The following is a 56,349-nucleotide window of genomic DNA, read 5'->3' as shown; positions in this document are numbered from 1 at the left end:
CCCGGGGCTGATCGGCGGCGTCATCGTTGGGCTCACCACCGCCAAGGCGATCGCGATGGTGCACGGCACCCCGCTCGTCGCGGTGAACCACCTGGAGGCGCACGCGCTGACGCCACGTCTCACCGACGGAATCGAATTCCCCTATTGCCTATTCCTCGCCTCGGGCGGACATACCCAGATCGTTGCGGTCACCGGCGTCGGCCAGTATGTGCGGCTCGGCACCACGGTCGACGACGCCATTGGCGAGGCCTTTGACAAGGTCGCGAAGATGCTGGGCCTGCCTTATCCCGGCGGTCCGCAGGTCGAGCGCGCGGCGGCAAGCGGCGATGCGATGCGCTTCGCCTTTCCACGCCCGATGCAAGGGCGCCCCGACGCCAATTTCTCCCTATCCGGTTTGAAGACGGCGGTCCGCAACGAAGCGAGCCGCATCGCCGAGCTCACGCCGCAGGACATCAGCGATCTCTGCGCGAGTTTTCAAGCCGCCGCGCTGGAGTCGACGGCCGACCGCTTGAGCGTCGGTCTAAGACTTTTCCGCGAGCGGTTCGGCGCGCCGCGCGCGCTCGTGGCCGCCGGCGGTGTGGCCGCCAATCAGGCGATCCGCGAGGCCCTGAACGACGTCGCGCAGCAGGCCGGGACCCAGCTGATCATGCCGCCGCCCGAGCTCTGCACCGACAATGGCGCGATGATCGCCTGGGCCGGCGCCGAACGCCTTGCGCTCGGCATGACCGATACGATGGACGCGCAGCCCCGCGCACGCTGGCTGCTCGATGCCAACGCGACGGCACCGGCGGGCTACGGCAACACGCGAGCGGGATTCTAGTGATGACCGCGTTCGATTCCGTCGCCGTGGTCGGGGCAGGTGCCTGGGGCACGGCTCTCGCAACCGTGGCGGCGCGGGCAGGACGGAACGTGACGCTGTGGGCGCGCAATGCCGAACATGCGACGCGGATTGCCTCGACGCGCGACAATCCGCGGCTGCCCGGCGTGCGGATCGCTCCGGAAATCGTCGTGACGAGCGATCTGGCGCTCGCCGCGCGCGCCGACATGCTGCTGATCGCAACGCCCGCGCAGCATCTGCGCGGCGCGGTCAACCTGCTGGCCTCGCACATTGCAAGGCCGGTACCCGTCGTCGCCTGCGCCAAGGGCATCGAGCACGGCACCCACAAATTCATGACCGACGTGATCACCGAAGCTGCACCGGGCGCGCAGCCGGCGATCCTGTCAGGCCCGAGCTTCGCCGACGATGTCGCGCGCGGCCTGCCGACCGCGGTAACGCTGGCGGCGAAACAAGAAGCGCTGGCTACCCGCCTAGTGCAGGCGCTGGGCTCGCCGAGATTCCGGCCCTATCATTCCACCGACATCCGTGGCGTCGAGATCGGCGGCGCGGCCAAGAACGTGCTCGCGATCGCGGTCGGCATTGCGGTCGGACGCAAACTTGGCGCCTCGGCCCAGGCCGCGCTCACGACCCGCGGCTTTGCCGAGCTGACACGCCTTGGTCGCGCGCTTGGTGCGCGCAGCGAGACACTCACGGGCTTGTCCGGCCTCGGTGATCTCATTCTGACCTGTTCGAGCCCGCAATCACGCAATTTCGCGCTTGGCCTCGCACTGGGCCGCGGTGAGAACCCGCCCGCAGGCAAGCTTGCCGAGGGCGAGTCCACCGCGCCGGTTCTGATCGAGCTTGCGGCTTCGCAACACATTGAGATGCCGGTATCGGAAGCGGTCGCTTCGATCCTGAGCGGCCGGAGCACGATCGATGCCGCTATCTCGGGACTGTTGACGCGCCCCTTCAAGGCAGAGGAATGAACATGGCTTATTGGCTGGTGAAATCCGAACCGTCGGTGTGGTCCTGGGACCAGCAGGTGGCGAAGGGCGCCAAGGGCGAGGCCTGGACCGGCGTGCGCAACTTCACCGCGCGCCAGAACCTGGTCGCCATGAAGAGGGGCGACAAGGCGTTCTTCTATCATTCCAACGAGGGCAAGGAGATCGTCGGCATCGCGGAGGTCATCAAGGAAGCCTATCCGGATCCGACCGACAAGACCGGCAAGTTCGTCTGCGTCGACATCAAGGCCGACAAGCCCCTGAAGACACCGGTGACGATGGCCGCGATCAAGGCCGAGAAGAAGCTCGCCGACATGGCGCTTGTGAAATATTCGCGCCTGTCGGTGCAGCCGGTGACGGCGGAGGAGTGGAAGCTCGTCTGCAAGATGGGTGGGATGTCGTCGTAGGTACGTAGCCCGAATGAGCGAAACTCGGCCCTACGTCTGCGGCAACGCAAACACCTCGCACGGTGCGGCGATCCCACGCAGCGAATGCGATCCGAGCGCGATCAGAGGCATGTCCGTCTCTGCAGCGAGCGCGCCCGACACGAGCACGGTCCGCCCCAACGGCTTGCACAACCCTTCGAGCCGGCTGGCGAGATTGACGGCGGAGCCGATCGCCGTGAAATCGAGCCGGTTGGCAGCGCCGATATTGCCCCAGAGCATCTCGCCGAGATGGAGGGCGGCACCGAACGCGAGCGGCGGCAAGCCGTTGCCGCGGCGCTCCTCGTTGAGATAGGCCATCCCGGCTTCGGCCGCGCTTGCGGCGCGCAGAGCGGCCTCGCAGGCACGGCGCGGTGACGCTTCGATCACCGGAAAGATCGCCAGCACGCCGTCGCCGATGAATTTCAGCACCTCGCCGCCGAAGGCGTGAACGGCGCCGGCGATGCGGTCGAACCAGGCATCGAGCGCTGCGATGACATCGCCCGGCGGACTTGTCTCCGACAAACCGGTGAAGTTGCGCAAGTCGGCATAGAGCAACGCGGCCTGAATGGTCTCGCCAAGATCGCGCCGCAGCGGCGCCGCCAGCACCCGCTCCGCACTGCGCTTGCCGAGATAGGCGTCGAGTGTCGCCCGCAACGTGGCACGCGCGGCGAGCACGGCGAGCGGCGTCGCGGCAAAACGTGCAGCCTGGCGCAATCGCTCGATCTCGCCCGAGGTGAACGGACCCGGCCCGATCCACCCAAGCAAAGGCCCATCGGCCCGTCCGACGATATCTTCGTGCACCTCACCGCCCGCGATATCGCGCAGCCAGCCGCGGCCGGCATCGTTCGGCGGGTCCGGTGCCAGCCCGCCCGGCGCAAAGCCGAGCGCTTCGATCACCCGGCCAGTGTCGGCGCGCCACAACCAGGTCCGCTTCGCGATCAGCGGGTCAGGCACTTCCAGCGTCAGCGCCCCCGCCGCAAGCGGCACGCCATCAGCAACCAAATGGGCGCCGAGTTCCGCAAGCAGGCGGTCCGCCCCAAGACTATCTGCGGCGGCATCGACAAGCCAGGCGAGGGTCGGGGAGAGATGCATGGCTCAATCATGACGAAAGCGCGCCGTCTTTGTCACGGGCAATCCTTGACGGGCCGCTCCGGCCCCGCCATGTCCGAGTGTCAGCCCAGGGATGATCGCCAATGACCGAACCGTTCATAGTGCGACGCGAGACCCAGATCGCCGCCCCGCGCGCGACTGTTTTCGCCTATCTGACCGACCCCGAGAAGATTTTGAGCTGGATGGGTTCCGACGCGACCACGGAGCCCCGTCCCGGCGGGCTCTATCTGCTTAAAGGCGTCGGCCCGCGCGGCGGCGTCGCCCGCGGCGCTTTCCGCGAGGTCGTGCCGGTGCATCGTCTCGCCTACACGTTCGGCTGGGAGGGCGGCCAGGAAGTGCCGCCCGGCTCGAGCCTGATCGAGATCGACCTGATTGAGCAAGACGGCGGCACGTTGCTGCGGATGACCCACAGCGGCCTGCCGACCGCAGAACAGGCCGCCGCACATGCGACGGGGTGGGCACATTATCTGGAACGGCTCACCACGGCAGCTGCCGGTGGCGATCCCGGTCAGGACCGCGGCGTTTCGAACAAAGCGTAGCCGACAGGCGGATCAGACCGCCGCGGTCGCCACCACTTGCGCCAGAAGCTGCTCGCGCCTCGCCTGCGAGCGCTGGCCCTTCATGGTCGCGGCAAAGCGTTCGAGGATGCCGTCCTCGAAGGCGGTGACGATGGTGTCGTGGACGTAGCTCTTGCGGCAGATCGCCGGCGTGTTGGAGAGCTGGTCGGCAGCGGCGCGGATTGCGTCAAGCACCTGCTTCTTGCGGCCACGCTGGCTGGTCGCCGGCGTGATCCGCGACAGCGATTCCACGACCACGGCGGACGCCATCAGCGTGCGAAAATCCTTCAGCGAGATCTTGATGCCGGCGATCTCGCGCAGAAACGCGTTCACCTGCGTGGTATTGACCGCGCGCACGATGCCGTAGGCGTCGCGATACTGGAACATGCGCTTGCCCGGAACGCGCTGCAAAATGCCGATGGCGCGGACTAGCTTGGCTGCGTCGCACTCCTTCCGCACCGCCTTGCCGCCCTTCGCCTTGAAAGTCATCACAAAGCAATCGTCTTCCAGCGTGACGTTGGACTTGAGCAGCGTGGTGGCGCCGCGAGTGCCGTTGAGACGGGCGTAGGATTCGTTGCCGGGACGGATCGCGGTGCGGGCGATCAGTTCGATGACGGCCGAGAGCGCGAACTCGCGCGTCGGCTCGTCCCCTGACAGGAACGCCGAGACCTTGCGCCGGATTTTGGGCAGCGCGCCGACGAGCTTCTCGAGGCGATGCGCCTTGCGGTGCTCGCGGACCTTCTCCCAATCGGCGTGATAGCGATATTGCAGCCGGCCCGCGGCATCGCGTCCCACGGCCTGGAGATGCGAGCTCGGATCGGCGGAGTAGCGCACCTCGCGGTAGGCCGGCGGCACTGCCATGGCGTGCAGCCGGCGGATGGTGCGGGCGTCGCGGATATGAGCCCCGTTCGGGCGGACGAAGGAGTAGCCCTTGCCGCGCTTGATGCGCCGGATGGTCAGCTCGTTTTGATCGCCGAGCCGCAGGCCGAGTTCCCTTGCGAGCGCCTCGACGGTCGCCGCCGGCCTGGTGTCGAAGGTCTTTTTGGGGCTGGAACGCCTGAAACCAGCCGGTTTCGGCCATTGTCCAAGGGCTTTGGCGAGGGCAATGGCCGCAGGATCGGCTGAAGCGGGCCGCATCGTCCCGAGATTCTGCTGATCCATCATAGTGTTAAGCCTTGGCCCTGTTTCTTACCGTTCAATGCCGCTGTTCTGATTTTTGTTCCTGCGGTCGCTTTGGACCCGGGTTGGCCATTTAGGGTGTTCCGAACCGTATTGCCAGTCCTGAATCAGTGATAGGCGGTTGCCGGATACCTCCAGTCGGCGCATGCGGGTCTGCACCCCGCTATTTCGGAGATCTGGGTAAAGAGCCGAAAGGCGCCTCTTGGCCTGTTTCAGGTTTGCGCCATGCCGCCCTGCGGACCTTGATCCCGCCCGCCGAAGGTCCAGCTTGTGCTCCTTGTCGGGTCCGGTTAGCCCGACGCATAATCGTTCAGCGATCAAGTCGGCTTGCCAATCGCACGCGTTCGGCTTGCCGTATGTGGAGGGAAACATGTCCGAGAAGATCTACGACGTACCCGCAGAGTGGGCGAAGCGGGCCTGGGTCGATCAGGCCAAGTACAAGGACATGTATGCGCGCTCGATCTCGGACCCGAACGGTTTTTGGGTGGAGCAGGCCAAGCGCATCGACTGGATGAAGGCGCCGACGAAAATCGAGAACGTCTCGTTCGCGCCCGGCAACATATCGATCAAATGGTTCGAGGACGGCGTCCTCAACGTTGCCCAAAATTGCATCGACCGGCATCTGCACAAGCGCGCCAACCAGACCGCGATCATCTGGGAAGGCGACGACCCCTCGCAATCCCGGCACATCACCTACAAGGAGCTGCACGACGAGGTCTGCCGGATGGCCAACATCCTGCGCACCCGCAACGTTGGGAAGGGCGACCGCGTCACCATCTACCTGCCGATGATCCCGGAAGCGGCCTATGCGATGCTGGCCTGCGCGCGAATCGGCGCGATCCACTCCGTGGTGTTCGCCGGCTTCTCGCCCGACAGCCTCGCCCAGCGCATCAATGACTGCCAATCCAAGGTGATCATCACCGCGGACGAAGGCCTGCGCGGCGGCAAGAAGGTGCCGCTGAAGGCCAATGTCGACGCGGCGCTCGCCAAAACCGACGGCGTCGACTGGGTCGTCGTGGTCAAGCGCACCGGCGGCAAGGTCGACATGAACCCGACGCGCGACCTCTGGTACCACGAGGCGGCGGCGATGGTGACGACGGAATGCCCGGTCGAGCACATGCATGCCGAGGATCCTCTGTTCATCCTCTATACCTCGGGCTCGACTGGCCAGCCCAAGGGCGTGCTGCACACCTCGGGCGGCTATCTCGTGTTCGCCTCGATGACGCATCAATACGTCTTCGACTATCACGACGGCGACATCTACTGGTGCACCGCCGACGTCGGCTGGGTCACCGGCCACAGCTACATCCTCTACGGGCCGCTCGCCAACGGCGCGACCACGCTGATGTTCGAAGGCGTGCCGAACTATCCCGACAATTCCAGGTTTTGGAACGTCATCGACAAGCACAAGGTCAACATCTTCTACACCGCGCCGACCGCGATCCGCGCGCTGATGCAGTCCGGCGACGAGCCGGTGAAGAAGACCTCGCGCGCCTCGCTTCGTCTGCTCGGTTCGGTCGGCGAGCCGATCAATCCGGAAGCATGGGAGTGGTATTACCGCGTCGTCGGCGACGACCGCTGCCCGATCGTCGACACCTGGTGGCAGACCGAGACCGGCGGCATCCTGATCACGCCGCTGCCGGGCGCAACAAAACTCAAGCCGGGCTCGGCGACGCAACCGTTCTTCGGCGTTGTGCCGGAAATCGTCGATGCCGACGGCAAGGTGCTCGAGGGCGAGGCCACCGGCAATCTGTGCCTGACGCGATCGTGGCCGGGCCAGATGCGCACAGTCTATGGCGACCATGCCCGCTTCGAGCAGACCTATTTTTCGACCTACAAGGGCAAATACTTCACCGGCGACGGCTGCCGGCGTGACGCCGACGGCTATTACTGGATCACCGGCCGCGTCGACGACGTAATCAACGTCTCCGGCCATCGCATGGGCACCGCGGAAGTCGAGAGTGCGCTGGTCGCGCACGAGAAGGTGTCGGAGGCGGCCGTGGTCGGGTTCCCGCACGACATCAAGGGCCAGGGCATCTACGCCTATGTCACGCTGATGGCCGGCGTCGAGCCGACCGACGATCTGCGCAAGGAGCTCGTGACCTGGGTGCGCAAGGAGATCGGCCCGATCGCCTCGCCCGACCAGATCCAGTTCGCCCCGAGCCTGCCCAAAACCCGCTCCGGCAAGATCATGCGCCGCATCCTGCGGAAGATCGCCGAGGACGAGCCGGGCAGCTTAGGGGACACCTCGACGCTGGCCGATCCCGCCGTGGTCGACGACCTCGTCAGAAACAGGCAGAACCGGAAGCAGGCATAGGCTCAACCCATCGTCATTCCGGGGCGGTCCGCAGGACCGAACCCGGAATCTCGAGATTCCGGGTCACGCTGTCGCGCGCCCGGAATGACGCGGCTCACATCCTCACGCACTCGTCAGGGTGCGCGGCACAGGTTCGCATCTTTCCCGCCGAGTGTTGTTTTCAGGTCATTTACTTTATTTCGAACATTTCCTTTGTTCCCCCCGCTGGCTGGCCTTTGGCGACCGTGCGTGGAAACCATCCGGTTAACAAGCGCGGTTAGGAATGTCTGGGCAAGCCGCAATTGCCGGGTTTGCGTGGTTTGGACGATCCTTTCGGGGCAAGGGGAAAATGATAACGATGAGGATTGCGGTGGCGCTGGCCGCCACCATGGGGTTCGGGGTCTTGATGCTGACGGCGGCCGAGGCGCGGCCGGAAATGGTCGGGACGAACCCGGCCGATTATTCGCCGGGCACGATCGTGGTCAAGACCAGCGAGCGGCGGCTCTACCTCATTCTCGATAACGGCCATGCCGTGCGCTATCCGGTTGGCGTCGGCAAGGCCGGCAAGCAATGGGCCGGCACGACCAAGATCGACGGCAAGTATCTCAATCCGGCCTGGGCACCGCCTGCCGAGGTGAAGCGCGACAAGCCGAGCATTCCCGACGTCATCCCGGGCGGCTCGCCGCGCAATCCGATGGGCGTTGCGGCGATGACGCTGTCCGGCGGCGAATATGCGATCCACGGCACCAACGTGCCGGGCTCGATCGGCGGCTTCGTCTCCTATGGCTGTATCCGCATGCTCAACGACGACATCACCGATCTCTACGGCCGCGTCCCCGTGGGCACGACGGTGGTCGTCACGCACTGATCGAAGAGTTCGGAAGAGGATTGCCAAAGCCGCGTCTTGCGACGCGGCTTTTTGCTACCAGAAGCGCCAGCCCCGCGCGCACCAGCCGTCGCGATGGCCGCCATTGTAACTGCGCACGTAACCGCCCGCGAGCAGCGTCGCCGCAACGTTGGCAGTCCGCCGGGTCGCGACATCAGCGAGAATGCGTCCGTATTTGTCGGGTCCGAGATTGGAAATCGTTACGTCCCCCTGGCCGAGCAGATTGCGCAGCGCATCGGTGGCGGCTTCGGCCTTGTTCAGCTCATCCTGGCAAGATGCCTTCAGTTCCGGCGCATCGATGCCGCGCAGGCGAACCCGCACAACGAGATGGCCGCCGCTGCGCTGATGCACGCGCGCCAGGAACGTGTCGCCGTCGACAGTGCGGATCACCTCGACCGGCTGGCGAGCGCCAGCATCTCCCGCCTGCTGGAGGACGACTTCGGTCGCCTGGCCGTCGGCTCCATGCGGGACGGGCCAGTTCGTGCCGTGCCGGAAGGCAAGCACGACAGCCGTCACGACGCCGACCACGAACATCCAGGGCAACAGTCCGGAGAATCGGCGATGGAACGGAGAGCCGCCGAACTGCGGCCGATAGGCACTGGGGCGATTGGGGAGGCGCATCCAGCCAAGCTAGGGCTGAGTCGGGGAAACCGACAAGTGCGACGCTCCAGATGCGACAATTCCGATCGACACACGAGCCTGCAGGAAAGTTCCACTTTTCATGGATTGTCGACTCGATGGGCGAGGCAAACGAATTCGCGGTGCGGCAGGAGCGGGATCGTGCGCTAACGTCGCACTCGTCGGCGGCGCATTCGTCTTCTCTGTGCTGAACATCGCCCGCCCGATCGTCGCACCGCGAGGTGCTGTTACAGCTCGCGGTGCCAAGAAGACAATCGAGATTCCCTGTTTCGGTCGTGGTGACGAGGTCGGCGTGCGGCCAAAACATTCAAGGAAGCCTGATCCGCATCGAGCAGATGGAATCCGAGCAGAGACTAAGCAAGCCGCGCGGGCAAGTTCATCGAGATCATGTCGCCTGTCGCTCACCGAGCGCGAGCATCGCGATCTGTGATGGCCACGGCGGACACCCCGCTGGACCAGCAAGGGCTCAAAAGTCGGAGGCGATGCCCTTGCTCTCCCAATCGCCATAGCGGGTGGGCTCTGGTCCCTTCGGTCCCTGAAGCTCCTTCGGCCGCGCTTTGGCTTCGGCTGCCGCGGCCTGCCGCCGCGCTTCGGCTTCAGCCAGCGCGCGCTGGGCAGCGGGCGGCAGCGGCTTGCGATCGGGAACGGAAGGCTGGTCACTCATCGTGCGGCTTTTCTAGCGCAGGACGGCCCGCAGCGCGACGTCCAATAACGCATCCCTGAAATGGGGCCCAAGGGCTGAAAAAGCCGGAAGCGATTCTTACATTTGGCATATTCGCGTGCCACAAATGAGCCGGTTAAGGCATGCGCCCATCGCGGCGGAACTGCCGCTCGCTCAGAACCTTGCTTCCGCATGCCATCTCAACGTTTCGCCCCTCCGTCCGAAGTGCCAGGTCTTGCGGCACGGCGGATTGCCGCCGACATCGTCGACGGCGTGCTGCACAAGCACCGCACGCTCGACGACCAACTCGACGGAAGCGGCGCTCATCCCGGACTGAAGTCGCTGGCCGACCGTGACCGCGCGCTGATGCGCCGCCTGGTCGCCACCGTGCTGCGCCGGCTCGGCACGCTTGGCCACGTGCTGTCCCGCCTGCTCGACAAGGGCATTCCCTCCGACGCGCCGCGTGCGCAGAGCGCGCTCCTGATCGGCGCGGCGCAGATCCTCTGGATGGACGTGCCCGACCACGCCGCCGTCGATCTCTCCGTTCGCCTCGTGCAATCCGACCGGCGCGCCGCGCGTTATGCCGGGCTCGTCAATGCCGTGCTGCGCCGCTGCGCGCGCGAAGGCAAGGCCCTGGTCGAGGAGGTTGCCACGCAATCCCTGGACCTGCCGCCATGGCTGCTCGCGCGCTGGAGCGCGCATTATGGCGATGCGACCGCAAGAGACATGGCGCTCGCGCTCGGCCACGAGCCGTCGCTCGATTTGACGGTGAAGTCGGATGCCGCACAATGGGCAAGCCGCCTGCATGGCGAGACGCTGCCGACCGGCACCGTGCGGATGCTGCTGCATGGCGCGGTGACCATGCTGCCGGGCTTTGCCGAGGGACAATGGTGGGTGCAGGACGCCGCGGCCGCGCTACCCGCTCGACTGTTCGGTGACATCAACGGCAAGTCCATCGCCGATCTCTGCGCCGCCCCGGGCGGCAAGACCGCGCAGCTGGCACATGCCGGCGCGCATGTCACGGCCATCGACCGCTCGCCCGCCCGGGTAGCGCGGCTGCGCGAAAACCTGCGGCGATTGTCGCTCCAGGCCGAGACCGTCGTCGCTGACGCCGTGGAATGGGCCGGCCCTGCCGAAGCCTTCGACGGTATTTTGATCGATGCGCCCTGCACCTCGACCGGCACGATCCGCCGTCATCCCGACGTGGCATGGCTCCGGCAGCAATCTGACATCGCCGCCCTGACCGCGCTCCAGCAGCGGCTGCTGCGCAAATCGCTGTCGCTGCTCAAATCCGGGGGGACGTTGGTCTACTGCACCTGTTCGCTGGAACCCGAAGAGGGTGAGCAGGCCATCGCTGCGCTGCTGGCCGCAGAGCCCGCGCTTCGCCGCGCTCCGATCGAGGCGTCCGAGGTCGCAGGTCTCGACGAAATCCTCAGCGCGGAAGGCGATCTGCGCACCCTGCCCAGTCATCTTCCAAACGCCGATCCCAAGCTCGGCGGGCTCGACGGATTCTACGCGGCTCGGCTCGTTAAATCCTGATTTTGCACTGGATTTTGCACCCCCGACGCTAATTCGTACCCTTTCAAGGTGGTGTCAGCCGTGCGATTTTGGGATTAATAAGGATTCGTCGGAATCCTTCTCTCCCCTTCAAGGCAAGGCGTGTCGGTCGCTCAACGCAGACGTATCTCGACGCTGGTGATGAACCGCTTCGCGCGGAACATGCTCGCGCGCGCGAGCGGCGGACCTGTGGCGGTGTCGCGGGTCTGGCCCAGCCGCACCGACCGGCTGATCATTGCCCCGCATGACCTCCGCACCGCGGATGCGACCCGCGCCGCCGAGATCTATGCCGGCCGCTTCGTCTTCGCCGGCAAGATCGTCAATTGCCACGGCCGCTCGATCTTCGATCTCGAACCGCCCTCGGAGGATTGGGAGGTCGCGCTGCTCGGCTTCGGTTGGCTGCGGCACTTACGCGCCGCCGACACCGCGCTGACGCGAGCGAATGCGCGCGCACTGGTCGAGGACTGGATCTCGAACCCCGCCAACAAGCGCCGTCCGGTCGCGCGGCGCCCCGACGTGCTGGCGCGTCGCGTGATCTCGCTGCTGTCACAGGCACCCTTGGTGCTCAACGACACCGACAACAAGTTTTACCGCCGTTACTTGCGCGCCCTCGCGCGCGAGATCCGCCTGCTGCGCTACGCCATGCTCGACATTCCCGACGGCGTGCCGAAGCTCCAGGTGCTGATCGCGCTGTGCTACGCGGCGCTATGCCTCGCCAACCAGGCGCGCCACATTCGCAGCGCCTCGAAAAAGCTCTCTGACGAATTGCAGCGGCAGATCCTGCCCGACGGCGGACACATCTCTCGTAACCCGGGCGCCCTGATCGATCTCCTGATCGACCTGTTGCCGCTTCGACAGACCTTCGCGGCCCGCAACATCGCGCCGCCCCCGGCGCTGCTCAACGCGATCGATCGCATGATGCCGATGCTGCGCTTCTTTCGCCATGGGGACGGCAATTTCGCGCTGTTCAACGGCATGAGTGCGACCCCGTCCGACCTGCTCGCGACGCTGCTCGCCTATGACGATACCCACGGCGCACCGATGGCGAACATGCCGCATACAGGGTTCCAGCGGCTCGACGCCGGCCAAACCACGCTGATCATCGATACCGGACCGCCGCCACCGGCGGGCGTCAGCCACGACGCCCATGCTGGCTGCCTGTCGTTCGAACTGTCCTCCGGCATCAGCCGCATCGTCACCAATTGCGGAATGCCGACCACGGGCCGCGACAATTGGCGGCCGTTCGCACGGGGCACCGCAGCGCATTCGACGCTGGCCTATCACGACACCTCATCCTGCCAGTTCGTCGAGATGTCGGCGATGAAGCGCCTCCTGCACGGTGCGCCCGTCACCAGCGGCCCGGTCGAGGTCGAGAGCTATCGCGAAATAGTCCAGAACGGCACGCTGCTTACAACTTCTCATGACGGCTATCTCGCTAAATTCGGCGCGATTCATCGCCGCGTGCTGATGATCGCCAATGACGGTGCGCGCATCGACGGCGAGGACACGCTGTCGCCGCCGCAAGGCGGACGCTTCAAGGGCGCTGATGCCGATTTCGCGCTGCGCTTCCATCTGCATCCGGCAGTGAAGGCGAGCCGGTTGTCGGATGCGCGCGGCGTCATGCTGGTGTTGCCGAACCGCGACGTCTGGACGTTTGAGGCGCTCGACGACAAGGTCGATCTCGAAGACAGTGTGTTCCTGGCCGGCAATGACGGGCCGCGCCGCACCGCGCAGATCGTGATCCGACAGGATGCGCGGCAGGCTCCCTCGATCCGCTGGAGTTTTGTGCGTTCCACCGCCTCGCCAGCGGTGACCAATGCGCGCCGCAATGCCCGTCGCGAGCCGGAACTTCCCTTGTAAACAGGCGCGATCCGGCGCTATCTAGCCGTTGAGAGCGACGCCGAAAGCTGCTATCGAGCGCTCGTTCGCGCGACTGGCGACCTTGGATGGAGCACCATCGGGAAGCGCGATACATATCCGCCGCGCGCCTGGGCATAGACACTCCCTGAACAGAGGATCTTGCTCATGACTGACCATCTCCGTCGCGTCACCCGCGCCCTGCTCTCCGTTTCCGACAAGACAGGCCTGATCGAGTTCGCAAAGGCGCTTGCCGCGCACGATGTCGAACTGGTCTCGACCGGCGGCACCGCCAAGGCGATCGCCGCAGCCGGCCTCAAGGTGAAGGACGTCTCCGAGCTGACCGGCTTCCCCGAGATGATGGACGGTCGCGTCAAGACGCTGCATCCGAAGGTGCATGGCGGCCTGCTCGCGATCCGCGACAACAAGGACCATGCCGACGCGATGAAGACCCACGGCATCGCCCCGATCGACCTCCTCGTCGTCAACCTCTATCCGTTTGAAGCGACCGTCGACAAAGGCGCCGGTTTCGAGGATTGCATCGAGAACATCGACATCGGCGGCCCCGCCATGATCCGCGCCGCCGCGAAGAACCATGACGACGTCGCCGTCCTGGTCGAGGCAGAGGACTACAAGGCCGTGCTCGACGAGCTCGCCGCCAACAACGGCGCAACCACGCTGAAGCTGCGTCGGCGTCTTGCGGCAAAGGCCTATGCCCGCACCGCCGCCTATGACGCCGCGATCTCGAACTGGTTCAACCGGCAGCTCGAAATCGACGCGCCGGACTTCCGCGCCTTCGGCGGCAGGCTGATCCAGTCGCTGCGCTATGGTGAGAACCCGCACCAGACCGCTGCGTTCTACGCAACCCCCGACAAGCGCCCGGGCGTCTCGACCGCGCGGCAGCTCCAGGGCAAGGAACTCTCCTACAATAATATCAACGACACCGATGCGGCCTATGAATGCATCGGCGAGTTCGATGCCAAACGTACCGCGGCCTGCGTCATCGTCAAGCACGCCAATCCCTGCGGCGTCGCGGAGGGCTTGAACCTCGTCGACGCCTATCGCAAGGCGCTCGCGTGCGATTCCACCTCCGCCTTCGGCGGCATCATCGCGATGAACCGTCCGCTCGACGCCGACACCGCGCGCGAGATCACGAAGATCTTCACTGAGGTGATCATCGCGCCCGATGCCAGCGAGGAGGCGATCTCCATCATCGGCGCACGCAAGAATCTGCGCCTGCTGCTGGCCGGCAGCCTACCCGATCCACGCGCGCCGGGCCTGACCGCCAAGACGGTGGCGGGCGGCCTGCTGGTGCAGAGCCGAGACAATGCCGTGGTCGACGACATGACGTTCAACGTCGTGACCAAGCGTGCGCCTGATGATGCCGAGATGCGCGATCTGAAATTCGCATTCCGTGTGGCAAAACACGTGAAATCCAACACCATCATCTATGCCAAGGACCTCGCCACCGTCGGCATCGGCGCGGGCCAGATGAGCCGGGTGGATTCAGCGCGGATCGCAGCGCGCAAGGCCCAGGACGCGGCGAGTGAGCTGAAGCTTGCCGAGCCGCTCACCAAGGGCTCGGTGGTGGCGTCGGATGCGTTCTTCCCGTTTGCTGACGGCATGCTCGCCTGCATCGAAGCCGGCGCCACCGCCGTGGTGCAACCCGGCGGCTCGATGCGCGACGACGAGGTGATCAAGGCCGCCGACGAGCACGGCATCGCGATGGTCTTCACGGGGACGCGGCACTTCAGGCATTGATTGATTGGCGGTAACCACGTCGTCATTGCGAGCGAAGCGAAGCAATCCAGTCTGCGCGGAGAGAGTCTGGGTTGCTTCGTCGCTTCGCTCCTCGCAATGACGGCGGAGATGGAATTGCGTGGTGCGGCTAATCCCGCACCCGCATCAACAGCCCCAATCCCGCGACGAAGAACACCACCAGCACGGCCATGCCGGCTTTCTGGCTCGCCGTCGCAGCGGTGATCATGCCGATCAACAGCGGACCGATGAAAGACGTCACCTTCCCGGTCAATGCGAACAGGCCGAAATACTGTGCGATGCGGTCCTTCGGCGCCAGACGGATCAGCAGCGTGCGCGAAGCGGCTTGCAACGGGCCGCCGGCGGCGCCGATCAGGCACCCCAGCACCAGATAGGCACGCTCCGCCGCGCTCGAGAACAGGGCCGCACCCGGCTGCGGCGGCGCGACCTTGACGAACAACACACTGTCCTTGTCGACCAGCAGGATCGCCGCCACCGACAGCAGGAGAATCAGCAGGCTGCCGGCGATCACGCGCTTCGGCCCGAGACGATCGTCGAGCTTGCCGCCAAGCCACGCACCGAGGGCACCCGCGATCGCGAGCATGATGCCGAACGTGCCGATCTGGATCGTGTGCCAGCCGAAGGTGCCGGCGGCATAAATGCCGCCGAAGGCGAACAGCGACACCAGACCGTCGGTGTAGATCATGTTGGCGAGCAGGAACGCCGCGAGCGACTTCTGCTTCGGCAGACCTTTGATCGATTGCTTCAGCTCAGACAGTCCTTCGCGCAGTGCCTCGCGCACCGGGCGCTTTGCCGGATAATCCGGCGTGAACAGGAACATCGGCATCACGAAGATGATGAACCACAGCCCGGTCAACGGCCCGGCAGCACGGTCGCCCTGATGCGTGATGGGGTCGAGCCCGAATAGCGGCATCAAGCCGAGCAGCGTGCGGCCGGTCTCGGGATTGGCGGCGAGCAGGCCGAGCACGATGATCAGGCTGACAATGCCGCCAATGTATCCTGTCGCCCAGCCGGTGCCGGACAGCCGCCCGATCCGCTCCGGCGGCACCAGAGTCGGCATCATCGCGTTGTTGAAGAGGGTAGCGAATTCCGCGCCGACGCTGGCGAGCGCGACGGCGGTGAGCAGCGGCGGAATGATGGCGTCATCGCCGGGCTTGCCGATCCACAGCGTGCAGGACGCCAACACCAGCACCGCGCCGAAACCTGCGATCCATGGTTTCCTGCGGCCCGAAGCATCCGCGATGGCTCCGAGCACCGGCGACAGCAATGCGATCGCAAGGCCCGCGGCCGCCATCGCAAAGCCCCACAGCGATTGACCGATGGCGGGATTTGGCGCGATGCCGGTCGCGAAATAGGGCGCGAACACGAAGGTCGTAATCAGTGTGAAATAAGGCTGCGCGGCCCAATCGAAGAAGATCCAGCTGACGACGGCGGCGCGCCGCGGATAGGTCCGCGGCACGCCGGCCATGCGCACATCCTGGGCGATCGTTGTCATCACGCAGTCCCCATCACGAACAGTTTTGCCTGTCTCGGGGCAAACCGTATAGCATTGCCGTGACGCGTGTGAACTGGCCGGAAGGCGCGACGGGAATTTTGATGATGTTGTCATATTCGACACGGCGGACATTTTTCGCCGTCATAGCCACGCTGGCGTTCGGTCTTGTCGCTGTGACGGCCCAGGACGCGCGGCGGGGCTATGTCCCGCCCGCGCGCGATATGGTGCGCGCCGTTGCTGCCGAACACGGCATGGTGGTGGCGCAGGAGAAGATATCTGCGCAGGTCGGCGCCGACATCCTGCGCCGTGGCGGCAATGCCGTCGATGCCGCGGTCGCCACCGGCTTTGCGATGGCCGTGACCTATCCGCGCGCAGGAAATATCGGCGGCGGCGGCTTCATGGTGATCCATTCCGCCGATCGCAACGAAGACATCACTATCGACTATCGCGAGACCGCGCCAGCTGCGACCACGCCGCAAGTTTTCCTGGGGCCCGATGGCAAGCCTGACCCGACGAGGTCACGGGATTCCGCGCTTGGCGTCGGCGTGCCCGGCACCGTTGCAGGTCTCGCGCTCGCATTGGAGAAATATGGCTCCGGTCAGTTCACGCTGGCGCAATTGCTCGAGCCGGCGATCGCGCTCGCTCGCGATGGCTTTGCCGTCAGCGACGACATGGCCGATACGCTGCCGGCCTGGCACCGGCGGCTGGCGCGCTGGCCTTCCTCGGCCAAGATCTTCTCGCGCCCCGACGGCACGCCACTTGGCGAAGGCGACAGGCTGGCGCAGGGCGATCTCGCCGAAACGCTATCGGCCGTGGCCGCACAGGGGCCACGCGGCTTCTATGAGGGGCCAGTTGCCGAGAAACTCGCCAAGGCCGTGGCTGACGCCGGCGGCATCATGACGCCTGCCGATCTGAAGTCCTATCAGGCGGTGATCCGCGCGCCGGTGCGCGGCACCTATCGCGGCTACGACATCGTATCGATGCCGCTGCCCTCGTCCGGCGGCGTGGTGCTGGTGGAAACGCTCAACATTCTCGAAGGCTTCCAGCTCGCCGATCTGAAGCAGGGATCGCCGGCATCGCTGCATCTCCTGATCGAAGCTATGAAGCGCGCCTATGCGGACCGCGCGCGCTATCTCGGCGATCCCGCCTTCGTCAACGCACCGATCGAGACGCTGACCGCGAAGGACTACGCTGCCAAGCTGCGCGCGGGCATCTCCGCCGAGCGCGCCACGCCTTCGAAAGAGCTCGTTTCTGCTGCTATCTCGCCGCGCGAGGGCAGCAACACCACGCATTTCTCCGTCGTCGACGGCCGCGGCAATGCCGTCAGCAACACCTACACATTGAACTTCAGCTATGGCGTCGGCCTCGTTGCCGACGGCAGCGGCGTGCTGCTCAATAACGAGCTCGACGACTTCACCGCGGCGGTCGGCGCCTCGAATGCCTACGGCCTCGTCGGCTTCGAGGCCAATCTGCCAGGGCCTGGAAAACGCCCGCTGTCGTCGATGTCACCGACCATCGTGCTCAAAGACGGCAAGCCGGTGCTGGTGACGGGCTCGCCTGGTGGCAGCCGCATCATCTCGACCGTGCTCCAGGTGATCGTGAACGTCCTCGACTACAAGATGGATGTGGCTGCCGCCGTCTCCGTACCGCGGCTGCATCACCAATGGCTGCCGGACGAGGTGCGCGTCGAGAGCGGCTTTCCTGCCGATGTTCTGCTGGAGCTGAAGGCGATAGGCCACTTCGTCGTGGAGCCGATGGGACAGACATCGGCCAATTCGATTCTGGTGACGCCGAATGGGCCGCTCGGCGCGCCCGATCCGCGCACGCGTGGGGCGGAAGCTGCGGGACAGTAACCCTGTCACTGCGCCGAGATGATTTAGCGCCCGACCTGATAAGGCCCGCCCTTTTCGAGCGCGCGGTTATACGCCGGCCGCGCGTGGATGCGCTCCAGGAACGCCATCGCCTTGGGATGGCCCTGCTCCAGCCCGCCGCGCGCTTGCGCTGCTTCCAGCGGAAAGCTCATCTGGATGTCGGCTGCGGTGAACTCGTTGCCGGCGAACCACTCGCTCTTGCCGAGCTCGCTTTCCCAAAAGTCCATGTGCTGCTTGAGCTGCGGATTGACCAGCGCGGTGAGCGCCTGATTCGAAACCTTGCGCACCAAGGGGCGCAGCAACGCCGGCGCGCGCTTCGGCATCAGCGTGAACAGCAGCTTGAGCAGCAGCGGCTGCATCGCCGACCCTTCCGCATAATGCAGCCAATAGGTGAAGCGCAGCCGTTCCGGCGTGTTCGGCGGCGGGATCAGTTGGCCGTTGCCATAGGTAGCGATGAGATACTCGATGATCGCGCCCGACTCGGCGATGGTGTTGCCGTTGTCTGTAATGACCGGCGATTTGCCAAGCGGATGGATGGCGCGCAGCTCCTTCGGCGCGCGCATGTCCGGCTGGCGCTGATAGCGCACGATCTCGTAGGGCACGCCCAATTCCTCGAGCAGCCACAGCACGCGCTGCGAGCGGGAATTGTTGAGGTGGTGAACGGTCAGCATCGCGTGGTCCCCAGCTTGGCTTGGTCGTCGCGCCGTTGGTGCCAGCCCGGGAACACAATGTCGAGCCATCGGTGCGCCTATTTTCACCCGGGTATATTGACGCCTTAAATTTACCCGGGTATTAAATCGCCAACACAGTCAATCTGGCAATGATTCCAATGCAAGCCACCTTCACAGCCTTCATGGGCCAGCGCCGGCTGGCCTCGGGAGCGGCCGGCGATGTCGCCCTCGCAGTCAAGCGGGCCGGATCGAATCCGGACCAGCCGATCATCATTTTCGACGATGGGACTGGCCGGTCGATCGATTTCGACCTGCGCGGCGAGGATCACGAGGTGCTGGCGCGGCTGGCCGAGATCATGCCGCCGCCGACCGAAATCACCGAACCACTGAGCGAGCCGCGCGGCCGCGGCCGGCCGAAGCTTGGTGTGGTCGCGCGCGAGGTGACGTTACTGCCGCGCCACTGGGAGTGGCTCAACGCGCAACCCGGCGGCGCCTCGGTCGCGCTGCGCAAGCTCGTCGACGAGGCCAGACGCGCCAGCGGCGACAAGGACCGCGAGCGGCAGGCGCGCGATGCGGCCTATCACTTCATGTCGACCATGGCGGGCAATCTGCCGCAGTTCGAGGAAGCCTCGCGCGCGCTGTTCGCGGATGAACGACGGCGCTTCACCGGGCTGATCGCCGACTGGCCGACTGACATCCGCGACCACATCGTCAAGCTCGCCTACAGCGACCGGGCTTAAACCGCGCAGCATTCACCCTATCAACGGCCGAGCCGCGCATCGCGCGGCAACGGCTTCGCACGCCTCGATGAAAGGCAAATTCATGTCCGCATCCGCGCCTCTCTGGACGACGTTTCTTCGCTTCCTCGCACCTCTGATGGCAAGCAACGCGCTGCAATCGCTGTTTGGCACCGTCAGCAACGTCTATCTCGGCCAGATGATCGGCATCGACGCGCTCGCCGCAGTCTCGGCATTCTTCCCGGTGATGTTCTTCCTGTTCGCCTTCGTCATCGGCCTGAGCACCGGCGCCACCGTCTTGATCGGCCAAGCCTTTGGCGCGGGGGAGCACGGCAGGATCAAGCTCGTCGTCGGCACGACGCTCGCGATCGGCCTCTCGCTCTCGGCAACGGTTGCACTCGCTGGCGGGATCTTCAGCCGGCCACTGATGGTCATGCTCGCAACGCCCGCTGACATCCTCGACCAGGCCAGCGCCTATGCCCGCATCATGCTGCTGACGATGCCGCTCGGCTTCATCTTCCTACTGATGACAGCGATGATCCGCGGCGTCGGTGATACGTTGACGCCGCTCCTCGCGCTGGCGCTATCGACCGCGATCGGCCTCGCCCTGACGCCGCTGCTGATCCGCGGCGCGTTCGGCTTGCCGGCAGCGGGCATCACCAGTCCGGCATGGGCAGCCGCAATTGCCAACGCGCTGACGCTGATCGTGCTCGCCGTCCATCTGCTCCGGAGAAAGCATGCACTGGCACCGGACGCTGCACTGCTGCGTCATCTGCGGCTCAACGGCGCCGTGCTCGGAAAAATCCTCGGCATCGGACTGCCGAGCGCAATTGGCATGGTGGTGATGGCGATTGCCGAGCTGGTGCTGCTTGGGCTCGTCAACGGCTTCGGCTCAAACGCCACGGCCGCGTACGGCGCCGTCAATCAGGTGATGGGTTACACGCAGTTCACGGCAATGTCGATTTCGATCGCGGTCTCGATCCTCGGTGCGCAAGCGATCGGCGGCGGCGACAGGGTGCGGCTCGAGGGCATCGTGCGCACCGGCCTCGCGTTCAATGTCGTTCTGACCGGCGGGCTGGTGGCGCTGATCTATCTGGTACCGCGCGCCGTGCTCGGCATCTTCATCACCGACGGCGCCGTGCTCGATCTGGCGAAGACTCTCCTCTACATCGCCCTGTGGAGCTCGGTTCCGTTTGGCCTCGCCACGGTGTTTTCGGGCGCCCTGCGCGCCGCCGGCATCGCCTTGACGCCGATGCTGCTCTCGATCTTCGCGATCGTCGCGATCGAGCTGCCGGCTGCAATGATCCTAAGCCGCACGATCGGCCTCGAGGGCGTATGGGCCGCCTATCCGATCGTGTTCTGCGCCATGTTCGTTTTGCAGATGGGCTGTTACCTCCTGGTGTGGCGCAAGCAGACGATCCGGCGTCTGCTCTGACGGGACATCAAGGCATTATGACCGTCATTAAACGATGGACCTGTCGCGCGGCCTGCGCCACAATGGATGAAAAGCGCCGCCAGGGAGATCGAATTGACCCGCACAGCCCCGCAATTCCTGTTCGATTTCGGCAGCCCGAACGCCTATCTCAGCCATCTGGCGATCCCGGCAATCGAGCAACGCATCGGCGTCAAGTTCGAATATGTGCCGATCCTGCTCGGCGGCATCTTCAAGGCGACCAACAACAAGTCGCCGGCCGAGACGCTCGCCGGCATCAAGAACAAGCGCGAGTTTCAGGCGGTCGAGACCGAGCGCTTCATCAAGCGCTTCAAAGTCCAGCCCTACATCATGAATCCGTTCTTCCCCGTCAACACGTTGAATTTGATGCGCGCGGCGATCGCAGCGCAGCTCGAGGGCGTGTTCGAGACCTATGTCGAAGCCGCCTTCCACCACATGTGGCGCGAGCCGAAGAAGATGGACGACCCTGAGGTCGCGACGAAGGCGCTGGCGTCATCCGGCCTCGATGCGCAAAAGTTATTCGCCCGCGCGCAGGAACCCGAGGTGAAAGGCAGACTGATCAAGAATACCGAGGAAGCGGTGGCGCGCGGCGCGTTCGGCTCGCCGACCTTCTTCGTCGGCAATGAGATGTTCTTCGGTAAGGAGCAGCTGCGTGAGGTCGAGGAGATGGTGCTGGGGACGTAGTACCTTCATTCTCCAGCGACAGAATGTGATCGCGGCAACATTCTGGATTGCTTCGCTTCGCTCGCAATGACGATTATAAGTAGCCACCAAGAGCAACAATGGAGTATCCCATGCGTATCCTCGTGGTCGGCGCCGGCGCCATCGGCGGCTATTTTGGTGGCAGGCTGTTGCAGGCCGGCCGCGACGTCACCTTCCTGGTGCGGCCGCGCCGCGCCGGCGAGCTCGCGAGCGCCGGCCTCGTCATCAAGAGTCCGAATGGCGATGTGACGCTGAAGGCCCCGCCGACAGTGCAAGCGGACAAGCTCGCGGAAAAATTCGACGTCGTGCTGCTGAGCTGCAAGGCGTTCGACCTCGACGACGCCATCAAGTCGTTCGCGGCCGCCGTCGGGTCGAACACCGCGATCATCCCCATGCTCAACGGCATGAAGCATCTCGACGTCCTCGACGACAAGTTCGGTAAGGAGCGCGTGCTCGGCGGCCTCTGCGCCATCGCCGCGACCCTCAACGAGCAGCGGGAGGTGGTGCAGCTCCAGCCGATGCAATCGATCAATTACGGCGAGCGCGACGGCAAGCTGTCGGACCGCGTCAAGGCGATCGACGAGGCCTTCAGGAGCGGTATCAATGGCGCCACCGCCAGCCAGAACATCCTGCAGGACATGTGGGAGAAGTGGGTGTTCCTCTCCACGCTCGCAGCGTCCACCAGCCTGATGCGCAGCTCCGTCGGCAATATTCTCGCTGCCCCCGGCGGCAGGGATTTTCTGCTTGGCATGCTGGACGAGACCAGCGCGATTGCCGCTGCGTCGGGCTATCCGCCGGCCGGACCGTTCTTCGAGCGCGTGAAGGGCAATCTGACCACCGAGGACTCGCCGATGACGGCATCCATGTTCCGCGACATCAAGGCCGGCCTGCCGGTCGAAGCCGATCACGTTATCGGCGATCTCATCGCACGCGGAGATGCGGCGAAGGTTCCCGTGCCGAAGCTGCGCATCGCATATACGCATCTGAAGGCGTATGAGAAGCAGAGGGCGAGGTAGCGGCCGCCCCGGCGAAGGCCGAGACCCATACTGCGTGACCTATCGGAAGCGACGCTATCAGTACCGCGCGATGCTCGAAAAACGACCTGTCTTCGCCAAACCACATCCTGTGGTTATCGGTCCCGTCGTCGGGACGACGGTGGAGTTTGGGGCAACAGCCTTGCGCTACTGCAAATGCGCCAGGTAGTGCGCGACTGCTGTAATCTCTTCCTCGCTCATGTGATAGGCGACATCGGCCATCGCGGCGACGCCGCCGCCGACGCGCTGCCCGGACTTGTAGTCGTGCAGCGCCTTCACGAGATATTCCTCGCGTTGGCCCGCGAGCCGCGCCACGGCCTTGGTGCCGGCATAGGTGTCCGTATGGCATGAGGCGCAGCGGCGGCCGGCTGCGACCTGGGCGCCTTTCTTCGACAAGTCCGGGTCCTCGTCTTCCGGTGCCTTCGGCGGCGCCAGCTGCGAAAAATAGGCGCCGAAATTGCGAATGTCTTCGTTGGTGATCTCTTCGACGATCGGCTGCATCTGATCGTTCTTGCGCGAGCCGGCGCGGAAGAACACCAGCTGCCATTGCAGGAATTGATCGGGTTGGCCGGCGAGCGAGGGGACGTTCTCGGTCTGCGAAATGCCGTTCTCGCCGTGGCAGCCGGCGCAGGCAGCCGTCTTCTCCTTGATCGCGGCATTATCGGCGGCCTGGGCCGAGACGAATGCAAGCACTGCGAGCGAAAGCGCGCCGATGACATACGGAAAAAACTGGCGGCGCATGATTAGCACTTCCGATCTGTCGAGTTCGTCATTGGGGGGCGGGGCGCGCCGCTTGGCGGGAGCCGGAATCCATAGCCCCCGTTCGTGGATATGGTTTCCGGACTTGCGCGCAAGTGGCGCGCAATCGGGAACGGCATCGAAGTTGAAAGCAAACGAGGCTGCGGCACCTCGCGACCACCGCAGCCTCTTATCGTCCGCGCGCTATTTCTTGCTGTAGCTGATGCGATAGATCGCGCCGGCCCAGTCGTCGGCCACAAGGATCGAGCCGTCCTTGGCAAGAAGGATGTCGTTGGGACGGCCGAGATAGCCCTGATCGCCCTCGAGCCAGCCGGAGGCGAAGATTTCCTGCTTGGGATTCTTGCCGTCAGGCCCGACGATCACGCGCACGATGCGTGCGCCCTGGTACTTGTGCCTATTCCAGGAGCCGTGCTCGGCGATCAGGATATTGTTCTTGTACTCGGCGGGGAATTGGTCGCCGGTATAGAATTTCATGCCGAGCGGAGCGACATGCGCGCCGAGATTCAGCACCGGCGGCGTGAACTCGGAGCATTTATGACCCATCGCGAACTTGTCATCAGGCAAATTACCCTGGTGGCAATAGGGATAACCGAAATGCTCACCGATCCTGTTGATCATGTTCAGCTTGTCTGAGGGCAGATCATCGCTGATCCAGTCGCGCGCGTTCTCGGTGAACCAGTATTTGCCGGTTCGCGGATCGACGTCCCCGCCGACCGAGTTGCGGACGCCGAGCGCCCAGATCTCGGCATTGCCGGTCTTGGGATCGACGCGCCGGATCTGCGAGACGCTGGTCGGCGGGATGCCGACATTGAAGGGCGGCCCGAACGGCAGGAAGAACCAGCCATCCTTGTCGACCGCGATATATTTCCAGCCATGCGCGGCATAGGACGGCATGTCGTCATAGACGACCTTGCCCTCGCCGAGATTGTCGAGCTTGGCTTCGGCGTCGTCATAGCGGATCAGCTTGTCGACGGCGATGACGTAGAGCGCGCCGTCCTTGAAGGCAAGACCGGTGGGCATGTTCAGGCCCTTGAGGACGGTCTTGACCTCCTTCTTTCCGTTGTTGTCCTTGATGGCATAGACGTTGCCGAGGCCGAACGAGCCGACGAACAGCGTGCCCTTGTCGCCCCAGGCCATCTGCCGCGCGGCCAGCACGCCGGAAGCATAGACCTCGATCTTGAAGCCCGGCGGCAGCTTGATCTTCTTGACGATGTTAGCGAGCTCGGTGTCGGAAGCGCCGGTCGGCGGACCCGATGGCGGCGCAAGGCCCTTCTGCGCCTCGGTCTCGTCGCCGAGGAACCAGTCATCCGGCGGATGGGTCCAGAACTCCTTGGTACCGGATTCGTATTTCTTCAGCGCCCGGTTCTTGTCCTGCTGTTGCGCATTGCCAGCGCTAGACCCTGCGAGAAGGGCAACGGCTGCAAGCGCCAACACGGATCGATGGAACATCGATGTCATCGCGTCACTCCCCAAAGGCAGCCGTCAGGGCTGCAATTTATTTTATTTTGCTAGTCGAGAGGCGAAGTTTGGAGTCTGCCGGGAGGCAGACGCAAAAAGCTAGCACATCTGCGAGCGCTGAGAAGGGCATCGCATGCACTGCGGTTGCACTCCGGAAAAATTGAGACGGAATGTCAATGAGGGGCGAACGGCGCGATGCCAACGCTCTCGCTGCAACGCGGAATCGATATCGCGCGTGACCATTTTCAGGCGGCGCGAGGGGCGGACATCCAAAAAATGCGAAAACAACCCCATGCACAGTAGATCGGCTCAGGCCAGCCTGCGCTCGGCGACACCGGACAGACAGTTGAAGCATCGAGCAAAATTGCGGTAAGCGCGCTTACGGGTCGACGGGGTAGAGCCCATCGTCGAACTCCGCCTCATGATAGCCTTTCGACCCGATCTCGCGTGCCAGCGCGCTGCGGAAATCGCGGCCATCATGCAGGCTGCGCAGCACATGCGCGAAGTCGAATTCAGGCCGCCAGCCCAGCTCGCGCCGCGCGCGTTCGTTGACATAAACGCGATCGATCGCGGGGAAGAGGCGCCAGCCGCGCGCCGCATAGAGCTGCACGCAATCCGGATAGAGCTCGCGCACGACACCGGCAGCATCGCGCGCGAGCGCCGCGAGATGGCGTTGCTCGAACGGGCTCGTGGCCGCTTGTGCAGCGTCGCAGTGTGAATCACCGCGGTGACGCCCGCCATCTGGCGCCGCACGAAGCCTGGGTCGGCGATCGATCCGACCGCGTCGGTGAAGGAAGATGGCTTCAGATCGACCCCGCGCGCAGGCAATCCGCGCCCCCGCAGCGTCCGGAGAATGGCCTCCCCAAGGTGGCCCGCGCTGCCGGTGACCAGAATCGTCATGTGAGACCCAATGCAGTCGCCGGCGGCGTGGAAAACCACGGCCCGGCCCGGTTCGGCTGGATGCTCTGGGAAAAATTGGAGCGGGCGAAGGGGCTCGAACCCTCGACCCCGACCTTGGCAAGGTCGTGCTCTACCACTGAGCTACACCCGCATCCTGTGTCGGTCGCGTGACGCGCCGGCAACGGCTGTCGTATGCCAAAAGCGGAAGGGGAATGCAACAGCTACAGGCGGCATAGATTCGCAGTCGGAGGCCCCATATGGACGCTGAATGCGACCAAATCGCCCGAAAGCGCCCCGGAACCGGCGAATCAAGGCACCTGGATTGAAATTCGGCCCATTCGGCCCAATTTAGGAGCCGACACCAAGCATATGCATCGGCGGCGTGTTAAAGAGCCGCCATTCCAGACATGACGAGGGGATCCCGTGACGATCATCGACCAGGGTAACGGAGCGGCGGGCCCGGCTGCCGCCGATCTGATCAAGGACACCACCACCCAGACTTTCGTGAAGGACGTCATCGAGGAATCGAAGCGCCAGCCGGTGCTGATCGATTTCTGGGCGGAGTGGTGTGGCCCCTGCAAGCAGCTCACCCCGATCCTGGAAAAGGCGGTCAAGGCGGCCAAGGGCAAGGTCAAGCTGGTCAAGATGAACATCGACCAGCACCCGGCGATTCCGGGGCAGATGGGCATCCAGTCGATTCCGGCGGTGATCGCCTTTGTCAACGGCCAGCCAGCCGACGGCTTCATGGGTGCGGTGCCCGAGAGCCAGCTCAATGCCTTCATCGAGCGGCTGACCAAGGGCGTCACCGCGCCGGGCGAGGTCAACGTCGCCGAGATCGTGCAGGAGGCCGAGGCCGTGCTCGCCGAGGGCGACACGGCTGCGGCCGCGCAGATCTATGCCGAGGCGCTCCAGCATGATTCGACCAACATCGCGGCGCTTGCGGGCCTTGCAAAGTGCTACGCCGTCTCCGGCGCGATGGAACAGGCCAAGCAGACGCTGGCCATGGTGCCGGAATCCAAGCGCAACGATCCCGCCGTGAAAGCCGTGCAGACCACGATCGACCTCGCCGAGCAGGCGGAAGCGCTGGGACCGGTGGCCGAGTTGGAACAGAAAGTCGCCGCAAACCCGCTCGATCATCAGGCCCGATTCGATCTCGCCACCGCGCTCAACGCGCAAGGCAATCGCCCGGCCGCCACCGAGCAGTTGCTCGAGATCATCAAGCGCGACCGCAAATGGAACGACGACGGCGCCCGCAAGCAGCTGGTGCAGTTCTTCGAGGCCTGGGGCGGCACGGATGATGCAACCGTCGAGGGACGCAAGCGTTTGTCGACGATCCTGTTTTCGTAGGGCGTGCTGGCAACGCCAGGGGGACCGGGCAGATGCCGATCAACATCGAATATCGCGGGCCCGCCGACCTTCCGGAGGTCATTCCGGTATTTCCGCTGCCGGGTGCGCTGCTGCTGCCGCGGGGCCAGATGCCGCTCAACATCTTCGAGCCGCGCTATCTCGCGATGGTCGACGATTCCTTCCGCGACGGCCATCGCCTGATCGGCATGATCCAGCCTGATGTGGCGCACTCGCCGAAGAATTCCGACAAGCCGGCGCTGTTCCGCGTCGGCTGCGTCGGCCGCATCACCCAGCTCGCTGAATCCGGTGATGGCCGCTACATCCTCGAGCTCACCGGCGTCTCGCGCTTCAAGGTGGTCGAGGAGCTCGACGTGCTGACCGCCTACCGGCAATGCAAGGTGGATTTCTTCGCCTTCGTCGACGATTTCACCGCGCGTATGGGCGAGGACCAGGTCGATCGCGAAGCCCTGCTGGCGGTGCTGGCGGACTTCCTGAAGGCTAACAACCTCAAGGTCGACTGGGAGGGCGTCGAGAGCGCGCCCAACGAGGCGCTGGTCAACGCGCTGGCGATGATGTCGCCCTACGGACCCGCGGAAAAGCAGGCCATGCTGGAGGCGCCTGACTTAAAGACCCGCGCCGAGATCCTGATCGCGGTCACCGAAATGGATCTCGCCAAGAAGCGCACCAGCGGCGATCCGCCGCTGCAGTGAGAACACCTACGCGGCACGGACAGCCGCTTCGGCTTCGGCCTTCCGCTGGGCCACCTCCGGGATCCTCGAGGCCTGCATTGGCGGGCTGAAATAGTAGCCCTGCGCCTCGACACAGCCTTGTTCGCGCAGGATGTCCAGTTGCTCGGCGGCTTCGACGCCTTCAGCGGTCGTCGTCTTGCCGAGGCTGACCGCGAACGCCACGACGGCACGGGCGATCCGATGCGCCTCTTCGCTTTTGCTGGACAGCTCGCTGACGAAGCTGCGGTCGATCTTGATCTTGTCGAATGGAAATTTCTGCAGAAAGCTCAGCGATGAATAGCCCGTGCCGAAATCGTCGAGGGCAATTCGCACGCCGAGCTCGCGCAGCTGCCCAAGCGCTGCGAACACCGCGTCGCTGTCGTGCATGATGACGGTTTCGGTGACCTCGAGCTCGAGCCGGTGCGGCGCAATCTCCGAGGTCGCCAGGGCGCCGACAATGATGGAGACGAGCTCCTTGCTCCTGAACTGAGCGGGAGAGAGATTGATTGCGATCATCAGATCGGAAGGCCACTTGGCTGCCTCAGTGCAGGCAGCTCTCAAGACCCATTCGCCCAGGGGCAGGATCAAGCCGGTTTCCTCCGCAAGCGGAATGAATTCGGCAGGCGAGACCAGACCGCGCTCCGGATGGTGCCACCGCAATAACGCCTCATAGCCGCAGGTTTGGCCGGTCTCCACACTCACAAATGGCTGGTAGTGGAGCTCGAATTCGCCCCGCGCAAGCGCTCTGCGCATGTCCTTTTCCAGGTTGCGGCGGACATGCATGAGCTGGTCCAGCTCCGGTTCGAAGAAGCGGAATGCGCCGCGTCCGCCACTCTTTGCCGCGTACAGAGCAAGGTCTGCGCTCTTGAGGATGACGTCGGAATCAGCCCCGTCGCGGGGCCCGATGGCGATCCCAATGCTGGCGCCCACGGTGACTTGATGATCGCCAAGGTCAAAGGGTTCGCAGAGCGCAGCCTTGATCGTCTCGGCGAACGAGGCCGCATCCACGACGGGATTTGTAACATAGTCCACGACGGCGAACTCATCGCCACCCAGTCGGGCAATCAAGGTGGTTTCCCGGCTGCACTCCCGCAAACGCGTCGCGGCCGCACGCAGCAGCGAGTCGCCCGCCGGATGTCCGAGCGTGTCATTGACCTCCTTGAAGCGGTCGAGATCGATCATGAGGACCGCCAGATGGCGAGCTCCATTGCGCGTCTCGGCGAAGGCCTGCTCCAAACGCGCTCTCAGCAGCACGCGATTTGGCAACTCCGTCAGCGCGTCGTGCTGCGCCATATAGGTAATCTTGGCTTCGGACCGGCGTTGCTCCGTGACATCGAGATGCGTTGCCACCCATCCGCCACCAGCCATCGGCTGTCTCGTCACGCAAATCAACCGGCCATCAGCGAATTCGTCGATTCGGCTCGAGACCGCATTGACTGGCAAAGCATCGAGCTTCGAGATCAGTTGCTCGGCGGCAATGTCGCTTGCGTCGCTTTTGAGTGTACCGCTGATGATGCGATGCCTGATGATGTCGCGGTGCGAGGTTCCCGCGCGCAGCAATTCCGGCGGCAGCCGATACAGATTGGCGTAACGCTCGTTGCAGATGACCAGCCTCTTCTCGGCATCGAACATGCAAAGGCCTTCGACCATGTGGTTGATGGCCGTGTCCAGCCTCAGCTTCTGTTCCTGTAGCTCCTGCTGCGAGTCTTCGAGCTGCTGCCGTGCGTCCGAAAGCTGGCTGATGATCCCTTCGAACTTCACGGTTCTGCTTGCCAGGCGACGATCGGCCACCACGCCGATCAGGCTCATGCCCAGCACGGAGAGTGCTACACCGGCGATAGCCAGCGCGAGCACGGCCGGAGAAAGCGATAGGACACCTGTCGCACGCATTGGGTCCGGCGTGATTTGCACGGCACCCATGGCCGTGAAGTGATGCGATACGATGGCAAGGGTCAGCAGGACCGCCGCCGCGAGCGTGCCGCGGTAGTTCTGGTACCTGATCGCCACAGCCAAGGCCGCATAGCCGAGGCACATGCCGAGAGTGATCGAGACGAGCACGAGGTCCGGCGACCAGGCGACGCGACCCGGCACTTCAAGGGCCCACATGCCGAGATAGTGCATGCTGGCAATGCCGCCGCCGATGATGACGCCGCCGGCCGCTGCGCGCCACCGGCCGGAATCGCCGAGCGCAACACTGAAGCCCCCCGACGTCAGCAGCATTGCCGTAGCCAGTGAGAGCGTCGTCAGCACGATTCCATAACCGGTCGGGACGCCAGGCTCATAGGCGAGCATCGCAACGAAATGGGTTGCCCAGATTCCGTATCCGATCGCAGCGCCAGCAATGGCGATCCAGATCAACCGTGATCTCGCGCGCGCAGCGATCGCGCGATGGAAGATACTGATCGCAACGATACTCGCGACGAAACAGACCAGGCCAGCCAGCAGGACCAACCGCCAATCATGCTCGACGGTAAGGCAGGAAAAAACGCGGAACATCCAATATCGCTCCATCGTCAATAGTGTCGATGGTGAACGGGCTAAACGTCGTTCGCGTTAATTTTGTGCAACGCCTGATTGCATGCTTACCGTGACGTTAATGCTTCCTGCGCAATTCGATTTTGCCGAGCATTGCGCATGCGTCACACCGCCATCGCGCCCAAGGAGAGCGAAGGAGACCTGCAAGGATCGGCAACAAGCCCTAGAGGCGATTGCGGATGCGCTTGCGTCCGGTGAACATCGCGCGGATCAGGTTCTCGCGCTGGAGCGTCCCCATCAGCACCACGCCGAGCACGTGCAGCACGACCAGGATGATGACGGCGTCCGATGAATAATGGTGGGTATCCTCGACCCACCAGACGCCGAAAAAAGTGACGGTCACCGACATCGCGCCCGTGATCGTCGACACCGCGAGCGAAGCCAGCAGCGCCACCAGCATCAAGGTGCCGGCAGGATTGAGTCCGATATAGCGGCCGGTGATGCCGCGGCGCAGGTTCCAGAGATAGCCGGGCGCCGCGCGAAGTCTGACCCCGACCATCCGGAAGCGCGAATAACGGCCTCCTATGAAGCCCCAGACCAGTCGGAAGCCAAGTAGGCCGATGACCGTATAGCCCACGATGCGGTGCAGGCCGTCATAGACGGTCGGCGTGAACCACGCGATCAGAACCGAGGTCGCGAGAAGCCAGTGCCAGAGCCGCAGCGGGAGGTCCCAGACCGCGACCGCCCGCGAAGCAGTTCGATCCGCGGGGGTCCCGTTGGACACCCCGCGCGCTTGTGGCATCGCTTCTGCCATCAATTCCGCTTCACTTTGCGCAAGTCATTTGGCGCGAGTCACTTGGCGCAGACTACTTCGCGCAAGTCATTTGGCAATCGTATGCTTCAGGCTGAGATCTTCGGGGCTGTAGAACAGCTCGTAGAGCTTGCCTTCCTTGACGCCGTACACCTCGTAGCACGAGCCTTCGATCTTGGAGCGCCGCACCTCGTAGCCCAGCGCCTTCGCCTTGGCTTCGGCCTCGCTGGCCGGCTTCCATGACGCCTTGTCGAGCTTGGTGCAGTCCTTGAAACCGTCGGCCATGACCGCCGATCCCGTACCAATCCCGATCGTCAGTGCAATGGCAACAACTCGAATGACCTTCACGAACGTCTCCTCCTCTGTCGTGTGCGCTGTGTGCTCAGCGCGAAGCGCAGCCGAAGGAAGCAAAGGCGAAGGTGAAGTCAATCCGGTTTGGGGTGACCAATCTTAGATTTGTTCTAATGGTCGCCAAAAGATCAGCGCTCTCCGCATGCAACGCGCATTTGAAGTGCGGCTGCGGCCTTACGCCTCACGGGCCAAACGCGAGCGCCGCTAGTAGCCGGCAACCGCAAGCGCCACCACAGTGCCCATGCCGACCCAGCCAAAGTGGCGGCCGCGCGTCGCGAGGGCGTTGGCGAGTGCCGCGCAGCCGAACACGACGGCGAGTGTGACGACGATCCAGTGCCGGGCGAGGTTCGACTGCATCAAGGGTGCCGCGAGCAGCAGCACGCCGCCGCCGATCCAGGCCACCGTGCCGGCCTGCCACACCAAGCGGATCAGCGTACGAAGGCGCGGCGGCTCGATTGTGGCACGAGCGAACACCTTGGTCTCGCCGAGCATGCCGTGGATCAGCGCCAGCACGATCGCGGCAGCGCCGGAGCATTGCAGCAGGAGATCGCGCATGACGGAAACTCCGATCTATCCAGTGGCCATACAGGTGTGTATGGTATGGACCCGCGCACGGTGACCTGTCAATACACTCGTGTATGGTCCTGATCATCGGGAACTCGCCATGACCGAACAGCTCGCCGCCGACGACTGGATCAAACAGGGGCTGAAGGCGCTCGCCAGAAGCGGCTTCACGGCGCTGAAGGCCGATCCGCTCGCCAAGGCCATGGGCGTGTCGCGCGGCAGCTTTTATTGGCATTTTGCCGATCTCGGCGCCTTCCACGCGGCCTTGCTGAAGCGCTGGCGCGAGATCGCGGCCGAGCAGATCATCGCCGATGTCGAGGCTGGCAGTGACGAACCGCTGACGGCGCTGTTGCGAAGATCTTTCAGCGCGCGGCTCGACCTCGAGCGCGCCGTGCGCAACTGGGCGGCGTTCGATGCGGCCGCGCAAGGCGCAGTCCGTGCGATCGACCGCCGCAGGCTCGATTATATCGAGGCGCTGCTGAAGAAGCGGGGACTCGACCCGGCGATGGCGCAGGCGCGCTCGCAGATCCTGTACTGGAGCTTTCTCGGCTTCGCGTTATCGGGCACGCCCGTGCCGCAGGCGCGGCTCCAGGCCCTGCTCGACGAGCTCTTGCGGATGATGTCCGCTTAGGCCGCGATGGGCGGATGCGAATTTCTGTGCTAGAGGCAATCCGACTGCCGGAGACCATCATGAACGCGCCCACCGAACGCCCCGAAGCCAGCGTCGATCCGAAGCTGCTGGAGATTCTGGTTTGCCCGTTGACCAAGGGCCCGCTGGAGTTCGATTCTGCCAAGCAGGAGCTGATCTCGCGCAGCGCCAAGCTCGCTTACCCGATCCGCGACGGCATCCCGATCATGCTGCCGGAAGAGGCGCGCAAGATCGATTGAAGTCACGGCACGTATCCCGGCTGGAGCGCGATGGCTTCACCACATTCTTGATGTCGTCCCGGCCTAGCGCGCAATTGCGTGCGGGGGGCCAGGATCCATAACCACAAAGGGAGTTATGGCGCGAAGCTGGTAACTCCAAGCCCGCAAATCATTGCTGCGGCGTATAGTCCCGGATCTGCGCGCGCTCAGAGCGCGCTTGTCCGGACGATGAAGAGAGGGTGGGGCGAGCGCTCTTGAAACCTCCGCCTACAACGCTTCGCCCTTCAACAAACGCGGCACTTCACCGGTCAAGCCGGCGGCCTGTCGGATGAAGAGATTCTTAAGCGGCGGGGCGCGGTCGACGAGGCCGAGGCCGATATCGCGCAACGAGCGCAGGAGCGTCGATTGGTTGGAGAACAGGAAGTTCAGCGAGTTGGTGGCGACGCCCATCGCCATGGTGTCGAAGCGGCGCCAGCGCTGGTAACGTTCGAGCACATCGACGCTGCCGAGATCCATGCCGAGACGCGCGGCATCGACCACCACCTCGGCCAGCGCGGCGACATCCTTCAGTCCCATGTTGAGGCCTTGGCCCGCGATCGGATGGATGACATGAGCGGCGTCGCCGACCAGCGCCAGACGCTCGGCGATGAAGGAGCGCGCGACGAAATAGGACAGCGGGAACGCACGCGGCGTGTCGAGTGCCTTGACCTCGCCGAGATGCAGACCGAAGCGCTGCTCGAGCTCGCCGTGAAATTCCGCCTCGCTCAGCGCGATGATGCGTGCGGCTTCGCTGCGGCGCTCGGTCCACACCAGCGAGGAGCGTTTGCCGGATAGGGGCAAAATCGCGAACGGACCGGCCGGCAGAAAATGCTCCTCGGCGCGGCCCTCGTGATCGCGCTCGTGCCCGACGGTGACGACGATGCCGGACTGGTCATATTCCCAGCCATGGGTAGCGATGCCGGCGCGCTCGCGCAGCTTGGATCTGGCGCCATCCGCGGCGACCAGCAGGCTTGCGGCGATCACGCTGCCGTCGCCGAGCGTCACGTCGATGCCTTCGGAACGCGCGTCGTACGAGGCGACAATGGTGGCACGCAGATCGATGCCCTCGGCCTCCGCACGCACCACCAGTGCATCGATCAGGCGACGGTTTTCGACCATATGCGCGAAGGGCTCGCCCGGCGCGACATCGCCGGCGAAATTCAGGAACACCGGACGCGTCGCGTCCTCCAGCTTGGAATCGGTGACGACCATGTCGAGGATCGGCTGCGCCTCGCCCCTGACATCGTCCCAAGCGCCGATCGCCTCGAACAGCCGGCGGCAAGCCGCCACGATCGCAGTTGCGCGCGGATCGCGGCTTGGACGCATGCTGAGCGCGGGATCGGCGACGATGACGGGAATCTCGGGCCCGAGCCCCTGGCGCAGCGCCAGCGCCAGCGCCAGCCCTGCAAACGCGCCGCCGCCAATGACAATGCTCCCCTGTACCGACATACCCGACTTTCCCGGCCAATTCCTGGACTTGCTAGCAGACTTGAGGTGGGCGAAACAGTGCGGTGAAACAAGGGCGGAACGGCAATCGTTCCGTCAGCCGGAGCGCGCGCGAGCGCGAACCCGGAATCCGGAGGTTATCGGCTCGGGATTCCGGGGCATCGCTGTCGCGATGCCCGAAATGACGAGGCACTCGAAAGCAGCAGCATGTCCAAAGGCCTGATCGACCTCATTTCAATCCTCGACCTCGAACAGCTCGAGGTGAACCTGTTCCGCGGCAACAGCCCAAAAACGAGCTGGCAGCGGGTGTTCGGCGGCCAAGTGATCGGACAGGCGATGGTGGCGGCCTGCCGCACCGTCGAGGGCCGGCTGCCGCATTCGCTGCATTGCTATTTCATTCTGCCGGGCGACCCGCAGATCCCGATCATCTACCAGGTCGAGCGCCTGCGCGATGGCAAGAGCTACTCGACGCGCCGCGTCACCGCGATCCAGCACGGCAACGCGATCTTCTCGATCATGGTATCGTTCCACGCCGAGGAGGAGAGTGCGTTCGATCATCAGGACAAGATGCCCGACGTCCCGCCGCCGGAAAAGCTCACGGCGGAGGAGGTGGCGAAGCAGCCGATGTTCAAGGAGATGCCGGAGTTCATCCGCCGCTATTATGAATCCGATCGTCCGATCGAGTTGCGCCCGGTCGAGCTCGGCCGTTATTTCGGCCAGAAGATCGACGATGGCCGCATTCACGTCTGGATCAAGACGGCTGCGAAACTGCCCGACGATCCGGCACTGCACATGTGTGCGCTCGCCTATGCCTCGGACTTTTCGCTGCTGGATGCGATCATGGCGCGCTATGGCCGCACGCTGTTCGACAAGCGCATGATGCCAGCGAGTCTCGACCACGCGATGTGGTTTCACCGCCCGTTCCGCGCCGACGAGTGGCTGCTCTACGCTCAGGATTCGCCGAGCGCACAAGGCGGCCGCGGCCTGACCCGCGGCTCGATCTTCAAGCCCGACGGCACGCTGGTGGCCTCCGTCGCGCAGGAAGGCTCGGTGCGCGAGCGGAGGGCGTGATAGCTTAGAGCGAGCCGCGCGGAGCGAGCTCGGTCTGCGATGCAAACCAGTTCATGATCCAGCGATACACCCACGGGATCGGGATGATGAAGCTGCACAGGATCACGGCCACGATTCCACGCCACAGAATGTCAAGGCCGCTGCCCTTGAAGACGATTTCGCGCCGCGTGCCTTCGACGCTGCGGCAGAACCAGCGCATCTGCGCCGCGGCGACCCAGGCCCAGCCGATGATGGTGATGATCGAGACCGCGAACAGCAGGCTCCAGCCGATATAGGCCCAGATCGAGCCGGTGAAGCTCAGGCCCAGCGGCTGCCCGTTGGAGGCGAGGTTCGCGACCATCCATTTGATCAGCAGCCAGTAGAGAACGATCTGGACGATGAACAGCAGGTTGCTCAAGATCTCGCTGCCGATGAAGGAGATGGCGATCGCCAGGACGATGAAGCCGAAAAACCAGGGCACCAGCGTCATCGCATTGCCGGTGAAGCTGAGGTTCGGACGCCCCGGGACGTTCACGCAGGACACGATCCATTGCGTGTACCAGACGAACACCCACGGCGCTGGCAGGACGAAGATCATTCCGATCAGCAAGACGATGCTGCGCCAGGTGAACTCGAGGATGCCGAAATCGACCGAAAGTGATCCTCCACCTGCGCCATCATAGCCGCCAGCGTGAGCATATCCGCCGGCCGGCATCATCGGCGGCGCGGCGCCGCCGCGGACCAGGCCAGGAATTTCGGCGGCCTTCTGCCAGCCGGCCATGCCCTCGGTCCACACCAGCGTGTCTGGGCGCACGATTCCTTGGGCGACGAGGTCGCGAAATTGCCCCTCCGGAAAGGGCCCCTGCTGCTTGCCCTCGGATGCGTAGAACCAACTCGCCATGTAGCCGTCCCCCTCGAACATACTTATGTACCGGCCGGGACGCCTGGGTTCACCGCATCCATGCCAAAAATGCATTGTGAAGGATGAACGGCTGCCCTGTACAGAGGCGGCCGTTCACATGGCCAAACGTTTTTCCGCTTCAACCTGCAACTTTTTTGTGCCATTTGCCCGGAAAGATGCCAGATTGACGCAGCGCCGAGGACATACGGCGCATCCCGGGGAATAGGCCTGACCATGAAACTCGTCGTCGCGATCATCAAACCCTTCAAGCTCGATGAGGTCCGCCAGGCCCTCACGGCGATCGGCGTGCACGGCATGACCGTGACCGAGGTGAAGGGCTATGGCCGCCAGAAGGGCCACACCGAGATCTATCGCGGCGCCGAATATGTCGTGAACTTCCTGCCCAAACTGCGCATCGAGATCGCGGTCGCATCCGACGTGGCCGACAAGGCGGTCAGCGTGATCACCGCGACCGCGCGCACCGGCCAGATCGGTGACGGCAAGATCTTCGTCACGCCGATCGACCACGCGCTGCGTATCCGCACCGGCGAAACCGACAGCGACGCGCTCTAGATTCTGGTTTGACGCGTTGTCTTGGGGCGAGCCGGAATCCGCTTCGCTCAAAAACGCGCTGATATGTCTTCGTCGATCGCACCGGGCAACGACGCCACAGTGTGCGACGTCATCACCATGCTGGGGGAACGACATGGCGGGATTGTTGCGCCGCGCAGCTTGTTTGGCTGTGCCGATCGGACTTTTGTCGATCATTGCCTCGCCGGCGCACGCCGCGGGCTCCGAGATCAACACCGCCGACACCGCTTGGATGATCGTCGCCACCGCGCTGGTGCTGATGATGACGATCCCGGGACTTGCGCTGTTCTACTCCGGCATGGTGCGGAAGAAGAACGTGCTTGCCACCATGGCGCAGAGCCTCGCCGCAGTGACGCTGATCTCGATTCTCTGGGTCGCGTTCGGCTACTCGCTGTGCTTCGTCGGCGACGGCCCCTGGATGGGCACGCTCGACCGCTGGTTCCTTGCGGGCATGACCATGGACAGCATCAATCCGGCGGCCAAGACGATCCCGGAATCGCTGTTCATGCTCTACCAGATGACGTTTGCGATCATCACGGTGGCGCTGGTCGCGGGCTCGGTCGCCGATCGCATGCGGTTCTCCGCCTATCTCTTGTTCTCCGTCGCTTGGTTCATGTTCGTCTACATTCCGCTGGCGCATTGGGTGTGGGGCGGCGGCTTCCTCGCCAGTATGGGCGTGTTGGATTTCGCCGGCGGCCTCGTGGTGCATCTGTCGGCCGGCACCGGCGGCCTCGTCGCCGCGATGGTAATGGGGCGCCGTCACGGCTATGGCACCGAGAATCTTTCGCCATTCGATCTCTCGCTCGCGGTGATGGGCACCGGCCTGTTGTGGGTCGGCTGGTTCGGCTTCAACGGCGGCTCGGCGGGCGCGGCCAATTCGCGCGCGGTGATGGCGATCATCGCAACGCATCTCGCCGCCTGCGCCGGCGCCCTGACCTGGGGCGCGATCGAATGGTCGACGCGGCGCAAGCCTTCGGTGCTCGGCATGATCTCCGGCGCGGTCGCGGGGCTCGGCACCATCACGCCGGCCTCCGGATTCGTGGCGCCCTGGCACGGCATTGTCATCGGCATCATCGCCGGTGCGGTTTGCTATTGGGCCTGCACCTGGCTGAAGCACCGCTTCAACTATGACGATTCGCTCGACGTGTTCGGCGTCCATGGCATCGGCGGCCTGACCGGCACCCTGCTTGGCGGCGTGTTCGCAACCAGCGCCATTGGCGGCGCCGCCGGCCTGATCGAGGGCCACCCCCAGCAATTGTTGATCCAGTTCTATGGCGTCGCCGTCACCTTCGTCTGGTCGGCAGGCGTGAGCTTCATCCTGCTCAAGCTGGTCGGCCTGTTCGTGCCGTTGCGCGTATCCCATGAGCACGAACTCGAAGGCCTGGACATTTCGCAGCACGGCGAGGCCCTGCAATAAGCCTTACGCTACGAAATTACCTTCCCGTTGCCCGAGGCATGAGCAACATTGTGTCGACAGCCTGTCCTGCCCGCCTTTTGGGCAGTCGTGACCACGTTTTGAGCGCGACGTAATAGCGCACTGCGCAGCAGCACGCGCCAAGCGCGAAAACACCCGTTTTCATAATCTATTAGGCAACGCGCCTGATCTGGCACGGCATTTGATTCTAGGGTCCCGGCTGTGCCCGCGTAGTGAACTTCTCCCTCGTGGCGAACCAGTCGAGAACGCCCGGCCATGTCCGGACCGGGCCAAAGCGGGGATAGGACCCATGAAAATTGTTATGGCGATTATCAAGCCATTCAAGCTGGAAGAAGTCCGTGACGCCCTGACCGCCATCGGCGTTCACGGTCTCACGGTGACGGAAGTCAAGGGATATGGCCGCCAGAAGGGCCATACGGAAATCTACCGCGGCGCCGAATATGCCGTGAGCTTCCTGCCCAAGATCAAGATCGAGGTCGCTATCGCCTCCGACCAGGTCGACAAAACCGTCGACGCCATCACGTCTGCCGCGAAAACCGGCCAGATCGGCGACGGCAAGATCTTCGTCATCAACCTCGACCATGCGGTGCGCATCCGCACCGGCGAGGCCGACGCCGCGGCCCTTTGATTTCGCGCTCAACCTTTATCCAATCAGGAGTGAATAAAATGACGTTTAAGCGTCCCTATGGCGCGGGACTGGCGGCTCTCGCAGTCGGCCTGTTCGCTGCGACCGCAGCCTATGCCGAGCCAACGGTCAACAAGGGAGACAACGCCTGGATGCTGACATCGACAGTGCTTGTGCTGTTGATGACGATCCCCGGCCTCGCGCTGTTCTACGGCGGCCTCGTCCGTTCCAAGAACATGCTCTCGGTTCTGATGCAGGTGTTCTACACCGTCTGCGTCGTCACCGTGATCTGGGCCGTCTACGGCTACAGCCTCACCTTCACCGGCGGCTCCGACTTCATCGGCGGCTTCTCCAAGGCCTTCATGATGGGCGTGACCACCGATACCAAGGCCGCAACCTTCTCGGTCGACGCCAACATCTCGGAGCTCATCTATGTCTGCTTCCAGATGACCTTCGCGGCGATCACGCCCGCCCTCATCGTCGGCGCCTTCGCCGAGCGCATGAAGTTCGCGGCGATCGCGCTCTTCATCCCGCTTTGGGTCACGCTGATCTACTTCCCGATCGCGCACATGGTCTGGTACTGGCCCGGCCCGGACATGATTCAGGATGCGGCCAAGGCCCTCGCAGCGGCGGGTGACGCGGCAGCCAAGACCGCGGCGCAGGCCAAGCTCGACGAGATCAATGCCGACGCCGGCTGGATCTTCAAGAAGGGCGCGATCGACTTCGCGGGCGGCACCGTGGTGCACATCAACGCCGGCATCGCAGGTCTCGTCGGCGCTCTGCTGATCGGCAAGCGCGTCGGCTACGGCAAGGAGCTGATGGCTCCGCACTCGCTGACCATGTCGATGATCGGTGCCTCGCTGCTCTGGGTCGGCTGGTTCGGCTTCAACGCCGGGTCCAATCTCGAAGCCAACGGCGGCGCCGCGCTCGCCATGACCAACTCCTTCGTCGCCACCGCAGCCGCCGCGCTGTCGTGGATGTTCGCGGAGTGGATCATCAAGGGTCATCCCTCGGTGCTCGGCGTCATCTCCGGCGCTGTCGCGGGCCTCGTGGCGGTCACGCCTGCGGCCGGTTACTCCGGCGTGATGGGTGCGATCGTTCTCGGCCTCGTGGTCGGCGTGGTCTGCCTGTTCTTCTGCACCGCCGTGAAGAACGCGCTGGGCTATGACGACTCGCTCGACGTGTTCGGCGTGCACTGCGTCGGCGGCATCGTCGGCGCGATCGGCACCGGCATCCTCGTCAACCCCGCGTTGGGTGGTGCCGGCATCATGGACTATACCGCGATCCCGCCGAAGGCTGCCGATTATGACTTCGCAACGCAGATGATCGCCCAGCTCTGGGGTGTCGGCACGACGCTGGTGTGGTCGGGCATCGGTTCGGCGATCCTCTATAAGGTCGTCGATGTGATCGTTGGTCTCCGCACCAATGTCGAGAGCGAACGTGAAGGCCTCGACATCACCGAGCACACCGAGCGCGCCTACAACATGTAACTCTCCTCCCGGTCGCGATCTCCTTGGGGACCGCGACCAGACCTACGGTTCGGGCACATACCCGGCAATGCCCTGACCGTTGAGGGGCTCCAGCGCAAGCTGGAGCCCCTTTCTTTCGATCGGGGTGCCGAAGAAAGGATTGCCGTTGCGCGACTGTCGCGAAGCTCGTCTTGGCCGGGCTCGTCCCGGCCAAGACGTCGCCGAAACATCCACGTCCCGGGAAGAGCACGATCAAGCGCCGCCAGCGACGAGAAGCGAGGACCTCGACAAAAGCGCCATGGATCCCGCCGTCATCCCGCCTCAATATTCCCGCTCTGGACGGAGGCGGCGGTCGATGGTTAATCGCGTCTTAACCTCGCCCTATCTATGGTGAACTGAACCGCTTCCCGCCGGTGCCTTCGCGCGACCGGCTGTTCCAAGAGTGCTGGCGCCCAGAATGGCTATGACCGCTTCATCCCGTGCGCCGCAGACCGGTGGAAGCTCCGAGACCGAACGCTCGCCCTTCGTCCGGCTGAACGAGCTCTTGGCCCCGCATCAGCCGGGTAAGCCCTTGATCACGCTTGCGGTCGGGGAACCCCAGCATCCGGTGCCTGATTTCGTCGGCCCGGTGCTGGCCAAGCACATCGCCGATTTCGGGCGGTACCCCATGAACAAGGGTACCGACCCGTTCCGCAAAGCCGCCGGCGCCTGGCTGTCGTCGCGTTTCAACCTGCCCCGGGCGCTCGACCCCGAGAGCGAGATTCTCGTCCTCAACGGCAGCCGCGAGGGGCTGTTCCTCGCCGCGATCGCAGCCGCGCGCTATGTCGGCCCGCGCCCGGGCAAGCCCGCCGTCCTGATGCCGAACCCGTTCTATCCGGTCTATGGCGCCGGCGCCCTCGCAGCAGCTTGCGAGCCGGTCTATCTGCCGACCACCGTCGACAACGGCTTCCTGCCCGATCTCGATGCCATCGATGAGGCGACGCTGGCGCGAACGGTGGCGTTCTATCTCGCCTCGCCCGCCAACCCGCAGGGCTCGGTCGCCACACCCGATTATTTCAAGCGGTTGAAGCAACTCGCCGATCGTCACGGCTTCGTGATTCTCAGCGACGAGTGCTATTCGGAAATCTACACCCGCGAGGCACCGGGCAGCGCGCTCGAATGCGCCGGCCCCGATTTCACCCGCGTGGTCGCGTTCCAGTCGCTCTCGAAGCGCTCCAACCTTCCGGGCCTGCGCGTCGGTTTTGCCGCCGGTGACAAGAAGTTCATCGGCATGTTCCTGGAGCTGCGCAACATCGCGGCGCCGCAAGTGCCGGTGCCGCTCCAGCATGTCGCGACCGTTGCTTACGGCGACGAAACGCATGTCGAGGAGAACCGCAGGCTCTACCGGATCAAGTTCGATCTCGCCGACCAGATCATCGGCAATCGTTACGGCTACCGCCGGCCCGATGCCGGCTTCTGCGTCTGGCTCGACACGTCCGCGATCGGCGACGACGTGTCCGTGACGCTGAGACTCTTCAAGGAAGCAGGCGTGCGCGTGGTGCCCGGCAGCTATCTGGCGCGGCTCCAGCCCGACGGCTTCAATCCCGGCGCAGGCTACATTCGCCTCGCGCTGGTGCAGGATGGCGAGACCACGGCGCAGGCGCTGCACCGCCTGGTCGAGACTCTGGGTTAGGCGGGGCCCATGAGCATGTCGGCAATCGAACGTGTCATTCCACTGGTCGGCCATCTGCCGCCCTCGATCCGCGAGGGGTTGGCGCGGCGCCTGCGCGAGCTCACCGGCCTCGGCCTGGTCGCGCTGTCCGGCGGCGCGTCGGCGGCGCTGATGACCTGGTCGGTGCAGGATCCCAGCCTCAGCCACGCCACCTCACGGCCGATCCGCAACATCCTCGGCTATGCCGGCGCGATCGGCGCCGATCTTGCAATGCAGATCCTCGGGCTCGGCGCGATCATGCTGGTCCTGACCGTCGCGGTCTGGGGCTGGCGCATGATGACGCATCGGCCATTCGACCGCGAAGCGCTGCGGCTCGGCTCCTGGATTCTCTGCACGGTGATCGCGGCGGGCTTCGTCAGCTGCTGGCCGCATGGCGGCGCCTGGCCGCTGCCGACCGGCCTTGGCGGCGTGGTCGGCGATGCCCTGGTGCGCGCACCCGCAGTGATCTTTGGGCCGGCCGGCACGATCTACCGCATCTTGCTCGGCACGATCCTGTTCGCCGCGATGACGGCGACCTTCCTGATCGCCTGTGGTCTCGGCGCGCGCGAGCATGACGACGAGTTCGCGGATATCGAAAACGACGACAAACCGCTCGACGCAGACGAGGAGAGCGATCGCGGCTCGGTGTCGCTGGGCTGGCTGTTCCACGCCTTGATGAGCACCAAGGCGCGACTGATCTGGCTGCTCGGCGCCGCTTACCGCTCGCTGGTCTCGAGCGGGCCGAAGACCAAGCCCGTTGCGTTCAGTCGTCAGGAGCCCAATCTCGGCGGCGGCCGCGGCGCGCCCTCGATCACACCGCAGTCCGAAGACGAGGACCACGCGGACGAGTACGAAGAAGAGGAAGACGAGGAGGAAGAGGAGGAGCCCGCCGCGCGCGCCCCGCGCAAGAAGGCTGCTCCGAAAACTCCTGCCAAGAAATCCTCCGACAAGTTCGATCTTCCGTCCGTCTCCATGCTCGCCGCGCCAAAGGCCGGCGACCGCCAGCCGCTCAGCAAGGCCGAGCTTGAAACCAATTCCCGCTCCCTCGAAGGTGTGCTCCAGGATTTCGGCGTGCGCGGCGAGATCGTGAAGGCCAATCCGGGTCCCGTCGTCACGCTGTACGAGCTGGAGCCGGCGCCCGGCATCAAGTCGTCGCGCGTGATCGGGCTTGCCGACGACATCGCGCGCTCGATGAGCGCGCTATCCGCCCGCGTCGCGGTCGTGCCCGGCCGTAACGCGATCGGCATCGAGCTGCCGAACGCGCACCGGGAAAAGGTCTATCTGCGCGAACTGCTGGTGGCGAAAGAGGCGACCGACACGGTTGCAAAGCTGCCGCTCTGCCTCGGCAAGACCATCGGCGGCGATCCCGTCATCATCGACCTAGCGCGCACGCCGCACATGCTGATCGCCGGTACCACCGGCTCCGGCAAATCGGTCGCCATCAACACCATGATCCTCAGCCTGGTCTATAGGCTGCGCCCCGACCAGTGCCGGCTGATCATGGTCGATCCGAAGATGCTCGAACTCTCCGTCTATGACGGCATCCCCCATCTGCTCACGCCGGTTGTGACCGATCCGAAGAAGGCGGTGGTTGCGCTGAAATGGGCCGTGCGCGAGATGGAAGAGCGCTACAAGAACATGGCCAAGCTCGGTGTGCGCAACATCGATGGCTACAACACGCGCCTGCTCGAATTGAAGGCCAAGGGCGAGGAGCCGACGCGCACGGTGCATACCGGCTTCGACAAGGAGACCGGCAAGGCGATCTACGAGGAAGAGAAGCTCTCGCTCGACCCGCTGCCCTACATCGTCATCATCGTCGACGAAATGGCCGACCTGATGATGGTCGCCGGCAAGGACATCGAAGGCGCGGTGCAGCGTCTGGCGCAGATGGCGCGCGCCGCCGGCTTGCACGTGATCCTCGCCACGCAGCGTCCGTCGGTCGACGTCATCACCGGCACCATCAAGGCGAACTTCCCGACCCGCATCGCTTTCCAGGTGACGTCCAAGATCGACAGCCGCACCATTCTCGGCGAGATGGGCGCCGAGCAGCTGCTCGGCCAGGGCGACATGCTCTACATGGCCGGCGGCGGCCGCATCAGCCGCGTGCACGGACCTTTTGCCTCCGACGAGGAGGTCGAGAAGGTGGTGCGTCACCTCAAGACGCAGGGCCAGCCCGAATATCTCGAAGCGGTCACGGCCGAAGAGCCCACCGAGGACGAGGATGGCGCGGTGTTCGACGCCACGGGCATGGGTGCCGACGGCGGCGGCGATTTATTTGCGCAGGCCGTTGCCATCGTCAAACGTGACCGCAAGGCCTCGACCAGCTACATCCAGCGCCGCCTGCAAATCGGCTATAACCGCGCTGCATCGCTGATGGAGCGCATGGAACTGGAAGGCATCGTCGGGCCCGCCAACCATGCCGGCAAGCGTGAGATTCTGGTCGAGGAAGAAGACAGCCATATGTGAGGCAAGGGACCTCGAGACATCATTTCACGCAGAATCGATATCTGCTTTTGGCCGAAATCACGCTAAGAAGGCGCCCAGCCACGTTAGGACGACGCGTTGATCAGACATACGGACATTCGATTCGCTGCCACCATCGCTGCGCGTAGCGCGCGGGTGGCCGGCGTGCTTCTGGTGACCGCCGCGATGGTGACCGCAGCGTCGCTGGCGCAGACTGTGCCTGTGCCCAAGCCCGCGCCGAAGGGACGTGACGGCGGCGCCGCGGGCGGGCCAGCTATCACCGGTGCGACGCAGACGCCACCGAATCCGGTCATCCCGGATCCGCGCCGCAACGTGCCGAGCAGCATCTTCCAGACCTTCGACGCCAACCAGAAGGCACAGGCCGCCAAGGTCAGCGCCTATCTGTCCTCGCTTCAGACGCTGGTCGGGAATTTCGTTCAGGTCGGCCCCGACGGCAGCAAGACGCAGGGCGATTTCTACATCCAGAAGCCGGGCAAGGTCCGCTTCGAATATGATGCGCCGAGCCCGATCGACATCGTCGCCGACGGATCGTCGCTGGTGGTGCGTGATCGCAAGCTCGCAACCCAGGACGTGTATCCGCTGTCGCAGACGCCGCTGCGTTTCCTGCTGTCCGATCGCATCGACCTGATGAGAGACACCAACGTCGTCAACGTATCGGCTGACGACGTCTTCATTAGCGTTACCATCGAGGAGAAGCAGGCGCTGGTCGGCACCAGCCGTCTCCTCTTGATGTTTGGCGCCAAGGACGGTCAGTTGAAGCAGTGGACCGTCACCGATCCGCAGGGCTACGACACCACGATCGCGGTCTACAATCTGGATTCGAGCAAGAAGCTCGATCCCAACATGTTCAAGATCGATTTCACCAATTACGGCCCATCGCCAGGTTGAACGTTCTATCGCCGTAGGGTGAGCGAAGGTGCCCTTGCGCCGTGCCCACCATCTCTTTCCTCGCGGCAGGCATGGTGGGCACGCTTCGCTCTTCGAGCTGCACCGGACAAATTGCTGTGCCCGTGCTGCGAGACCTCGCATTTCCAAGCTGGAAAAGACGTGGGCACGTCGCGCTGCGCCTTTGCCCATCCTGCGAGAGCTTGCTAAGACGCACGTCCCATGCGTTTTTCCCTGACAACCTGGAACATCAATTCGGTGCGGCTACGCATCGATCTGGTCGCGAAATTCCTCAAGAGCGCGCGGCCGGACGTGCTGTGCCTGCAGGAGACCAAATGCATCGACGACGCCTTTCCGCTCAAGCGTTTCAAGCGGCTCGGCTATGAGCACGTCGCGCTGAACGGGCAGAAGGGCTATCACGGCGTCGCCATCGTCTCGAAGATTCCGTTCGAGTCGAAGGACATCCGAACCTTCTGCGACAAGCTGGATTCCCGCCACATCTCGGTGTCGTTCGGCGGCACGGCCAACATCGCAAAGCCGCTGATCGTGCATAATTTCTACGTGCCCGCCGGCGGCGACATTCCCGATCCCGCGCTGAACGAGAAGTTCGACCACAAGCTGCGCTTCCTCGACGAGATGAGAGCCTGCGAGCCGCTGCATCCGCGAGGGCAGGACCGCCACATCCTCGTCGGCGACCTCAACGTCGCCCCGCACGAGAACGACGTCTGGTCGCACAAGCAGCTTCTGAAGGTGGTTTCGCACACCCCGATCGAAACCGAGAAGCTGAAGGCGGCGCTGGCTGCCGGCGAATGGATCGATGTCGCGCGCGAGCGCATCCCGATGTCGGAGAAGGTCTATACGTGGTGGAGCTATCGCTCCCCCGACTGGACCGTCGGCGATCGCGGCCGCCGGCTCGACCACATCTGGGTCTCGCGCGCGCTGAAGGATGCCGTTCAGGATTTCAAGATCCTTCGCGATGCGCGGAGCTGGGAGCGGCCGTCGGACCATGTCCCGGTGACGGTGACGCTCGAGGTTTAGCACCGTCCATCACGCCTGACGCCCTCATTCTGAGGAGCGCGCGTGCGCGCGTCTCGAAGGATGGGCTGCGGGCGATGTCCGGGCCTTCATGGTTCGAGACGGCGCTGACGCGCCTCCTCACCATGAGGATCACTCACGACGTCAGCTTCGCACCGGCCATCAAAATATCGCTGGCGATCTGGCTGGAGCGGACTGCGAATTCGTCGCGCAGGCGAACCGCGGCGGCGGGGTCGCTTTCGAGCACGCGCTGGAACAGGCTGCGCGCGATGCGGATGACGGAGGCGTGCTCCAGCGCGACCGCGGTCGACGGCCGCTTCATCGGCACGACCAGCGCGAGCTCGCCGATCAGGGCGCCGGGACCGGCGATCATTTCGGCACCGGCGCCGTCATCGACCCGGAAGGCGCCGCGCTGGACCACGAAGCCGGCGTCGGCATCGTCGCCGAGATTGAACAGGACGTCGCCGCGGACGAAGTTGCGCTGCTCGGAGCCGATCGCCAGCATGCGCAACGAGGCGTCTCCCAACAGGCGCAGTGTCGGGACACGCTCGAGAAGCGCTACATCGTCGTCGATTGACATTCAGGTCCGAGGCTCAAGGGCAGGCGATCTAACGATTCGCAGGCCCCTGAAGCGTATCACGGCACCAGCTTGTAGCCACCGGCTTCCGTGACCAGGATTTCCGGGTTGGCGGCGTCCTTCTCGATCTTCTGGCGAAGGCGGTAGATGTGGGTTTCCAGCGTGTGGGTGGTGACGCCGGAATTATAACCCCAGACCTCCTGGAGCAGCGTCTCGCGCGACACCGGCATCTGGCCGGCCCGGTAGAGGAAGCGGAGGATGGCGGTCTCCTTTTCGGTGAGGCGGACCTTGCGCGCGTTCGCTGCCGTCAGCATCTTCGAGCCGGGGCGGAAAGAGTAGGGGCCGACCGAGAACACCGCGTCCTCGCTGGCCTCGTGCTGGCGAAGCTGGGCGCGGATGCGGGCGAGCAGCACGGCGAAGCGGAAGGGCTTTGCCACATAATCGTTGGCGCCGGACTCCAGCCCCAAAATGGTGTCGGAATCGGTGTCGTGGCCGGTCAGCATGATGATCGGGGCCTTGAAGCCGCCCTTGCGTAACGAGCGAACCACCTCGCGACCATCGGTGTCGGGCAGGCCGACATCCATCAGAACGAGATCGGGAGCATTGGCCTTTGCGGCGCTTGCGCCCTTGGCGCCGGTATCGACGGCGGATGCTTCGAATTCTTCGTGCAGCGATAATTGCTCCACCAACGTATCGCGCAGATCGGTATCGTCATCCACGATCAGGATCTTGCGGGCATTGGCCATAGGGGGTCATCCTTTTGGATCCGGCTCGGCGCGCATCCATGCCGCACCCAGCCGCGAGGGAAAGTTAGGGGTCGCCGTTGTTATTGTTGTTCGTGTTGAAGTAGTGGGCTGTTACCGATTCACAAGCCAGAACCACTCTAACCCAGAATAGCAGGGCGTTTTGATGAATGTCCTGTAATGAATTCGACATCGCACGTTCACATGAAAAACAAAGCTGCGTCAGCTAGTTACACCATGAACCGAAGTGCCGGGCCGCTGTCCGCGATCCGCGTTAGGCGTGCCGCCGGCAATCCCCGCCGGGGCTGGCTGACGGCCGGAGCACTGACGATACCGGTGGCGCTGGGACGCGGCGGCATCCTCGCCAACAAGCGCGAGGGCGACGGCGGCACCCCGAAAGGCAGCTTCCGCCCCAGGCGGTTGTGGTGGCGGGGCGATCGGCACAGCCGTCCGCAGACATTCTTGCCGGCCCGGATCATCACCGGCGAGGACGCCTGGTGCGAGGACCCCAAAGACCGTCATTACAACCAAGGTATCCGGCTCGGCGAAGGGCAGGGCGGTGACCGGCTCAAGCGGAGCGACCATCTCTATGATTTCATCATCGAGATCGACCACAACACGAGGCCGCGCATCGCCGGCCGCGGCAGCGCGGTGTTCTTGCACCTCGCCCGCGACAATTTCGGCCCGACCGCAGGCTGCGTCGCCATGACGAGATCTGCGATGCTGCAATTGCTGCGACGATTGGGACCAAGAACGAAAATCATCATCGGGTGAGGACGCATGCTCGACAGGGATCAGATCGGGCAGCGGAGGTGGTGACCCCGGGCATGGGCCATCCGCCGCTGCCGATCCAGGCCGGCGATCATTTTGCGGTGGATTTCGGCGTGCTGGGCAAGGTGTCGGTGGGGTTTGCGTAGGTGCGGCCCCTTCCGCCGTCATTGCGGGGGAAGTGAAGCAATCCCGAAATGCATACGTGGAAAGACTCTGGATTGCTTCGCTTCGCTCGCAATGACGAAATCAAGACCGTTGCCCCACGGCCCTTCGCCTACGGCTCTCACCGATGCCCGAAGATCGCGCTTCCCACGCGGACATGGGTGGCGCCGAGCATGATCGCGGTCACAAAATCCGCGCTCATGCCCATCGACAGGTTCTTCAGGCCATTGCGCGCCGCGATCTTGGCGGTGAGAGCAAAGTGCGCCGCCGGCGGTTCGTCGATCGGCGGGATGCACATCAGGCCGGAAATCGTCAGCCCATAGGTGTCGCGGCAGCTCGCGAGGAAGGCATCGGCCTCGCCGGGCGCGACGCCGGCCTTCTGCGGCTCCTCGCCGGTGTTGATCTGGACGAACAGCTGCGGGTGCTTGTTCTGGGATTCGATTTCCTTGGCTAACGCTTGGCAAATGCTCGGACGGTCGACCGAATGGATGGCATCGAACAGCGCGACCGCCTCCTTCGCCTTGTTGGATTGCAGCGGCCCGATCAGATGCAGCGCGATGTCCGAGTAGACAGACATTAACGCGGGCCACTTGCCTTTGGCCTCCTGGACCCGATTTTCGCCGAATACGCGCTGTCCGGCGTCGATCACCGGGGTAATCGTATCCGCGGCGAAAGTCTTGGACACTGCGATCAGCGTCACGGAGGCGCGATCGCGCTGCGCATCCTTGCAGGCACGTGCAATTTCGGCCTCGACTGCGGCGAGCCCGTTTGGTGAATGGCCGGTTGCCGGCGCGGCGTTGGCTTCTGTCATGACGTCGATCGGTTGTGGTCGTAACCGCAGGTAAGTCCAATTTTACCGAGTTCAAGAAAGAGTTTTTGAACCCTTCGCTTTACCTTGCCCGTGGGGTGGGTAGCGAAGATGGCAAGCGTCAGTCTCAACCGCAAACGAGCCAAACTCAAGCAGGTTCTCGGAATCCGGGCGCGGCTCGCGTTGCTCGCGGTGATTCTGGTGGCCCCCTTGATGCTCGAGCGCATCCGTTCGCTCGAAGACACGCGCGCGCGGCAGATCGCGCAGGCCGCCGCCGAATTCACCACCGTCGCAAGGCACAGCGCCGATGCGCAGCGCGAGGTGATCTCGTCGGTCGAGACCATCCTGAAATCGGAGGCCTTCATTCGGGCGTCCGCCGGCGGGATCAGCAAGAGCTGCGACGTGCTGCGTGCGAGCCTGCCGTCGAGCCTGCCCTGGATCCGCACGCTTCTAATCGCGGGCCAGGACGGCCGCATCCAGTGCGCCACCAACAACATGTATGTCGGCCTCGATCTCAGTGACCGGCCCTACTTCCTGCAGGCACAGGAAACCGGCCGTTTCGTGCTGAGCGACTTCATCCTGTCGCGGCCCGCGCCGACGCCGACCGTCATGGCGGTTTATCCGGTGTCCGCCTTCAGCGGCGTTCCGGATGCCGTCGTGCTCGCCACCGTCAACCTCGACTGGATGTCGAAGGTTATGAGCAATCTCGGCGGACGCGCCGGCATCACGGCGGTTCTCGTCGACAGCGCCGGCACCGTACTGGCCGCGCCCGCCGACCAGCACAGCGCGGTCGGCCGTCCCCTCGACAACATGCCGCTGATGTCGGCGATCGCCGACAGGGCGCTGCGGTCCGACCAGGATGAAGGCGCGCTGTCCTTTCTAGCTGCCGACGGCTCCCGCCGCGCGGTCAGCTACATCCGCATCGCCGGCACCAATGCCCGCCTGATCGCAAGCATCGACGAGGACAAGGTGTCCGCGGCGGTGAGCCGCGACATCCGCACCGCCTATCTTCAGCTCGCCTTCGTCGTCGTGTTCGTCCTGCTCGGCGCGCTGATCGCCGCCGAGAAACTGGTGATCAAGCCGATCGAGATGCTGGCCGACATGGCCAAGCGTCTCGGCGAAGGCGATCTGTCGGCGCGGGCGGCGCGTACTCGCCTGCCCGCCGAGTTCGTGCCGCTGGCGCGCGCGTTCAATGCGATGGCCGCGCAATTGAGTCAGCGCGAGCGCGAGCTGATCGCGAGCAACGACCGCCTGACGGTGATGGCATCGATCGACATGCTGTCCGGTCTCGCAAACCGTCGCGGCTTCCAGAGCCGGCTCGATTTCGAATGGATGCGCGCCCAGCAATATGGCAGCGACCTCGCGCTTCTGATGATCGACGTCGACCACTTCAAGCTCTTCAACGACACTTATGGCCATCTCGAAGGCGATTCCTGCCTGACCCGGCTCGGCGAATCGCTGTCCGGCATTGCCGCCGACACGATGGGTTTCGCGGCGCGCTATGGCGGCGAGGAATTCTGTCTGCTGCTGCCGAACACCGACGTCGCCCGCGCCGTCGAAATCGGCGAACTCGTCCGCGCGGCCGTGTTGAAACTCTGCCTGCCGCATATCACCTCCGCGCATATGATCGTCACCGTCTCGATCGGCGTTGCAGCGACGAAGCCAAACGAGACACTGCGCCCCGGTGACCTCATCGAAGCCGCCGACGCCGCGCTCTACGCCGCAAAACACCGCGGCCGCAACAACGTCGTCGAGCACGGCGTGCAGGCGATCGAGACCGGCGCGACCGAGATCGCGATGGCAGGCTAGCCGGCCATCCGCTCCCGATCGAACTCGCTCTCCGTAACGGCGCGATTGCGGCCGCTGCTCTTGCAAGATAGAGCGCGCGGTTGCCGCGCTCGAGACTGGCGCTCAGCTCGTTAATTGCACCTCAAACTGGACCTACCTCGGTAGCGAACCGGAGGTTTGAAGCGGAAAACGTGAAATCTATCGGCGTTCGGCAACCCATTGACCCCTTACAGGCTTTTATGGCCTAGTCCGCCGTCTTTAGCCGGCCGAACCCACGAAAACCCAACGATTCCATGACCTCCGAACGCTACAATGCCCGCGACGCCGAACCGCGCTGGCAACGCCTCTGGGACGAACAGGCGATCTTCGTCTCCCGAAACGACGATCCGCGGCCGAAATATTACGTCCTCGAGATGTTCCCCTACCCCTCCGGGCGCATCCATATCGGTCATGTCCGCAACTATACGCTCGGTGACGTCCTGGCCCGGTTCATGCGCGCCAAGGGGTTCAATGTGCTGCACCCGATGGGCTGGGACGCCTTCGGCCTGCCGGCCGAGAACGCCGCGATCGAGCGCAAGGTCGCGCCCAAGGCCTGGACCTACGACAACATCGCCGCGATGAAGAAGCAGCTCCGCTCGATCGGGCTGTCGCTGGACTGGTCCAGAGAGATCGCGACCTGCGATCCTTCCTACTACAAGCACCAGCAGAAGATGTTTCTCGACTTCCTCCGCGAAGGGCTCGCCGAGCGCGAGAAGCGCAAGGTGAACTGGGACCCCGTCGACATGACCGTGCTCGCGAACGAGCAGGTAATCGATGGCCGTGGCTGGCGCTCCGGCGCCGTCGTCGAGCAGCGCGAGATGAACCAGTGGGTCTTCAAGATCACGAAGTACTCGCAGGAGCTGCTGTCGGCGCTGGACGGGCTCCACCGCTGGCCCGACAAGGTGCGGCTAATGCAGCGCAACTGGATCGGCCGCTCGGAAGGCCTGTTGATCCGCTTTGCGCTGGATGCGGCGACGACGGCCGGCGAAAACGAGCTGAAGATTTTCACGACGCGCCCGGACACGCTGTTCGGCGCGAAGTTCATGGCGATCTCGGCGGATCATCCGCTGGCGCAGGCGGCCGCCGCGAAGAACCCTGCGCTTGCGGAGTTCATCACCGAGATCAAGAAGATCGGCACCGCGCAGGAGGTCATCGACACCGCGGAGAAGCAGGGCTTCGACACCGGCATCCGCGCAGTGCACCCGTTCGATCCCTCCTGGAAGCTGCCGGTCTATGTCGCCAACTTCGTGTTGATGGAATACGGCACCGGCGCGATCTTCGGCTGCCCCGCGCACGACCAGCGCGACCTCGACTTCGTCAACAAGTACAATCTCGGCAACACGCCGGTGGTGTGCCCCGAGGGGCAGGATCCGAAATCGTTCGTCATCACCGATACCGCCTATGACGGTGACGGCCGCATGATCAATTCCCGCTTCCTCGACGGCATGACGATCGATCAGGCCAAGGAAGAGGTGGCGAAGCGGCTGGAAGGCGAGCTGCGCGGCAACGCGCCGGTCGGCGAGCGGCAGGTCAATTTCCGCCTGCGCGACTGGGGCATTTCGCGCCAGCGCTACTGGGGCTGCCCGATTCCCGTCATCCACTGTCCGAAATGCGATGTGGTGCCGGTGCCGGATGCGGATTTGCCGGTGAAGCTGCCGGATGATGCGACCTTCGACCGACCGGGCAACGCGCTCGATCATCATCCGACCTGGAAACACGTCACCTGCCCGAAATGCGGGGCTAAGGCGCAGCGTGAGACCGACACCATGGACACTTTCGTGGATTCGTCCTGGTACTTTGCGCGCTTCACCGATCCCTGGAACGAGAACGCGCCGACGACGCCTGCGGTCGCCAACCGGATGCTGCCGGTCGATCAGTATATCGGCGGCGTCGAGCACGCGATCCTGCACCTGCTCTACAGCCGCTTCTTCACCCGCGCGATGAAGGCGACTGGGCACATCGCGCTCGACGAGCCGTTTGCCGGGATGTTCACACAGGGCATGGTGGTGCACGAGACCTACCAAAAGGCCGACGGCTCCTATGTGCAGCCGGCCGAGGTCAAGGTCGAGGTCGGCGGCAATGGTCGCCGCGCCACGCTGCTCGCGACCGGCGAAGACATCCAGATCGGTCCGATCGAGAAGATGTCGAAGTCGAAGAAGAACACTGTCGATCCCGACGACATCATCGAGACCTACGGCGCCGACGTCGCCCGCTGGTTCATGCTGTCAGACTCCCCGCCCGATCGCGACGTGATCTGGAGCGACGAGCGCGTCCAGGGCGCATCGCGCTTCGTGCAGCGGCTGTGGCGGCTGGTGAACGATGCGAAGGAACTCGGCAACGACGCGCCGGCGGCCCGGCCGGCTTCGTTCGGGGCAGATGCCACCGCCTTGCGCAAGGCCGCCCATGGCGCCCTGGACAAGGTCACGACCGGCATCGAGCGACTGCACTTCAACGTCTGCCTCGCCCATATCCGCGAATTCGCCAATGCCCTATCCGAGGTGCTCCAGCGCCCCGGCCAGCCCGCCGCGGACCTGGCCTGGGCAATCCGGGAGGCCAGCCAGATCCTGGTCCAGCTGTTCTCCCCGATGATGCCGCATCTGGCCGAGGAGTGCTGGCAGGCTTTGGGCCAGAGCGCGCTGGTTTCGGAGGCCAATTGGCCCCAAATCGAACGCGATTTGCTGGTTGAAGACAGCGTGACCCTGGTGGTCCAGGTCAACGGCAAGAAGCGGGGTGAGGTCACAGTTGCAACACTGGCCCAGAATCCGGAAATCGAGGCTGCCGTTTTGGCCCTCGATGCGGTAAAGCTGGCCCTGGACGGCAAGCCCGTCCGCAAGGTGATCATCGTCCCCAAGAGGATCGTGAATGTTGTCGGCTAGGATCCGCATCGCAGCCCGCTTGCTGGCGGTCGCCGCCCTGGCGGCGCTGACGGCCGGCTGCTTCCAGCCGATGTATGCCGAGCGCAACGACGGTACCCCTGGCCTGCGCGAGAAGCTGATGGGGGTCGAGCTGCCGCCGATCGCCAAAGCGAACGCCTCCCGCGAGGCGCGCGTTGGCGTCGAGGTCCGCAATGCCCTGGCCTTCAAGCTCTACGGCACGGCGACGGGAATGCCGCCGACCCACCGCCTGGAGATCCGCTTCACCACCACCCGCTCGTCCCTGATCGTGAGCGCCGCGACGGGACTGCCGACCAGCGAAAATTACGGCATCGATGCGCAATACAATCTGATCGACGTCGCGACCGGCAAGTCGGTGATGACCGGGACCACCTTCTCGCGCGTGTCCTACGACATGCCCGGCTCCTATCAGCGCTTCTCCCGCAACCGCGCCGTGCGCGACGCCGAGGATCGTGCCGCCAACGAGATCGCGGAGAACATCAACACTCGGCTCGCCTCGTTCTTCACCGCGGGCACGTAGTTCATTTCCGTCATTCCGGGGGCACACGAAGTGAACCCGGAATCTCAATTCCCAACCTCTGGATTCCGGCTTTGCGCGATGCGCGCCCGGGAATGACAATCTAGGCATGGTCGCGCTGCGCGGAAAAGAGATCGATGCCTTCCTCGCCGGCCCGGATGCGGGCCGCCCGATCATCCTGCTCTACGGTCCCGACGCGGGCCTCGTGCGCGAGCGCGCCGATGCGCTGATCGCATCCGCCGTCGACGATCCCAACGATCCGTTCTCGCTGGTCAAGCTCGACGGCGACGAGCTCTCCGCCGAGCCGTCGCGCCTCGTCGACGAAGCCATGACGGTGCCGCTGTTCGGCGGCCGCCGCGCCATCCGCGTCCGCGCCGGCTCGCGCAGCTTTGCCAGCGGCATCGACACCCTGGCCGAGATGAACGTAAAGGATTGCCGCATCGTGATCGAGGCCGGCGAGCTGCGCCCGGAATCGCCGCTGCGCAAGGCGTGCGAGCGCGCCAAGACGGCGGTCGCGATCGGCTGCTATCCCGACACCGAGCGCGACCTCGCCAAGCTGATGGAGGAGGAGCTCCGCATCGCCAATCTGCGCATCGCGCAGGACGCCCGCGCGGCGCTGATGTCGTTCCTTGGCGGCGACCGCCAGGCCTCGCGCAACGAGCTGCGCAAGCTCACGCTCTATGCCCATGGCAAGGGCGAGGTCACGCTGGATGACGTGATGTCCGTGGTTGCCGACGCCTCCGAGCTGAAGCTCGATCCCATCGTCGATGGCGCCTTTGCCGGCCGGCCCGACATTGTCGAGGCCGAATTCGCCAAGGCCATGATCGCCGGCACCTATCCCGGCGTGATCATCTCCGCCGCGCAGCGCCAGGCCGCGTGGCTGCACAAATCGGCGCTCGCGATTGCCGACGGGACGCCGGCCTCAGCCGTGCTCGACGGCGGCTTTCCACGGCTGCACTTCTCGCGGAAGCCCGCGGTCGAAGCGGCGCTGCGCAATTTCAGCCCGGCCCGGCTCGCCGCCATCATCGAGCAGCTCGCGACCGCCGCGCTCGACACCCGCAAGCAATCCACCCTCGCCGCCGCCATCGCCCAGCGCACGCTGATGGCGATCGCCGCGAATGCGAAGCGGCGGGGCTGAGCCGAATTCTCTCCACGTCATTGCGAGCCAACGGGTCCGCGCAAAGCGCGGCCCGATGCCAGGCTCAGCGAAGCAATCCAGAATCCCTCCGCGGAAAGATTCTGGATTGCTTCGTCGCTGATGCTCCTCGCAATGACGTGTGGAGAGAGTCCCGCGTCACAATGATGGCGGTAATCCCTCATCCTGAGAGCCTGACTCAAAAAGCGCGTGGACGCTATCAAGGTTCTGGCTAGACGGCGAATTAGGAGCCTTAGATGGGCGGCGAGCAGCCAAGC

General features: G+C 64.3%; 49 protein-coding genes, 1 tRNA gene, 2 pseudogenes and 1 riboswitch (1 of these 53 only partly in view). Of the genes and pseudogenes, 33 read left to right on the top strand and 19 right to left on the bottom strand.

Features of this window, described 5'->3' with window-relative positions:
• The 3 genes in view from tsaD to IVA92_RS01800 are tightly spaced (at most 2 nt apart) and all read left to right on the top strand, a layout consistent with a single transcriptional unit that may run on beyond the window.
• Nucleotides 1-820: the 3' portion of a tRNA (adenosine(37)-N6)-threonylcarbamoyltransferase complex transferase subunit TsaD gene (tsaD, locus tag IVA92_RS01810; protein WP_247280000.1), read on the top strand. 254 nt of this gene lie to the left of the window's left edge; the window shows 820 of its 1,074 coding nt (coding positions 255-1,074); its start codon lies off the left edge, out of view; its stop codon occupies nt 818-820.
• 2 nt (nt 821-822) lie between these two features.
• Nucleotides 823-1,803 carry an NAD(P)H-dependent glycerol-3-phosphate dehydrogenase gene (locus IVA92_RS01805; protein ID WP_247279999.1) on the top strand — a complete coding sequence of 327 codons (981 nt, stop codon included), beginning with the start codon at nt 823-825 and terminating at the stop codon, nt 1,801-1,803.
• A gap of 2 nt (nt 1,804-1,805) precedes the next feature.
• Entirely contained in the window at nt 1,806-2,225 is a 420-nt protein-coding gene (locus IVA92_RS01800) for an EVE domain-containing protein (protein WP_247279998.1), read from the top strand.
• A 30-nt stretch (nt 2,226-2,255) separates the two neighbouring features.
• On the opposite strand, the gene IVA92_RS01795 is transcribed toward IVA92_RS01800, so the two are convergent.
• Nucleotides 2,256-3,335: an adenylate/guanylate cyclase domain-containing protein gene (locus tag IVA92_RS01795; protein ID WP_247279997.1), complete on the bottom strand. Its 1,080-nt coding sequence runs from the start codon at nt 3,333-3,335 to the stop codon at nt 2,256-2,258.
• Nucleotides 3,336-3,436: 101 nt separating this feature from the next.
• Here IVA92_RS01795 and IVA92_RS01790 point away from each other — a divergent pair, with 101 nt between their 5' ends.
• Nucleotides 3,437-3,892 carry an SRPBCC family protein gene (locus IVA92_RS01790; RefSeq protein WP_247279996.1) on the top strand — a complete coding sequence of 152 codons (456 nt, stop codon included), beginning with the start codon at nt 3,437-3,439 and terminating at the stop codon, nt 3,890-3,892.
• A gap of 12 nt (nt 3,893-3,904) precedes the next feature.
• Here the strand turns inward: IVA92_RS01790 and IVA92_RS01785 are convergent, their stop codons facing one another.
• Nucleotides 3,905-5,074 carry a DNA topoisomerase IB gene (locus IVA92_RS01785; RefSeq protein ID WP_247279995.1) on the bottom strand — a complete coding sequence of 390 codons (1,170 nt, stop codon included), beginning with the start codon at nt 5,072-5,074 and terminating at the stop codon, nt 3,905-3,907.
• A gap of 385 nt (nt 5,075-5,459) precedes the next feature.
• On the opposite strand from IVA92_RS01785, the gene acs reads away from it, so the two are divergent.
• Both acs and IVA92_RS01775 read left to right on the top strand, forming a co-directional pair.
• Complete coding sequence (acs, locus tag IVA92_RS01780) at nt 5,460-7,406, top strand: acetate--CoA ligase (RefSeq protein WP_247279994.1); 1,947 nt, start codon at nt 5,460-5,462, stop codon at nt 7,404-7,406.
• A gap of 331 nt (nt 7,407-7,737) precedes the next feature.
• Entirely contained in the window at nt 7,738-8,253 is a 516-nt protein-coding gene (locus IVA92_RS01775; RefSeq protein ID WP_247280040.1) for a L,D-transpeptidase, read from the top strand.
• A gap of 54 nt (nt 8,254-8,307) precedes the next feature.
• Here IVA92_RS01775 and IVA92_RS01770 read toward each other — a convergent pair whose 3' ends face one another.
• Together IVA92_RS01770 and IVA92_RS01765 are read right to left on the bottom strand one after the other, a co-directional pair.
• On the bottom strand, nt 8,308-8,892 hold the full coding sequence (locus tag IVA92_RS01770; RefSeq protein WP_247279993.1) for a thermonuclease family protein: 585 nt from the start codon (nt 8,890-8,892) through the stop codon (nt 8,308-8,310).
• Nucleotides 8,893-9,376: 484 nt separating this feature from the next.
• A complete protein-coding gene (locus IVA92_RS01765) occupies nt 9,377-9,574 on the bottom strand; it encodes a DUF1674 domain-containing protein (RefSeq protein ID WP_247279992.1) in 198 nt (65 codons plus the stop codon).
• 189 nt (nt 9,575-9,763) lie between these two features.
• On the opposite strand from IVA92_RS01765, the gene IVA92_RS01760 reads away from it, so the two are divergent.
• The 3 genes from IVA92_RS01760 to purH all read left to right on the top strand — a co-directional run bounded on the left by IVA92_RS01760 (nt 9,764) and on the right by purH (nt 14,746).
• On the top strand, nt 9,764-11,110 hold the full coding sequence (locus tag IVA92_RS01760; RefSeq protein ID WP_247279991.1) for a transcription antitermination factor NusB: 1,347 nt from the start codon (nt 9,764-9,766) through the stop codon (nt 11,108-11,110).
• A 159-nt stretch (nt 11,111-11,269) separates the two neighbouring features.
• Nucleotides 11,270-12,988, top strand: coding sequence for a heparinase II/III family protein (locus IVA92_RS01755; protein WP_247280039.1), 1,719 nt, complete (start codon nt 11,270-11,272; stop codon nt 12,986-12,988).
• Nucleotides 12,989-13,047: 59 nt separating this feature from the next.
• Nucleotides 13,048-13,129: riboswitch (ZMP/ZTP riboswitch) on the top strand.
• A 24-nt stretch (nt 13,130-13,153) separates the two neighbouring features.
• Nucleotides 13,154-14,746, top strand: coding sequence for a bifunctional phosphoribosylaminoimidazolecarboxamide formyltransferase/IMP cyclohydrolase (gene purH / locus IVA92_RS01750; protein ID WP_247279990.1), 1,593 nt, complete (start codon nt 13,154-13,156; stop codon nt 14,744-14,746).
• Between the two features lie 127 nt (nt 14,747-14,873).
• On the opposite strand, the gene IVA92_RS01745 is transcribed toward purH, so the two are convergent.
• Nucleotides 14,874-16,259 (bottom strand): MFS transporter, encoded by a 1,386-nt coding sequence (locus tag IVA92_RS01745; RefSeq protein ID WP_247279989.1) that lies wholly within the window; start codon nt 16,257-16,259, stop codon nt 14,874-14,876.
• Between the two features lie 101 nt (nt 16,260-16,360).
• Between IVA92_RS01745 and ggt the strand changes: the two genes are divergently transcribed.
• A complete protein-coding gene (gene ggt, locus IVA92_RS01740; protein ID WP_247279988.1) occupies nt 16,361-18,112 on the top strand; it encodes a gamma-glutamyltransferase in 1,752 nt (583 codons plus the stop codon).
• Nucleotides 18,113-18,135: 23 nt separating this feature from the next.
• Here the strand turns inward: ggt and IVA92_RS01735 are convergent, their stop codons facing one another.
• Nucleotides 18,136-18,801 carry a glutathione S-transferase gene (locus IVA92_RS01735; protein ID WP_247279987.1) on the bottom strand — a complete coding sequence of 222 codons (666 nt, stop codon included), beginning with the start codon at nt 18,799-18,801 and terminating at the stop codon, nt 18,136-18,138.
• A gap of 158 nt (nt 18,802-18,959) precedes the next feature.
• Here IVA92_RS01735 and IVA92_RS01730 point away from each other — a divergent pair, with 158 nt between their 5' ends.
• The 4 genes from IVA92_RS01730 to panE all read left to right on the top strand — a co-directional run bounded on the left by IVA92_RS01730 (nt 18,960) and on the right by panE (nt 22,709).
• Nucleotides 18,960-19,541: a DUF2239 family protein gene (locus tag IVA92_RS01730; RefSeq protein ID WP_247279986.1), complete on the top strand. Its 582-nt coding sequence runs from the start codon at nt 18,960-18,962 to the stop codon at nt 19,539-19,541.
• An 82-nt stretch (nt 19,542-19,623) separates the two neighbouring features.
• On the top strand, nt 19,624-20,973 hold the full coding sequence (locus tag IVA92_RS01725) for an MATE family efflux transporter (RefSeq protein ID WP_247279985.1): 1,350 nt from the start codon (nt 19,624-19,626) through the stop codon (nt 20,971-20,973).
• A gap of 93 nt (nt 20,974-21,066) precedes the next feature.
• The gene (locus IVA92_RS01720; protein ID WP_247279984.1) at nt 21,067-21,675 is read left to right on the top strand and encodes a 2-hydroxychromene-2-carboxylate isomerase; all 609 of its coding nucleotides are present in this window, start codon (nt 21,067-21,069) and stop codon (nt 21,673-21,675) included.
• 110 nt (nt 21,676-21,785) lie between these two features.
• The gene (gene panE / locus IVA92_RS01715; RefSeq protein WP_247279983.1) at nt 21,786-22,709 is read left to right on the top strand and encodes a 2-dehydropantoate 2-reductase; all 924 of its coding nucleotides are present in this window, start codon (nt 21,786-21,788) and stop codon (nt 22,707-22,709) included.
• A gap of 165 nt (nt 22,710-22,874) precedes the next feature.
• Here the strand turns inward: panE and IVA92_RS01710 are convergent, their stop codons facing one another.
• The 4 genes and pseudogenes from IVA92_RS01710 to IVA92_RS01695 form a co-directional block, all read right to left on the bottom strand.
• The gene (locus tag IVA92_RS01710; RefSeq protein WP_247279982.1) at nt 22,875-23,468 is read right to left on the bottom strand and encodes a c-type cytochrome; all 594 of its coding nucleotides are present in this window, start codon (nt 23,466-23,468) and stop codon (nt 22,875-22,877) included.
• A 201-nt stretch (nt 23,469-23,669) separates the two neighbouring features.
• Entirely contained in the window at nt 23,670-24,944 is a 1,275-nt protein-coding gene (locus tag IVA92_RS01705) for a PQQ-dependent sugar dehydrogenase (protein WP_247279981.1), read from the bottom strand.
• 379 nt (nt 24,945-25,323) lie between these two features.
• A pseudogene (locus tag IVA92_RS01700) lies at nt 25,324-25,844 on the bottom strand (hypothetical protein).
• Between the two features lie 76 nt (nt 25,845-25,920).
• A tRNA-Gly gene (locus tag IVA92_RS01695) sits at nt 25,921-25,995 on the bottom strand.
• Between the two features lie 272 nt (nt 25,996-26,267).
• Here IVA92_RS01695 and trxA point away from each other — a divergent pair.
• Both trxA and IVA92_RS01685 read left to right on the top strand, forming a co-directional pair.
• On the top strand, nt 26,268-27,191 hold the full coding sequence (gene trxA, locus IVA92_RS01690) for a thioredoxin (protein WP_247279980.1): 924 nt from the start codon (nt 26,268-26,270) through the stop codon (nt 27,189-27,191).
• Nucleotides 27,192-27,223: 32 nt separating this feature from the next.
• Nucleotides 27,224-27,901, top strand: coding sequence for an LON peptidase substrate-binding domain-containing protein (locus IVA92_RS01685; protein ID WP_247279979.1), 678 nt, complete (start codon nt 27,224-27,226; stop codon nt 27,899-27,901).
• Nucleotides 27,902-27,907: 6 nt separating this feature from the next.
• Here IVA92_RS01685 and IVA92_RS01680 read toward each other — a convergent pair whose 3' ends face one another.
• The 4 genes from IVA92_RS01680 to IVA92_RS01665 form a co-directional block, all read right to left on the bottom strand.
• Nucleotides 27,908-30,415 (bottom strand): EAL domain-containing protein, encoded by a 2,508-nt coding sequence (locus IVA92_RS01680; protein WP_247279978.1) that lies wholly within the window; start codon nt 30,413-30,415, stop codon nt 27,908-27,910.
• 202 nt (nt 30,416-30,617) lie between these two features.
• A complete protein-coding gene (locus IVA92_RS01675) occupies nt 30,618-31,211 on the bottom strand; it encodes a cytochrome b/b6 domain-containing protein (RefSeq protein ID WP_247279977.1) in 594 nt (197 codons plus the stop codon).
• A gap of 63 nt (nt 31,212-31,274) precedes the next feature.
• Nucleotides 31,275-31,553 carry a PepSY domain-containing protein gene (locus IVA92_RS01670; protein ID WP_247279976.1) on the bottom strand — a complete coding sequence of 93 codons (279 nt, stop codon included), beginning with the start codon at nt 31,551-31,553 and terminating at the stop codon, nt 31,275-31,277.
• Nucleotides 31,554-31,760: 207 nt separating this feature from the next.
• Nucleotides 31,761-32,111 carry a hypothetical protein gene (locus IVA92_RS01665; RefSeq protein ID WP_247279975.1) on the bottom strand — a complete coding sequence of 117 codons (351 nt, stop codon included), beginning with the start codon at nt 32,109-32,111 and terminating at the stop codon, nt 31,761-31,763.
• Between the two features lie 109 nt (nt 32,112-32,220).
• On the opposite strand from IVA92_RS01665, the gene IVA92_RS01660 reads away from it, so the two are divergent.
• Nucleotides 32,221-32,751: a TetR/AcrR family transcriptional regulator gene (locus tag IVA92_RS01660; RefSeq protein WP_247279974.1), complete on the top strand. Its 531-nt coding sequence runs from the start codon at nt 32,221-32,223 to the stop codon at nt 32,749-32,751.
• A 59-nt stretch (nt 32,752-32,810) separates the two neighbouring features.
• The gene (locus IVA92_RS01655) at nt 32,811-33,008 is read left to right on the top strand and encodes a Trm112 family protein (RefSeq protein WP_007598651.1); all 198 of its coding nucleotides are present in this window, start codon (nt 32,811-32,813) and stop codon (nt 33,006-33,008) included.
• Between the two features lie 246 nt (nt 33,009-33,254).
• Here the strand turns inward: IVA92_RS01655 and IVA92_RS01650 are convergent, their stop codons facing one another.
• Nucleotides 33,255-34,475, bottom strand: a complete 1,221-nt coding sequence (locus IVA92_RS01650) for a ubiquinone biosynthesis hydroxylase (protein ID WP_247279973.1) — start codon at nt 34,473-34,475, stop codon at nt 33,255-33,257.
• Nucleotides 34,476-34,679: 204 nt separating this feature from the next.
• Here IVA92_RS01650 and tesB point away from each other — a divergent pair, with 204 nt between their 5' ends.
• Entirely contained in the window at nt 34,680-35,543 is an 864-nt protein-coding gene (gene tesB / locus IVA92_RS01645) for an acyl-CoA thioesterase II (RefSeq protein ID WP_247279972.1), read from the top strand.
• A gap of 4 nt (nt 35,544-35,547) precedes the next feature.
• Here tesB and IVA92_RS01640 read toward each other — a convergent pair whose 3' ends face one another.
• The gene (locus IVA92_RS01640) at nt 35,548-36,423 is read right to left on the bottom strand and encodes a DUF4339 domain-containing protein (RefSeq protein ID WP_247279971.1); all 876 of its coding nucleotides are present in this window, start codon (nt 36,421-36,423) and stop codon (nt 35,548-35,550) included.
• Between the two features lie 234 nt (nt 36,424-36,657).
• On the opposite strand from IVA92_RS01640, the gene IVA92_RS01635 reads away from it, so the two are divergent.
• The 8 genes from IVA92_RS01635 to xth all read left to right on the top strand — a co-directional run bounded on the left by IVA92_RS01635 (nt 36,658) and on the right by xth (nt 46,640).
• A complete protein-coding gene (locus tag IVA92_RS01635; RefSeq protein ID WP_028176997.1) occupies nt 36,658-36,996 on the top strand; it encodes a P-II family nitrogen regulator in 339 nt (112 codons plus the stop codon).
• Between the two features lie 133 nt (nt 36,997-37,129).
• A complete protein-coding gene (locus IVA92_RS01630) occupies nt 37,130-38,431 on the top strand; it encodes an ammonium transporter (protein WP_247279970.1) in 1,302 nt (433 codons plus the stop codon).
• A gap of 307 nt (nt 38,432-38,738) precedes the next feature.
• On the top strand, nt 38,739-39,077 hold the full coding sequence (locus IVA92_RS01625) for a P-II family nitrogen regulator (RefSeq protein WP_247279969.1): 339 nt from the start codon (nt 38,739-38,741) through the stop codon (nt 39,075-39,077).
• A 38-nt stretch (nt 39,078-39,115) separates the two neighbouring features.
• Complete coding sequence (locus IVA92_RS01620) at nt 39,116-40,564, top strand: ammonium transporter (RefSeq protein WP_247279968.1); 1,449 nt, start codon at nt 39,116-39,118, stop codon at nt 40,562-40,564.
• Between the two features lie 436 nt (nt 40,565-41,000).
• Nucleotides 41,001-42,215 carry an aminotransferase class I/II-fold pyridoxal phosphate-dependent enzyme gene (locus tag IVA92_RS01615; RefSeq protein ID WP_247279967.1) on the top strand — a complete coding sequence of 405 codons (1,215 nt, stop codon included), beginning with the start codon at nt 41,001-41,003 and terminating at the stop codon, nt 42,213-42,215.
• A gap of 9 nt (nt 42,216-42,224) precedes the next feature.
• Complete coding sequence (locus IVA92_RS01610; protein WP_247279966.1) at nt 42,225-44,699, top strand: DNA translocase FtsK; 2,475 nt, start codon at nt 42,225-42,227, stop codon at nt 44,697-44,699.
• Nucleotides 44,700-44,852: 153 nt separating this feature from the next.
• Nucleotides 44,853-45,605 (top strand): outer membrane lipoprotein carrier protein LolA, encoded by a 753-nt coding sequence (locus IVA92_RS01605; RefSeq protein ID WP_247280038.1) that lies wholly within the window; start codon nt 44,853-44,855, stop codon nt 45,603-45,605.
• 219 nt (nt 45,606-45,824) lie between these two features.
• The gene (gene xth / locus IVA92_RS01600; RefSeq protein WP_247279965.1) at nt 45,825-46,640 is read left to right on the top strand and encodes an exodeoxyribonuclease III; all 816 of its coding nucleotides are present in this window, start codon (nt 45,825-45,827) and stop codon (nt 46,638-46,640) included.
• Between the two features lie 133 nt (nt 46,641-46,773).
• Here the strand turns inward: xth and IVA92_RS01595 are convergent, their stop codons facing one another.
• Nucleotides 46,774-47,217, bottom strand: coding sequence for a cyclic nucleotide-binding domain-containing protein (locus tag IVA92_RS01595; RefSeq protein ID WP_247279964.1), 444 nt, complete (start codon nt 47,215-47,217; stop codon nt 46,774-46,776).
• 56 nt (nt 47,218-47,273) lie between these two features.
• Complete coding sequence (locus tag IVA92_RS01590) at nt 47,274-47,960, bottom strand: response regulator transcription factor (RefSeq protein ID WP_007598630.1); 687 nt, start codon at nt 47,958-47,960, stop codon at nt 47,274-47,276.
• A gap of 234 nt (nt 47,961-48,194) precedes the next feature.
• Here IVA92_RS01590 and IVA92_RS01585 point away from each other — a divergent pair, with 234 nt between their 5' ends.
• Both IVA92_RS01585 and IVA92_RS01580 read left to right on the top strand, forming a co-directional pair.
• Nucleotides 48,195-48,731: a L,D-transpeptidase family protein gene (locus IVA92_RS01585; RefSeq protein WP_247279963.1), complete on the top strand. Its 537-nt coding sequence runs from the start codon at nt 48,195-48,197 to the stop codon at nt 48,729-48,731.
• Nucleotides 48,732-48,757: 26 nt separating this feature from the next.
• Nucleotides 48,758-48,874, top strand: a pseudogene (locus IVA92_RS01580) (hydratase); the annotation flags it as partial.
• 137 nt (nt 48,875-49,011) lie between these two features.
• On the opposite strand, the gene IVA92_RS01575 reads toward IVA92_RS01580, so the two are convergent.
• Nucleotides 49,012-49,701 carry a YggS family pyridoxal phosphate-dependent enzyme gene (locus IVA92_RS01575; RefSeq protein ID WP_247279962.1) on the bottom strand — a complete coding sequence of 230 codons (690 nt, stop codon included), beginning with the start codon at nt 49,699-49,701 and terminating at the stop codon, nt 49,012-49,014.
• 108 nt (nt 49,702-49,809) lie between these two features.
• Here IVA92_RS01575 and IVA92_RS01570 point away from each other — a divergent pair, with 108 nt between their 5' ends.
• The 4 genes from IVA92_RS01570 (at nt 49,810) to holA (ending at nt 56,074) form a co-directional block, all read left to right on the top strand.
• A complete protein-coding gene (locus IVA92_RS01570; RefSeq protein ID WP_247279961.1) occupies nt 49,810-51,507 on the top strand; it encodes a diguanylate cyclase in 1,698 nt (565 codons plus the stop codon).
• A gap of 272 nt (nt 51,508-51,779) precedes the next feature.
• Nucleotides 51,780-54,401 carry a leucine--tRNA ligase gene (gene leuS / locus IVA92_RS01565; protein ID WP_247279960.1) on the top strand — a complete coding sequence of 874 codons (2,622 nt, stop codon included), beginning with the start codon at nt 51,780-51,782 and terminating at the stop codon, nt 54,399-54,401.
• Entirely contained in the window at nt 54,388-54,939 is a 552-nt protein-coding gene (gene lptE, locus IVA92_RS01560; RefSeq protein ID WP_247279959.1) for an LPS assembly lipoprotein LptE, read from the top strand. Before leuS ends, lptE begins: the two co-directional genes overlap by 14 nt.
• Before the next feature lie 106 nt (nt 54,940-55,045).
• Nucleotides 55,046-56,074 (top strand): DNA polymerase III subunit delta, encoded by a 1,029-nt coding sequence (gene holA / locus IVA92_RS01555; protein WP_247279958.1) that lies wholly within the window; start codon nt 55,046-55,048, stop codon nt 56,072-56,074.
• Nucleotides 56,075-56,349 lie beyond the last annotated feature (275 nt).

This window comes from Bradyrhizobium sp. 154 (assembly GCF_023073875.1).
Taxonomy (GTDB): Bacteria; Pseudomonadota; Alphaproteobacteria; order Rhizobiales; family Xanthobacteraceae; genus Bradyrhizobium.
Note: the sequence above shows the minus strand (reverse complement) of the source record. Positions and strands in the feature narration are given on the sequence as shown.

What these genes read in the sequence shown, in the direction of transcription:
- IVA92_RS01735 (WP_247279987.1), bottom strand. Translation starts at nt 18,801, where the DNA reads ATGCTGACCGTTCACCACCTCAACAATTCCCGCTCGCAGCGCGTGCTG.
- IVA92_RS01610 (WP_247279966.1), top strand. Translation starts at nt 42,225, where the DNA reads ATGAGCATGTCGGCAATCGAACGTGTCATTCCACTGGTCGGCCATCTG.
- acs (WP_247279994.1), top strand. Translation starts at nt 5,460, where the DNA reads ATGTCCGAGAAGATCTACGACGTACCCGCAGAGTGGGCGAAGCGGGCC.
- holA (WP_247279958.1), top strand. Translation starts at nt 55,046, where the DNA reads ATGGTCGCGCTGCGCGGAAAAGAGATCGATGCCTTCCTCGCCGGCCCG.
- IVA92_RS01640 (WP_247279971.1), bottom strand. Translation starts at nt 36,423, where the DNA reads ATGGCGAGTTGGTTCTACGCATCCGAGGGCAAGCAGCAGGGGCCCTTT.
- tesB (WP_247279972.1), top strand. Translation starts at nt 34,680, where the DNA reads ATGTCCAAAGGCCTGATCGACCTCATTTCAATCCTCGACCTCGAACAG.
- IVA92_RS01785 (WP_247279995.1), bottom strand. Translation starts at nt 5,074, where the DNA reads ATGATGGATCAGCAGAATCTCGGGACGATGCGGCCCGCTTCAGCCGAT.
- IVA92_RS01585 (WP_247279963.1), top strand. Translation starts at nt 48,195, where the DNA reads ATGAACCGAAGTGCCGGGCCGCTGTCCGCGATCCGCGTTAGGCGTGCC.
- purH (WP_247279990.1), top strand. Translation starts at nt 13,154, where the DNA reads ATGACTGACCATCTCCGTCGCGTCACCCGCGCCCTGCTCTCCGTTTCC.
- ggt (WP_247279988.1), top strand. Translation starts at nt 16,361, where the DNA reads ATGATGTTGTCATATTCGACACGGCGGACATTTTTCGCCGTCATAGCC.
- IVA92_RS01710 (WP_247279982.1), bottom strand. Translation starts at nt 23,468, where the DNA reads ATGCGCCGCCAGTTTTTTCCGTATGTCATCGGCGCGCTTTCGCTCGCA.
- IVA92_RS01575 (WP_247279962.1), bottom strand. Translation starts at nt 49,701, where the DNA reads ATGACAGAAGCCAACGCCGCGCCGGCAACCGGCCATTCACCAAACGGG.
- IVA92_RS01795 (WP_247279997.1), bottom strand. Translation starts at nt 3,335, where the DNA reads ATGCATCTCTCCCCGACCCTCGCCTGGCTTGTCGATGCCGCCGCAGAT.
- lptE (WP_247279959.1), top strand. Translation starts at nt 54,388, where the DNA reads ATGTTGTCGGCTAGGATCCGCATCGCAGCCCGCTTGCTGGCGGTCGCC.
- IVA92_RS01745 (WP_247279989.1), bottom strand. Translation starts at nt 16,259, where the DNA reads ATGACAACGATCGCCCAGGATGTGCGCATGGCCGGCGTGCCGCGGACC.
- IVA92_RS01655 (WP_007598651.1), top strand. Translation starts at nt 32,811, where the DNA reads ATGAACGCGCCCACCGAACGCCCCGAAGCCAGCGTCGATCCGAAGCTG.
- IVA92_RS01620 (WP_247279968.1), top strand. Translation starts at nt 39,116, where the DNA reads ATGACGTTTAAGCGTCCCTATGGCGCGGGACTGGCGGCTCTCGCAGTC.
- IVA92_RS01630 (WP_247279970.1), top strand. Translation starts at nt 37,130, where the DNA reads ATGGCGGGATTGTTGCGCCGCGCAGCTTGTTTGGCTGTGCCGATCGGA.
- IVA92_RS01755 (WP_247280039.1), top strand. Translation starts at nt 11,270, where the DNA reads ATGAACCGCTTCGCGCGGAACATGCTCGCGCGCGCGAGCGGCGGACCT.
- IVA92_RS01615 (WP_247279967.1), top strand. Translation starts at nt 41,001, where the DNA reads ATGGCTATGACCGCTTCATCCCGTGCGCCGCAGACCGGTGGAAGCTCC.
- IVA92_RS01805 (WP_247279999.1), top strand. Translation starts at nt 823, where the DNA reads ATGACCGCGTTCGATTCCGTCGCCGTGGTCGGGGCAGGTGCCTGGGGC.
- IVA92_RS01800 (WP_247279998.1), top strand. Translation starts at nt 1,806, where the DNA reads ATGGCTTATTGGCTGGTGAAATCCGAACCGTCGGTGTGGTCCTGGGAC.
- IVA92_RS01595 (WP_247279964.1), bottom strand. Translation starts at nt 47,217, where the DNA reads ATGTCAATCGACGACGATGTAGCGCTTCTCGAGCGTGTCCCGACACTG.
- IVA92_RS01635 (WP_028176997.1), top strand. Translation starts at nt 36,658, where the DNA reads ATGAAACTCGTCGTCGCGATCATCAAACCCTTCAAGCTCGATGAGGTC.
- IVA92_RS01665 (WP_247279975.1), bottom strand. Translation starts at nt 32,111, where the DNA reads ATGCGCGATCTCCTGCTGCAATGCTCCGGCGCTGCCGCGATCGTGCTG.
- IVA92_RS01685 (WP_247279979.1), top strand. Translation starts at nt 27,224, where the DNA reads ATGCCGATCAACATCGAATATCGCGGGCCCGCCGACCTTCCGGAGGTC.
- IVA92_RS01570 (WP_247279961.1), top strand. Translation starts at nt 49,810, where the DNA reads ATGGCAAGCGTCAGTCTCAACCGCAAACGAGCCAAACTCAAGCAGGTT.
- IVA92_RS01790 (WP_247279996.1), top strand. Translation starts at nt 3,437, where the DNA reads ATGACCGAACCGTTCATAGTGCGACGCGAGACCCAGATCGCCGCCCCG.
- IVA92_RS01660 (WP_247279974.1), top strand. Translation starts at nt 32,221, where the DNA reads ATGACCGAACAGCTCGCCGCCGACGACTGGATCAAACAGGGGCTGAAG.
- IVA92_RS01770 (WP_247279993.1), bottom strand. Translation starts at nt 8,892, where the DNA reads ATGCGCCTCCCCAATCGCCCCAGTGCCTATCGGCCGCAGTTCGGCGGC.
- IVA92_RS01730 (WP_247279986.1), top strand. Translation starts at nt 18,960, where the DNA reads ATGCAAGCCACCTTCACAGCCTTCATGGGCCAGCGCCGGCTGGCCTCG.
- IVA92_RS01725 (WP_247279985.1), top strand. Translation starts at nt 19,624, where the DNA reads ATGTCCGCATCCGCGCCTCTCTGGACGACGTTTCTTCGCTTCCTCGCA.
- IVA92_RS01765 (WP_247279992.1), bottom strand. Translation starts at nt 9,574, where the DNA reads ATGAGTGACCAGCCTTCCGTTCCCGATCGCAAGCCGCTGCCGCCCGCT.
- leuS (WP_247279960.1), top strand. Translation starts at nt 51,780, where the DNA reads ATGACCTCCGAACGCTACAATGCCCGCGACGCCGAACCGCGCTGGCAA.
- IVA92_RS01760 (WP_247279991.1), top strand. Translation starts at nt 9,764, where the DNA reads ATGCCATCTCAACGTTTCGCCCCTCCGTCCGAAGTGCCAGGTCTTGCG.
- IVA92_RS01705 (WP_247279981.1), bottom strand. Translation starts at nt 24,944, where the DNA reads ATGACATCGATGTTCCATCGATCCGTGTTGGCGCTTGCAGCCGTTGCC.
- IVA92_RS01680 (WP_247279978.1), bottom strand. Translation starts at nt 30,415, where the DNA reads ATGTTCCGCGTTTTTTCCTGCCTTACCGTCGAGCATGATTGGCGGTTG.
- IVA92_RS01625 (WP_247279969.1), top strand. Translation starts at nt 38,739, where the DNA reads ATGAAAATTGTTATGGCGATTATCAAGCCATTCAAGCTGGAAGAAGTC.
- IVA92_RS01650 (WP_247279973.1), bottom strand. Translation starts at nt 34,475, where the DNA reads ATGTCGGTACAGGGGAGCATTGTCATTGGCGGCGGCGCGTTTGCAGGG.
- IVA92_RS01590 (WP_007598630.1), bottom strand. Translation starts at nt 47,960, where the DNA reads ATGGCCAATGCCCGCAAGATCCTGATCGTGGATGACGATACCGATCTG.
- xth (WP_247279965.1), top strand. Translation starts at nt 45,825, where the DNA reads ATGCGTTTTTCCCTGACAACCTGGAACATCAATTCGGTGCGGCTACGC.
- panE (WP_247279983.1), top strand. Translation starts at nt 21,786, where the DNA reads ATGCGTATCCTCGTGGTCGGCGCCGGCGCCATCGGCGGCTATTTTGGT.